At 72.9% G+C, this 55276-nt stretch carries 53 protein-coding genes and 5 pseudogenes; 30 read left to right on the top strand and 28 right to left on the bottom strand.

Annotation, left to right across the window (positions count from 1 at the left end; genetic code table 11):
* Positions 1–110: 110 nt before the first annotated feature.
* Positions 111–434: a hypothetical protein gene (locus K4G64_RS04075; RefSeq protein WP_221754622.1), complete on the top strand. Its 324-nt coding sequence runs from the start codon at positions 111–113 to the stop codon at positions 432–434.
* Positions 435–449: 15 nt separating this feature from the next.
* Here the strand turns inward: K4G64_RS04075 and K4G64_RS04070 are convergent, their stop codons facing one another.
* Positions 450–983, bottom strand: coding sequence for a hypothetical protein (locus tag K4G64_RS04070; RefSeq protein WP_221754621.1), 534 nt, complete (start codon positions 981–983; stop codon positions 450–452).
* Entirely contained in the window at positions 980–1612 is a 633-nt protein-coding gene (locus K4G64_RS04065) for a hypothetical protein (protein ID WP_221754620.1), read from the bottom strand. The genes K4G64_RS04070 and K4G64_RS04065 overlap by 4 nt, the downstream gene beginning before the upstream one ends.
* A 506-nt stretch (positions 1613–2118) precedes the next feature.
* Here K4G64_RS04065 and K4G64_RS04060 point away from each other — a divergent pair.
* From K4G64_RS04060 to K4G64_RS04050, 3 genes are all read left to right on the top strand, one after another.
* Positions 2119–2646, top strand: a complete 528-nt coding sequence (locus K4G64_RS04060) for a hypothetical protein (RefSeq protein ID WP_221754619.1) — start codon at positions 2119–2121, stop codon at positions 2644–2646.
* Positions 2647–2843: 197 nt separating this feature from the next.
* Positions 2844–3809, top strand: a complete 966-nt coding sequence (locus K4G64_RS04055; RefSeq protein WP_221754618.1) for an NAD-dependent epimerase/dehydratase family protein — start codon at positions 2844–2846, stop codon at positions 3807–3809.
* 180 nt (positions 3810–3989) lie between these two features.
* Positions 3990–5063 (top strand): glycosyltransferase family 2 protein, encoded by a 1074-nt coding sequence (locus tag K4G64_RS04050; RefSeq protein WP_221754617.1) that lies wholly within the window; start codon positions 3990–3992, stop codon positions 5061–5063.
* An 83-nt stretch (positions 5064–5146) separates the two neighbouring features.
* Here the strand turns inward: K4G64_RS04050 and K4G64_RS04045 are convergent, their stop codons facing one another.
* From K4G64_RS04045 to K4G64_RS04035, 3 genes and pseudogenes are all read right to left on the bottom strand, one after another.
* Positions 5147–5710 (bottom strand): hemerythrin domain-containing protein, encoded by a 564-nt coding sequence (locus K4G64_RS04045; protein WP_221754616.1) that lies wholly within the window; start codon positions 5708–5710, stop codon positions 5147–5149.
* A gap of 86 nt (positions 5711–5796) precedes the next feature.
* Positions 5797–6330: a DoxX family protein gene (locus tag K4G64_RS04040; RefSeq protein ID WP_221754615.1), complete on the bottom strand. Its 534-nt coding sequence runs from the start codon at positions 6328–6330 to the stop codon at positions 5797–5799.
* 63 nt (positions 6331–6393) lie between these two features.
* Positions 6394–6627: pseudogene (locus K4G64_RS04035) on the bottom strand (amidohydrolase); the annotation flags it as partial.
* Between K4G64_RS04035 and K4G64_RS04030 the strand changes: the two are divergent.
* Both K4G64_RS04030 and K4G64_RS39815 read left to right on the top strand, forming a co-directional pair.
* Positions 6584–6817 (top strand): hypothetical protein, encoded by a 234-nt coding sequence (locus K4G64_RS04030; protein WP_221754664.1) that lies wholly within the window; start codon positions 6584–6586, stop codon positions 6815–6817. The pseudogene K4G64_RS04035 and the gene K4G64_RS04030 overlap by 44 nt on opposite strands.
* Before the next feature lie 51 nt (positions 6818–6868).
* Positions 6869–7066 (top strand): hypothetical protein, encoded by a 198-nt coding sequence (locus K4G64_RS39815; protein ID WP_308122220.1) that lies wholly within the window; start codon positions 6869–6871, stop codon positions 7064–7066.
* A 58-nt stretch (positions 7067–7124) separates the two neighbouring features.
* Here K4G64_RS39815 and K4G64_RS04025 read toward each other — a convergent pair whose 3' ends face one another.
* Positions 7125–7493 (bottom strand): hypothetical protein, encoded by a 369-nt coding sequence (locus K4G64_RS04025; RefSeq protein ID WP_374206357.1) that lies wholly within the window; start codon positions 7491–7493, stop codon positions 7125–7127.
* 69 nt (positions 7494–7562) lie between these two features.
* On the opposite strand from K4G64_RS04025, the pseudogene K4G64_RS04020 reads away from it, so the two are divergent.
* A pseudogene (locus tag K4G64_RS04020) lies at positions 7563–7976 on the top strand (serine hydrolase); the annotation flags it as partial.
* Positions 7977–8037: 61 nt separating this feature from the next.
* Here the strand turns inward: K4G64_RS04020 and K4G64_RS04015 are convergent.
* The 5 genes and pseudogenes from K4G64_RS04015 to K4G64_RS03995 all read right to left on the bottom strand — a co-directional run bounded on the left by K4G64_RS04015 (position 8038) and on the right by K4G64_RS03995 (position 11787).
* Positions 8038–9403 (bottom strand): annotated as a pseudogene (locus tag K4G64_RS04015) (alpha-lytic protease prodomain-containing protein).
* A gap of 144 nt (positions 9404–9547) precedes the next feature.
* Positions 9548–9733 carry a hypothetical protein gene (locus K4G64_RS04010; protein ID WP_260459979.1) on the bottom strand — a complete coding sequence of 62 codons (186 nt, stop codon included), beginning with the start codon at positions 9731–9733 and terminating at the stop codon, positions 9548–9550.
* 317 nt (positions 9734–10050) lie between these two features.
* Positions 10051–10815, bottom strand: a complete 765-nt coding sequence (locus K4G64_RS04005) for a metallophosphoesterase (protein WP_221754614.1) — start codon at positions 10813–10815, stop codon at positions 10051–10053.
* On the bottom strand, positions 10812–11099 hold the full coding sequence (locus K4G64_RS04000) for a BON domain-containing protein (RefSeq protein ID WP_221754613.1): 288 nt from the start codon (positions 11097–11099) through the stop codon (positions 10812–10814). Before K4G64_RS04000 ends, K4G64_RS04005 begins: the two co-directional genes overlap by 4 nt.
* A 10-nt stretch (positions 11100–11109) precedes the next feature.
* Entirely contained in the window at positions 11110–11787 is a 678-nt protein-coding gene (locus tag K4G64_RS03995; RefSeq protein WP_221754612.1) for a nucleotidyltransferase family protein, read from the bottom strand.
* Positions 11788–12068: 281 nt separating this feature from the next.
* Here K4G64_RS03995 and K4G64_RS03990 point away from each other — a divergent pair, with 281 nt between their 5' ends.
* The 3 genes from K4G64_RS03990 (at position 12069) to K4G64_RS03980 (ending at position 17284) form a co-directional block, all read left to right on the top strand.
* The gene (locus K4G64_RS03990; protein WP_221754611.1) at positions 12069–12278 is read left to right on the top strand and encodes a hypothetical protein; all 210 of its coding nucleotides are present in this window, start codon (positions 12069–12071) and stop codon (positions 12276–12278) included.
* 106 nt (positions 12279–12384) lie between these two features.
* Positions 12385–12936, top strand: a complete 552-nt coding sequence (locus K4G64_RS03985; RefSeq protein ID WP_221754610.1) for a hypothetical protein — start codon at positions 12385–12387, stop codon at positions 12934–12936.
* Positions 12937–12955: 19 nt separating this feature from the next.
* Positions 12956–17284, top strand: a complete 4329-nt coding sequence (locus K4G64_RS03980; RefSeq protein WP_221754609.1) for a cation-translocating P-type ATPase — start codon at positions 12956–12958, stop codon at positions 17282–17284.
* Between the two features lie 59 nt (positions 17285–17343).
* Here K4G64_RS03980 and K4G64_RS03975 read toward each other — a convergent pair whose 3' ends face one another.
* Entirely contained in the window at positions 17344–17793 is a 450-nt protein-coding gene (locus K4G64_RS03975; protein WP_221754608.1) for an SRPBCC family protein, read from the bottom strand.
* 149 nt (positions 17794–17942) lie between these two features.
* Here K4G64_RS03975 and K4G64_RS03970 point away from each other — a divergent pair, with 149 nt between their 5' ends.
* The 3 genes from K4G64_RS03970 (at position 17943) to K4G64_RS03960 (ending at position 19397) form a co-directional block, all read left to right on the top strand.
* Complete coding sequence (locus K4G64_RS03970) at positions 17943–18386, top strand: phage holin family protein (protein WP_221754607.1); 444 nt, start codon at positions 17943–17945, stop codon at positions 18384–18386.
* Complete coding sequence (locus K4G64_RS03965; RefSeq protein ID WP_221754606.1) at positions 18383–18814, top strand: DUF3618 domain-containing protein; 432 nt, start codon at positions 18383–18385, stop codon at positions 18812–18814. The genes K4G64_RS03970 and K4G64_RS03965 overlap by 4 nt, the downstream gene beginning before the upstream one ends.
* 97 nt (positions 18815–18911) lie before the next feature.
* On the top strand, positions 18912–19397 hold the full coding sequence (locus K4G64_RS03960; RefSeq protein WP_221754605.1) for an NAD(P)H-dependent oxidoreductase: 486 nt from the start codon (positions 18912–18914) through the stop codon (positions 19395–19397).
* Between the two features lie 14 nt (positions 19398–19411).
* Here the strand turns inward: K4G64_RS03960 and K4G64_RS03955 are convergent, their stop codons facing one another.
* Entirely contained in the window at positions 19412–20536 is a 1125-nt protein-coding gene (locus tag K4G64_RS03955) for a YhjD/YihY/BrkB family envelope integrity protein (protein ID WP_374206356.1), read from the bottom strand.
* 115 nt (positions 20537–20651) lie between these two features.
* On the opposite strand from K4G64_RS03955, the gene K4G64_RS03950 reads away from it, so the two are divergent.
* From K4G64_RS03950 to K4G64_RS03935, 4 genes are all read left to right on the top strand, one after another.
* The gene (locus K4G64_RS03950) at positions 20652–21284 is read left to right on the top strand and encodes a GNAT family N-acetyltransferase (RefSeq protein WP_221754603.1); all 633 of its coding nucleotides are present in this window, start codon (positions 20652–20654) and stop codon (positions 21282–21284) included.
* A gap of 142 nt (positions 21285–21426) precedes the next feature.
* Positions 21427–22107, top strand: coding sequence for a lytic polysaccharide monooxygenase (locus K4G64_RS03945; protein WP_221754602.1), 681 nt, complete (start codon positions 21427–21429; stop codon positions 22105–22107).
* Positions 22108–22359: 252 nt separating this feature from the next.
* Positions 22360–24390 (top strand): DUF1996 domain-containing protein, encoded by a 2031-nt coding sequence (locus K4G64_RS03940; RefSeq protein WP_221754601.1) that lies wholly within the window; start codon positions 22360–22362, stop codon positions 24388–24390.
* Between the two features lie 183 nt (positions 24391–24573).
* Complete coding sequence (locus K4G64_RS03935; protein ID WP_221754600.1) at positions 24574–25341, top strand: sulfite exporter TauE/SafE family protein; 768 nt, start codon at positions 24574–24576, stop codon at positions 25339–25341.
* A gap of 12 nt (positions 25342–25353) precedes the next feature.
* On the opposite strand, the gene K4G64_RS03930 is transcribed toward K4G64_RS03935, so the two are convergent.
* The 3 genes from K4G64_RS03930 to K4G64_RS03920 all read right to left on the bottom strand — a co-directional run bounded on the left by K4G64_RS03930 (position 25354) and on the right by K4G64_RS03920 (position 29529).
* A complete protein-coding gene (locus K4G64_RS03930) occupies positions 25354–27603 on the bottom strand; it encodes an MMPL family transporter (protein WP_221754599.1) in 2250 nt (749 codons plus the stop codon).
* Positions 27604–27661: 58 nt separating this feature from the next.
* Positions 27662–28624 (bottom strand): EamA family transporter, encoded by a 963-nt coding sequence (locus K4G64_RS03925; RefSeq protein ID WP_221754598.1) that lies wholly within the window; start codon positions 28622–28624, stop codon positions 27662–27664.
* Positions 28625–28707: 83 nt separating this feature from the next.
* Positions 28708–29529: a chitosanase gene (locus K4G64_RS03920; RefSeq protein ID WP_221754597.1), complete on the bottom strand. Its 822-nt coding sequence runs from the start codon at positions 29527–29529 to the stop codon at positions 28708–28710.
* Positions 29530–29699: 170 nt separating this feature from the next.
* On the opposite strand from K4G64_RS03920, the pseudogene K4G64_RS03915 reads away from it, so the two are divergent.
* A pseudogene (locus K4G64_RS03915) lies at positions 29700–29969 on the top strand (aldo/keto reductase); the annotation flags it as partial.
* Between the two features lie 203 nt (positions 29970–30172).
* Positions 30173–30355 carry a hypothetical protein gene (locus K4G64_RS03910; protein WP_221754596.1) on the top strand — a complete coding sequence of 61 codons (183 nt, stop codon included), beginning with the start codon at positions 30173–30175 and terminating at the stop codon, positions 30353–30355.
* Here K4G64_RS03910 and K4G64_RS03905 read toward each other — a convergent pair.
* Positions 30343–31095, bottom strand: a complete 753-nt coding sequence (locus K4G64_RS03905; RefSeq protein WP_260459978.1) for an ankyrin repeat domain-containing protein — start codon at positions 31093–31095, stop codon at positions 30343–30345. The two genes, K4G64_RS03910 and K4G64_RS03905, sit on opposite strands and share 13 nt — an antisense overlap.
* 211 nt (positions 31096–31306) lie before the next feature.
* Between K4G64_RS03905 and K4G64_RS03900 the strand changes: the two genes are divergently transcribed.
* Positions 31307–33442 carry a SpoIIE family protein phosphatase gene (locus tag K4G64_RS03900; RefSeq protein WP_221754595.1) on the top strand — a complete coding sequence of 712 codons (2136 nt, stop codon included), beginning with the start codon at positions 31307–31309 and terminating at the stop codon, positions 33440–33442.
* Between the two features lie 15 nt (positions 33443–33457).
* Here the strand turns inward: K4G64_RS03900 and K4G64_RS03895 are convergent, their stop codons facing one another.
* Both K4G64_RS03895 and K4G64_RS03890 read right to left on the bottom strand, forming a co-directional pair.
* Positions 33458–34123, bottom strand: coding sequence for a GAF and ANTAR domain-containing protein (locus K4G64_RS03895; RefSeq protein ID WP_260459983.1), 666 nt, complete (start codon positions 34121–34123; stop codon positions 33458–33460).
* 138 nt (positions 34124–34261) lie between these two features.
* Complete coding sequence (locus tag K4G64_RS03890; RefSeq protein WP_221754593.1) at positions 34262–36829, bottom strand: SpoIIE family protein phosphatase; 2568 nt, start codon at positions 36827–36829, stop codon at positions 34262–34264.
* Positions 36830–36978: 149 nt separating this feature from the next.
* On the opposite strand from K4G64_RS03890, the gene K4G64_RS03885 reads away from it, so the two are divergent.
* Entirely contained in the window at positions 36979–37566 is a 588-nt protein-coding gene (locus K4G64_RS03885; protein ID WP_221754592.1) for a hypothetical protein, read from the top strand.
* Positions 37567–38000: 434 nt separating this feature from the next.
* Here the strand turns inward: K4G64_RS03885 and K4G64_RS03880 are convergent, their stop codons facing one another.
* From K4G64_RS03880 to K4G64_RS03865, 4 genes are all read right to left on the bottom strand, one after another.
* On the bottom strand, positions 38001–39104 hold the full coding sequence (locus K4G64_RS03880) for a GNAT family N-acetyltransferase (RefSeq protein ID WP_221754591.1): 1104 nt from the start codon (positions 39102–39104) through the stop codon (positions 38001–38003).
* Positions 39105–39799: 695 nt separating this feature from the next.
* Positions 39800–40480 (bottom strand): hypothetical protein, encoded by a 681-nt coding sequence (locus tag K4G64_RS03875; RefSeq protein WP_221754590.1) that lies wholly within the window; start codon positions 40478–40480, stop codon positions 39800–39802.
* Positions 40481–40553: 73 nt separating this feature from the next.
* Entirely contained in the window at positions 40554–41600 is a 1047-nt protein-coding gene (locus tag K4G64_RS03870; RefSeq protein WP_221754589.1) for an LLM class flavin-dependent oxidoreductase, read from the bottom strand.
* Positions 41600–42106, bottom strand: coding sequence for an SRPBCC family protein (locus tag K4G64_RS03865; RefSeq protein WP_221754588.1), 507 nt, complete (start codon positions 42104–42106; stop codon positions 41600–41602). Before K4G64_RS03865 ends, K4G64_RS03870 begins: the two co-directional genes overlap by 1 nt.
* A 310-nt stretch (positions 42107–42416) precedes the next feature.
* Here K4G64_RS03865 and K4G64_RS03860 point away from each other — a divergent pair, with 310 nt between their 5' ends.
* Complete coding sequence (locus tag K4G64_RS03860; protein ID WP_221754587.1) at positions 42417–43769, top strand: diacylglycerol kinase family protein; 1353 nt, start codon at positions 42417–42419, stop codon at positions 43767–43769.
* Between the two features lie 118 nt (positions 43770–43887).
* On the opposite strand, the gene K4G64_RS03855 is transcribed toward K4G64_RS03860, so the two are convergent.
* A complete protein-coding gene (locus K4G64_RS03855; protein WP_031113632.1) occupies positions 43888–44214 on the bottom strand; it encodes an antibiotic biosynthesis monooxygenase in 327 nt (108 codons plus the stop codon).
* 117 nt (positions 44215–44331) lie between these two features.
* Between K4G64_RS03855 and K4G64_RS03850 the strand changes: the two genes are divergently transcribed.
* Positions 44332–45282 (top strand): DUF1731 domain-containing protein, encoded by a 951-nt coding sequence (locus tag K4G64_RS03850; protein WP_221754586.1) that lies wholly within the window; start codon positions 44332–44334, stop codon positions 45280–45282.
* A gap of 7 nt (positions 45283–45289) precedes the next feature.
* On the opposite strand, the gene K4G64_RS03845 is transcribed toward K4G64_RS03850, so the two are convergent.
* Both K4G64_RS03845 and K4G64_RS03840 read right to left on the bottom strand, forming a co-directional pair.
* Entirely contained in the window at positions 45290–46165 is an 876-nt protein-coding gene (locus K4G64_RS03845) for a hypothetical protein (protein ID WP_221754585.1), read from the bottom strand.
* A gap of 106 nt (positions 46166–46271) precedes the next feature.
* Positions 46272–46418, bottom strand: a complete 147-nt coding sequence (locus K4G64_RS03840) for a hypothetical protein (RefSeq protein WP_179878731.1) — start codon at positions 46416–46418, stop codon at positions 46272–46274.
* A gap of 138 nt (positions 46419–46556) precedes the next feature.
* Between K4G64_RS03840 and K4G64_RS03835 the strand changes: the two genes are divergently transcribed.
* Both K4G64_RS03835 and pgm read left to right on the top strand, forming a co-directional pair.
* On the top strand, positions 46557–46985 hold the full coding sequence (locus K4G64_RS03835) for a hypothetical protein (RefSeq protein ID WP_221754584.1): 429 nt from the start codon (positions 46557–46559) through the stop codon (positions 46983–46985).
* Positions 46986–47215: 230 nt separating this feature from the next.
* Complete coding sequence (gene pgm, locus K4G64_RS03830) at positions 47216–48856, top strand: phosphoglucomutase (alpha-D-glucose-1,6-bisphosphate-dependent) (protein ID WP_221754583.1); 1641 nt, start codon at positions 47216–47218, stop codon at positions 48854–48856.
* A gap of 57 nt (positions 48857–48913) precedes the next feature.
* Here pgm and K4G64_RS03825 read toward each other — a convergent pair whose 3' ends face one another.
* Complete coding sequence (locus tag K4G64_RS03825; protein ID WP_308122211.1) at positions 48914–49234, bottom strand: DUF5949 family protein; 321 nt, start codon at positions 49232–49234, stop codon at positions 48914–48916.
* A 331-nt stretch (positions 49235–49565) separates the two neighbouring features.
* Between K4G64_RS03825 and K4G64_RS03820 the strand changes: the two genes are divergently transcribed.
* The 5 genes and pseudogenes from K4G64_RS03820 to K4G64_RS03800 all read left to right on the top strand — a co-directional run.
* Positions 49566–49853 carry a zinc-ribbon domain-containing protein gene (locus K4G64_RS03820; RefSeq protein WP_221754582.1) on the top strand — a complete coding sequence of 96 codons (288 nt, stop codon included), beginning with the start codon at positions 49566–49568 and terminating at the stop codon, positions 49851–49853.
* 145 nt (positions 49854–49998) lie between these two features.
* On the top strand, positions 49999–50619 hold the full coding sequence (locus K4G64_RS03815; RefSeq protein WP_221754581.1) for a flavin reductase family protein: 621 nt from the start codon (positions 49999–50001) through the stop codon (positions 50617–50619).
* Positions 50620–50730: 111 nt separating this feature from the next.
* Positions 50731–51219: an SRPBCC family protein gene (locus K4G64_RS03810; RefSeq protein WP_221754580.1), complete on the top strand. Its 489-nt coding sequence runs from the start codon at positions 50731–50733 to the stop codon at positions 51217–51219.
* Positions 51220–51450: 231 nt separating this feature from the next.
* Positions 51451–52455: a serine protease gene (locus K4G64_RS03805; RefSeq protein ID WP_221754579.1), complete on the top strand. Its 1005-nt coding sequence runs from the start codon at positions 51451–51453 to the stop codon at positions 52453–52455.
* Positions 52456–52662: 207 nt separating this feature from the next.
* Positions 52663–52905, top strand: a pseudogene (locus K4G64_RS03800) (glycosyltransferase); the annotation flags it as partial.
* Here K4G64_RS03800 and secD read toward each other — a convergent pair.
* Positions 52895–55165 carry a protein translocase subunit SecD gene (secD, locus tag K4G64_RS03795; RefSeq protein WP_221754577.1) on the bottom strand — a complete coding sequence of 757 codons (2271 nt, stop codon included), beginning with the start codon at positions 55163–55165 and terminating at the stop codon, positions 52895–52897. The pseudogene K4G64_RS03800 and the gene secD sit on opposite strands and share 11 nt — an antisense overlap.
* Positions 55166–55276 lie beyond the last annotated feature (111 nt).

Below are 55276 nucleotides of genomic sequence, written 5' to 3'. Positions count from 1 at the left end.
CCCGAGGGCTGTTTCGAGTTCCGGACATTCGCCACCCGCCGGTCACGCGGGGCGGTGAAATCCCGCCGCCGGCCGACAGAACCGGCCATCGCCGGGGAAGCAGTGGGCTCATGACGAGTTCACCGTTCCAGCGCACCATCGCCCTGCCCGCCCCCGTCTGCGAACAGGCCGCACAGCATCTGGAGCAGGCCGCGCACCGGGCCATCGACGGCGTCGCGATCCCCCTGAAGGCGTTCCGCACCGCCGCCGACAACGACTTCATCCTGCCCGTCTCGGTCGTCGAGCAGGCGGCGGCCTGTCTGCTGGTCCTCGCCACCGAGACCGCCCAGTCCGTCCCTCCGTCCGCCCTGCGCGCCACCATCAGCGTCGCGCTGCGGTTGCGCGACGCCGTGCAACTGGACCATCAGCCCGCGCTCAGCAGCAGGTTCTGGTGAGCCGGCGCCCGTCTCTCAGGCCCTGCGGAAGGCGACCTCGACCTGCTTGTGGCGCAGCCCCTCCAGCGTGGCGTGCTGCCGCCGGGCGCGTTCGATGAGGTCGTCGAGCTGCCTGGGGTCGAGACGTGTGTCCGTGGCGGCCAGATCGCGGAGCGTGTCCCAGCCCGCCAGCTTGCCCTCCACCCCCAGCGCCAGCGCCTCCAGCTCCCACAGCGTGCTCAGCGGGGACCGCCGTACCAGGTTGCCGTTGCTCTTCAGCCGCCCCACCTGCTCGGCGGCGCGGCCCGCGTAGACCTTGTAGCGGCGCACCGGGATGTCCAGGCGCCGCATGATGCGCAGCAGGCTCGTCCGGTCCTCGGCGATCTCGGTGGCGACCGGGGCCAGTGCATCGGAGAGCGAGGTGCCGCCGCACGACCGCACCAGATAGTGCACCCGCGCGGTCCCGGCGGTGGCGCCGGCGAGATGGTCGTTGAGGTAGATGCCCAGCAGGGACATGTCGGTGGCCGGGGCACGCCGCGCGTCCGGGGCATCCGCTCGCTGTTCCGTCATGACGCAGCTCCTGTCGTACTCCGGTCCTGCCCCACGGTCACCGTCGTGGTGATCCGTACGAGGCAGGGACGGCGGGGTGCCGAGCCGGAACCGAAGCGCACCGGGGGCTCGACCGGGGCGAGGGCGCCGAGGTCGCCGCCCTGGTAGGTGACGGTGGCCGAGGTGACCGGGTGCAGGTCCCGGGCGCCGTACCACTGGTGCCGTCCGGTCCGGGCACCGGCGTGGGTGTGCGCTCCCAGCAGCAGCCGGGCGGGCCGGTCCCACAGCGCGATCCAGCCCGGGCGGGTGGCGAGCGCGCCCGGGACCGCCCGCAGCGCGAGGCCCGGCAGGCCCCGGCGGCCGGTTCCGAACCGCAGGTGGAGCGGCGGGGCCGTGACGGTCCAGTGGCGGTGGCCGGCGACCCGTACCTCGACCGGTACGACCCGCACTTCGTCGAAGACATAGGTTCCGGCGACGAAGTCGGCTGTTTCGTTCGTGGGTGCCAGCAGCAGCCGGCGTCCGTCGGCCTCCTCGACCATCACGTCGCTGAACGGCCCGAACGGCGAACGCGGCCAGTGGCCGAGCACCACGCGGGCGCCGGACGCCGTTCCGATCCCGGCGATCCAGCCGTCGAAACGCAGCGCCCGCACCGGCGAGCCGCTGTCTGCACGCGGGGCCGGACCTGCGGATTCGGGTCGGTGAGAGAACACGCGGGCCGGGTGCCCGGCGCCCTTGCGGCGAAACGGAGACCGATGCCGCGCGCGGCGTCTCGGGGCGGGGTGCCGGTCCTCCTGGGCGGCGGACGCGGGTCGGTCCGGGTGCCCGTGCTCGCTCGACGTCCGCTCGGTGGGGGAGTGGCTGTCCCGTGGAGCTTCGTCGGGCGAGGACGAGTGGCGCCGCTTCTTCCTGCCGCTCCGTCCGGGTGCCTGTGCTCGTTCGACGGGGAGGGGCCTCCCTCGGTGAACGGCGTACGGGTCGAGCGGCCCCGCGTCCCCGGCTCGGCGCCGCCGAACGGGCCGAGGTGCTCCGGGCCCGCGCCGTCGGCGATGTGGTCGAGGCCACGTCCCGGACGAGGTCCCGATCACGTCCGGGCACGGGAAACGGCGGTTACCGTCTACGACCAGATCCCCGCCCCTTTCCCTCGGACGGCCCGGCAGTGCAAGCAGATCTCTCCCCTGTCATCGCGGCGACCGCCCAGTGGCTGACCCGCGCCTTCCCCGCCTCCGGCGGTGCGCTGGCCTCCGTCCTGTGCGAGGTCCAGGCCCGGCAGGCCGTGACGGTCGCGGCCTGGCTGCGGTACCCGACGGAGATGGACGCCGCCCTGCTCGGCGTGGCGGGCCCCGGCGGTTCCGGGAGGCTCGACTGGGTCACCGGCGCCGACACGGCCCTCGGAGACGACGAGGACGCACACGCCTGGCGCACCTGGGTGGACGAGGTCGTGGCCAGCTGGGCGGCCTGCCTGCTCACCGACCCGGACTTGGCGGCCCGGGCCGTGGCCGCCCTCGCCGACGGCAGTCACAGCACCGGCACACGGGCCGAGTTCCGCCGGCTCGTCGACCCCGACGACAGCGACCGGAACGCCGCCGCCCTGCTGCGCCACCCCGACCTGGTCGCCCCCGTCGCCGGTCTGCACCAGGGCCCGCTCCTCGACCGGCTGAACCCGGGCCGCACCCTGATCGCCTGACACCCACCGCGCGGCGCACCTCTCCCTGCCGCGCCTGTCACCTCACCCTCGGTGACTCACCGGTTTGCCGTACGCGACCGTGCCGTGCCCGCACGGCGGGCGGAGGCTGAGCGTGGCTCGACGGTCCTCCGGCCCGTGTTCGCCGGCCCGGGGCGCGACCGTCGTGCCGTGCCGCCGCCGACGGAGGAGAGACCGACATGACCACCGCCCTCTCGCGGAACTGGGAGCACGCCGTCGTCACCGGCGGGGCCGGGTTCGTCGGCTCCCATCTGTGCGCCGCCCTGCTGGGCGCGGGCGCGGCCGTCACCTGTGTGGACGACTTCAGCAGCGGCCGGCCCGAGAACATCTCGCCGCTCCTCGAACAGCCCGGCTTCACGCTCGTCCAGGCCGACGTCGCCGAGGGCCTGCGGATCAAGCGGCCGCCGGACCTCGTCCTGCACTTCGCCTCGCCCGAGTCCCCGGCGGACTACCTGCGCCTGCCGCTGCACACCCTGGATACCGGCAGCACCGGAACCCGCAATGCCCTGGACCTCGCGCACTCCTCCGGCGCCCGCTTCGTCCTCGCCTCGACCTCCGGGGTCTACGGCGACCCGCGGCAGAACCCCCAGGACGAGCGCTACCGCGGCAACGTCGACCCGGTCGGCCCGCGCAGCGTCCACGACGAGGCCAAGCGCTTCGGCGAGGCGCTGACCACCGCCCACGCCGACGCCCGGGGCACCGACACCTGCGTTGTGCGGCTGTTCACCACCTACGGCCCCCGGATGCGCGGCCACGACGGGCGCGTCGTGCCGACCTTCGTCCGGCAGGCCCTCGCCGGTGAGCCGCTCACCGTGACCGGCGACGGCCGCCAGACGCGGTCGCTGTGCTACGTCGACGACGCCGTGCGCGGCATCCTGGCCGCCGCCGCCCACGGCATGCGCGGCCCCGTCAACATCGGCAGTCCGACCGAGACCACCATGCTCGACCTGGCCCGCCTGGTCGTCGAACTCGCCGAGTCCTCCTCGGAGATCCGCCACATCGACCGGCCGGTGGACGACCCGGCCGTGTCCTGCCCGGACATCACCCTGGCCCGCGACAAGCTCGGCTGGGACCCGCAGGTCCGTGCCGAGGAGGGGCTGCGGCGGACGATCGCCTGGTTCCGCGAGGCCGGTACCGAGGACTGACCGACCGGACACCCCACCTCGCGGAGTCGTGGTGTCTCCCGACAGCCGAAAGGCACGCCTGCCCATGCGCGTCCCCCGAACCAGCGCCCTCTCCCACGACCCCGCCGCCGCCGTGGTGACCGACGGGCCCTCCGTCGCCGCCCGGCCCGGCTTCCGGTCCGACGACGCCGGAGTCCCGCGATGACCCGACCCCACGCCCCGGCCCGAGGCGTCGAATACGCCGTCGTGGTCCCGACCCTCGGCGGTCCCGCTCTGAGGGCCTGCCTGCACGCCCTCGCCGAGGCGACCGGACCCGGCCCGGTCCGGGTGGTGCTCGTCGACGACCGGCCCGAGGCGGCCCGTACGCCCCTCACCGCCGCCGTTCCGCCGTCCCTGCGTGAGCGCACCATCGTCGTGCCGGGCGGCGCGCGCGGACCCGCCGCCGCACGCAACCTCGGCTGGCGGGCCGCCGGCCACGTGCCCTGGATCGTCTTCCTCGAAGACGACGTCGTCCCCGGCCCCACCTGGGGCGACGACCTGACCCTCGACCTGGCCGCGGCGACCGGTCGTACCGCCGGGAGCACCGCCCGCATCGACGTGCCCCTGCCGGCCGACCGGCGCCCCACCGACTGGGAACGCGACACGGCAGGACTCGCCGGTGCCCGCTGGATCACCGCCGACACGGCGTACCGCCGCACCGCGCTGGTGGCCACCGGGGGGTTCGACGAACGCTTCGGGCAGGCCTTCCGGGAGGACGCCGACCTCGCCCTGCGCATGCTCGACGCCGGCTGGACGCTCACCGGCGGGCGGCGCACCACCACCCACCCCGTGCGGGAGGCCGGGCGCTGGGTCTCCGTCCGGCGCCAGGCCGGCAACGCCGACGACGTGCTGATGACCAGGCTGCACGGCCGGCACTGGTGGCGACGGGCGGAGACCCCGCGCGGGCGCCTGCCCCTGCACCTGGCGGTGACCGCAGCAGGGGTCACGGCCCTCGGCTGCGCCCTGCTCGGCCGGCATCGGGCCGCGACGGCCTGCGCCGCCCTGTGGCTGGCCGGCACCACCGAGTTCGCCCTCGCCCGCATCACGCCAGGACCGGGCACCCGCGACGAGGTGCTCACCATGACGGTGACCAGCGCCCTCGTTCCCCCCACCGCGACCTGGCACTGGCTGCGCGGATGGCTCGTGCACCGCAGGGCCCGGCCGCACACCCCGTTCCAGAGCGCCGAGCCGGCGCCCGCGCTCCGCCCGGCGGTCAGCGAACCGTTGCGGTCATGACACCGACGCCCGGCCTCACGCGCACGAAAGCGGGGCCCGTCACCCGGGAGGGGGGACGGGCCCCGCACAGCGCGGTGACCGGGCTACTCGAACTTGCCCCGGCCGCTCAGCGCGTCCCGCAGCCGGTCCACCATCCCGGTGCCCGGAGCGAGGAGCTTGTTCGCCGGAGGCTTGTCCGGGGCAGCCGGGTGCGGCCGGGTCGGGGCGGTCTTCTTCGCCTTGCGCACCTTGTCGCCCAGCTCGTTGAGCGCGTCCATCGGACAGGCCTGCCGCAGCCGCGGGAAGAGGTTGCCCTCCTCGTCGGCGATGTGCGAGCGGATCTCGCTCATCAGCATGCCCATGAGCCGGTCGAAGTCGGCGTCGCCCGCGTCACAGCTCTCCAGGTCCTTCATGATCCGTTCGGCCGTGGCGTGGTCCTTGAGCTCCTGGTCGGCGAGGGCGTCCCCACCCGCCACGTGCTGGCGTACGGCCGGGTAGAGGTAGGCCTCCTCGGCCACCGAGTGCCGTACGAGCTCCATCGTGACCTGGTCGGCGTACACCTTGCGGTCCTGGTGGCCGGACGGCAGGGCCTCGATCTTGCCGAACATCTCCTCGACCTCGCGGTGATCGGTCACCAGCTCGTCGATGACGTTTCCTCCGTGTCCCATGTCCTTCACCTCCAGCGCTCGGGTCCCCCCGGCCCAAGGGGGTTAACGTGCGGTCCCGCCGGTCCGGCCGGTGTCGTACCGGCGGTTCAGGCGGGGAGCTTGGCCCGGACACGCCCGGCCGCGGCGGCCGGCCGTGCCGTGGCGCGCACGGAGCGGCGGACCAGACCGGCGTCGCGCCGCACACCCCGGGCCGCGTGCGTGCCGCGCCACACCACCGAGGGGCGGGCACCCGTGTCGTCGGCCGTGATCAGCAGCCCGCCGAGCATGGACATGTTCTTGAAGAAGTGGATGCGCTGCTGTGCCCGCTCCTCGGGGTCCTCCGCCTCCCAGAAGCGGTGCCCCGCCAGCGTCGTGGGCACCAGCGTGGCCGCGATGGCCAGTGCGGCCGGGCGCGGCATGCGCCCCGTGGCCAGCATCAGCCCCGCGACGACCTGTACGGCGCCGCTGAGCCGCACGACCTGCTCGGTGCGGTCCGGCAGTGCCGGGATGCGCTCGGTGACGGGTTGGACGACTGGCTCGGCGGCGTCGGCGACCTGTTTCGGGTCGCGGACGGAGTTCATGCCGCCTGTGAGGAACATCGAGGCCAGCATGGGGCGGCCGAGCACACGCAACAGACTCATGGCCCTCTCCAGGGTTTCGGTGGGTACGGCGCTCGACGGGTTCCCCAGCCGGAGCCGAACCAGTCACCCCGCACGGTGGCGTGCCCACGCCGCGTCGCGCAGCTCCCCGGACAGCAGGACGTCGGCGGCGGTGCGGGCGAGCGCCCGGGCCGCGGCGAGGAGCACCTCGCGGGCCCGGGGCGAGGCGGCCGCCTCGGCGAACTCCGGGGTGTGGTCGGAACCGTCCTCGTCCATGATCGCGACGAACGGGTGGATGACCGGTACCCGCGTGCTGACGTTGCCGATGTCGGACGAGCCCGCGGCGAACCGCTCGGACAGCACCTACCCGCCCGGCGTCCCCGTGGTGGCACCCGGCGAGGTCATCACCGAGGAGGTGCTGGACTACCTGCGCAGCGGCGCCGACCACGGCGTCCTGACCCCGGACGCGGCCGACTCCTCCGTACGCACCCTGCGGGTTGTGGCACGGGAAGCGAACAAACGAAGGTGAGGGTACTCACTCTGCTCAGGGAGATGGTGCTGTGCCTCCAAGGAAGAGGTCATCGAGGAACTGACCGGCGCTCCGAGTGTCGACATCGAGGCGGCGCTCGACCCGACCGAACTCGACGGCTGCTACCACGACGGCCGGGAGTGCGCGGCACTGGCACTGTCCTCCGGGGCACCCAAGCTGCTGTCGCCGCCGATCCCGCGCCCGAAGAAGGGCTTGACGAGTAGTTTCGATGTGGCTCAGTGGTCGTAGGCGATCAGTGAGCGGGGGATAGGTGCCCCGATGGCGCAGTTGTGCCAGATCGCGCGGGTCATTGCCAGGATCCGCTGCGAGCACCGACGCCTTCGACAGTCCGGCCGCCGTGCTGTTCCAGGTCGAGCCGGCCCTTGAGGGTGTCGTTGACCGACTCGATCAGCTGGCGGACCGTCTTGAGCAGGGTTTCTCCCGGCCGCGGGGTGCCACGGTTGCGGTAGGAGGGCCGCAGCAGGCTGACGCCGCGGGCTGCCAGGAAGCGGTCGAGTTGGGCGGCGATGTAGCCCTTGTCGGCCAGGATGAGCAGACCGGGCCGCTCACCGGGCAGGTGCGGTTCATTGTCGATCAGTGCAGCCAGGACCTGCCGTTCGTCGATCTTGGGGTCGACCAGGGCCCGGGTGCCCGGCAGGCTGACCGGGGCGCACACCAGGTGCAGCTTCAGACCCCAGTAGAAGCGTGAGTGGGAGCGGCAGTAGCCGTAGCGGACGACTCGGGACTCGACGCGGTCGGGCACGGCAGGGACGGCGAGACACCCGTGCCCCCCTTCGACGCGGGCGGCTTCCAGGCGGCCGGCGCCGTACGCGCCACGCCACAGGACCTGCTCGCCTTCCTGGAGGCGCATCTCTACCCGAGCGAGGCGCCACCGGACCTCGCGCCCGTCCTGCGCGCGGTGCGCCGCCCGGTGCTCCGCAGAGGGCTGACGCACCGGCACGTGCACACCGTCGCCTGGTTCCGTCACCCCACCGACGGCGGACCGCTGTACTTCCACAGCGGCGCGACCCTGGGCCAGCAGGCGTTCCTCGGCTTCCGCCCCGACACCGGCACGGCACTGGCCGCCGTCTGCACCCGCCGCTTCCGCACCCACGACCCGTTCGTCGCCACCGCGTACGCGTTGCTGGCCGGGGAGTGACCGGGCCCGCCCGGCGCCGGCGGCACAGGCCGCTCCGGCGCCGGACAGCCCTGACCCGCCTTCACACCCGCTGCCACAGGGCAGGGGTGCCCTCGGGCGCCCAGGGGCCCTGGGCCTGGTGGGTCTGCAGGCACTGGTAGCGCACACCCGCGTGTGTCACCGTGACCCCGGCCTCGTAGACACGGCCCGCGGCCCAGGTCTGGGCCACGTTGCCCTGCGGCGCCGGGGTCTCGGCCTCGGCGGTCTTCAGGGTGAGGCCGAAATCGCTGAGGAGCGGATTGATCGGCTGGTAGAACGTGGTGCCGCCGGTCGTGCAGTCACCGGACCCGCCGGACGTCACGCCCTGCGCCTGCACACCCGAGACGTACGGCCCGCCCGAGTCGCCCGGCTCGGCGCACACCGTCGTCTGGGTCAGCCCGTCCACCCTGCCCTCGGCGTAGCTGACACTCGTGTCGTGCTGCTCGACCTTGCCGCAGTGCCACCCCGTGGTGGAGCCCGAACGGCAGACGGCCGCCCCGACGAGCGCCTGGACCGAGCCGGTGATCTCCACCGTTTGCCCGCCCTCGCCCTTCACGTTGGGCGTGGCCTGCCACGGGTCGTCGACGGCCACCCAGGACATGTCCTTGCCGGGGAAGGTGGAGGCCTGGAACGTGCCCTGCGCCGCCTGGTTGTAGCCGGTGGTCTTGGCGCCCGGCTTGCCGCAGTGGCCCGCCGAGGCGAAGCCCTCCTGCTCGCCCTTGGTGACCGAGAAGCCGATGGAGCAGCGGGCGGTGCCGTCGACGTAGTAGGCGGCGCCGCCGGTGAGATCCTCCATGAGCCGCGGCCGGTTCTTCGTGACCTTCACGCTGACGCTCTTGCCGTCGAGGCCGGCGGCCTTGACGAACGCGGCCGCGGCGGCCTTGCTCCCGGCCTCCACCACGACCCGGTTGGCCGGGATGTCGACGTACCACAGGGGCGTCTCCAGCGTGCCGACCCGGGCGGCCGCCGCGTCCAGCTTCTGCTTGGCGGCCCGCAGGTCGGCCAGCGGCTTCTTCACGACGGCCGCCTTCGCGCCCTGGGCCTGGATGGCGGGCACGTCCGCGGCGTCCGTGGTCGCCACCATGAGCTCCTGGGACGTCGTGCCGCGCAGCCAGGCTCCCGCGAAGCGGTCCCCCAGGGCGTTGCGCAGACGCCCCGCCCGGGTGCCCGCCTCCGCCTCGTTCCAGCCGCCGGGACGCCTGAGCCGGCGTCAGCCCGAGGTCGCGCTCAAGGGCGCGCAGCATCGGGGCCGAAGGCCGGTCGGCGCCGAGGGTCTGGGCGGCCGAGGGCAGAGGGCCCGCCGCGGGGGTCGGCTCGGCCGGCACGGCGGCGGGGACACCGGTGGCGACGAGCGCGCCGAGCGCGGTCAGCGCCACGCGGCGGCCGGTCACGGCATGTCTGTGGACCATGCGATGCGTCTCCTTCGATCACAGCGTTCGATACGGATCTCGATACGAATGGCCCAGCCGTATCGGCCCGGTGTGATGTCCCGGGCCGCCCCGGTTCGCGCTGTGGTGCGGGCAGGAGGCGCCATGTGCAGTACGGCGGACGCCTCACGCGGACTTCAGGCCGGGCGAACCCTCCTTCGTGATGAAGGACGCGGTCGTCGAGATGCCGCCGCCGGGCGTCGTGATGGCCGGGACGGTCCGGAAGTCGACTTGTGAGAGTTCGCGGTCCATGTCGTCGCGGACGTATCCGCGCCGGCCGTCGAAGTACTTCATGTGGGGGTTGGCCTTCATGTAGGTGTCCTACTCGGCGGGCTTCGCGGTGTGGAGCCTCGGTAGCCGTCCCAGGCGTCCATGGAGACTCGGGCCGGTTCGGTCAGCGCCATCTGATGTCCTCTCGTCCGGGGCACGTGCGCCCCGGACGGACGCATGGGGACATCGCCGATGTGCGGAGCGCGGAGTTCGCGTGCTAAGCAGACAAAATGCCTGAAACGGGCACGACGTGCGGGGGGTTCACGCCACAGGCGGTACACGGCCGGCTCGGTGCGCGCGGCGGCGCGCAACGCAAACCGCCGCCGGTGTTCACCGGCGGCGGAGGGGAAGAGGCGTGCTCAGTGGGCCTGTTGCGCGGCGGCCCCGGTCGCGGCGGGCTCCCGGACCGGCAGGTGGTACACGTGGAAGGCGCGTCCGATGACCGGCTGGGCCACATTGCGCACCCGCACGCCGCCGCTCGTCATGCCGTGCTCCGTGCCGGCGTGTGCGTGCCCGTGCACCGCGAGGTCGGCCCCGGCCGTGTCGATCGCCTCGGCCAGCAGATAGCTCCCCAGGAACGGGTAGATCTCCAGCGGTTCACCCGCCAGGGTGTCCGCGACGGGGGAGTAGTGGGTCAGGGCGATCCGCGCGTCACAGCCCTCCTCGCCCAGCTGCTCCAGGGCGGCCCGCAGGCCGTCGGCGCACCGGCGCGAGTGGCGGACGAACTCCTTCATCACCGGCTCGCCGAACTCCCCGGCGCAGCGGCCCACGAAGCCGCCGCCGAACCCCTTGGTCCCGGCGACGCCGATCCGCGCACCGCCGCTCTCGACGACCGTCGCCTGCCCCTCCAGGACGTGCGCTCCGGCGTCCCGGAGGATGGCCGAGACCTCGTCCGGCCGGTGGTCGTGGTGGTCGTGGTTGCCGAGGACGGCGACGACCGGGACGGCGAGACCCTCGATCTCCCGGGCCACCACCCGCATCTCCTCGGGCGTGCCGTGCCGGGTGAGGTCCCCGGCCAGCAGCAGGAGGTCGGCGCACTCGGGCAGGGTCTCGAAGGCGGGCCGCAGCACGCCCTGGCTGTCCGGCCCCATGTGGATGTCTCCGACGGCTGCGATGCGGATCATGAGAGCTCCTCCGCGTGGTCGGGGGAGGACGCCTCGCTGACCACGAGGTCGCTGTGCACGGGGAATCCGGCGAGCTCCTCGTGGACGGTGCGCAGGATCTCGTCGCGGCAGGGCGCCGAGGGCACGGTGCCGGTGAGCAGCACCGTCCGTCCGCGGGCCTCGACGCGTACGCCCAGTTCACCGAGCTCACCGGAGGCGAGGCGGTCCTGGATGTGGGCGATGCGGTACTCCAGGTTCTCGGTCGGCGGTCCGCCGCTCGCGTCCTGTGAACCGTGGGTGCTCATGGGTGCTCCTTCAGATGACGTTCAGGCGCTCCAGCAGGAAGAAGAAGGCCGCCGGCATGGGCTCGTCCCCGCAGTCGCGCCGTACCCGCTCCCAGTCGACCTTCTCCCGCAGGGCACGGGCGATGGGCAGGGCGGCCCCGAAGTCGCAGTGGTGCTCGGAGAACGCGGCGGTCAGACTCCACAGCAGATCGGTCGGGGCGAGCACGGGCATGCGCACCGAGTCGACCGGCAGTTCCTCCGCCCGCTCCAGCATGTCCGCGCCGACCGGCCGGTGCGCCAGCTCGAAGATGATGTCGACCGGCTGACCGAAGCACGTGGCCTTGATCAGCCAGTCCTCCGGCGGGGTGTAGACCGTCAGCCCGGCCTCGTGGAGCGTGGCCGCCACTGCTTCCGCGTCCTCGGGACGAATCGCGAAATCGACGTCGTGCTGCAGGTTCTTCTCGCCGCCGTGGGCGTAGGCGGCCACGCTGCCGGCCAGCGCGAACAGGTGCCCCTTGCGCTTGAGCAGCGCACCGACCTGCTTGGCCGCCTCCAGGAGCGCCTGGTTGCGGTCCTGGGGAAGTTCCTGCAGTGGCTGGTCCGCCTGCGGGTCCTGTGGTGGCGCGGGCTCGTCCCCGTCCGGTGCCGACCGGAGGTCGGGGATCCCCGGTCGCCGGACGAGCGTCGCGTCATCACCGTTCTGCGTCATGACCACTCCTTCGCCGGACCGGGCACTCCGCTCCCGTGCGGTGCCCGGACCCGAGACGGCCTGTTTGCCTGCACTGGTACCCGGCGCGCCCGCCCCGACACGGACGGCTTCCGAAGGGCGACGGGCCCCGTCGATCACCGGTCGGGGCTGCCCGTTCGGGCAGGCTCGCCCGCCGCCGGGCGCGGCGGCAGGTCCCTCCTCTCCGGGTGGCGTCACCCGCGCGGCCTCGCGAGGCTGATACGGGCCGGCTACTCCGGCCGACCACCCCGTGAGGAGCCCCGATGCGCAAGCTGCCGTACACCCTGCTCGCCGCCCTGGCCGCCTCCGCACTCGCCGTGCCGGTGACCGCCTCCGCTCTCCCCGCCGACGTCACCGCGGGCCAGTGCATCGCGGGCGGCGGCATGATCGTCACCTCCGCCGTGGGCGACGGCTCGCAGGGGTACACCAAGCGCTGCATGGGCGGAGTCCACGACGGCCAGACGGTCCTCTGACACCCGGCCGAACAAGACAAGCGCATAACCCGCCAAAGACGGAATATGGGGCAAAGGCGTGGGAAACCGGATGACGCCGCTGGACGACGCGCTTGTGGAGGTCGGCATGAATCAGGAGACATCACGCTCGTCCGGACTTCCGCAGCCGTTGCGGGCCGTGGCCTCGGGCCTGCGGCACCTGCCGGGTGCGGAGCAGGTGGGCAAGGTGGCCACGGACGCGCTGGACAGGATCGGCGCGGTCTCGCCGCGCGGCCGCCGGATGGCCGTCTACGCGGGCGCCGGAGTGCTCGGCGTGGCCGGAGTCGTGGAGTGGCCGGTGGCGGTGACCGGCGCCGCCGTGGCCTGGCTGACCCGGCCGCGGCCCGCACAGCGGCCTGACGACGCCTCACCGAGCGGCGGCACACAGACCGCCGGGACCGGGGGCCACCGCCCCGCCCGGCCGGGCAGGGACGACCAGGACACCTCCGAGCACGGCCCGGGCGGCAGACTCACCCCCTCCCACCACCGCCCAGAGCGGCCGGAACGGCACGTCCACGAACAGCCCGCCAAGGTCGGCGACACCGCCACCGCCTCCGCGCTGAAGCAGGTCGCCGAGGCCACCGCGCACCACGAGGAGCAGCCCCACGGGCCCGCGCGCGACAGCCGATCCACCGGCTGAGTCGGGAGGACGGCAGCAGATGCTCGCACTCATCGACGTCACCCCGCTCGCCGGCGCGGTGGCCGGGGCGGCCGCGGGTGCCGCCCGCAGCGCCGCCCGGTCGGTGACGTCCGCCTACGACACCACGCGCCGCGTCCGCAACGTCGCGCGCAACGCCCTGACCGGCGGACAGCACTGGAAGGCCGGGCAGCGCCTCCACCTCGCGCTGCGGCGCCCCGGCGGCGAGCCCGGGGCCCTCGCCCGCCAGGTCGCCGAGGAACTGCTCGAGCATCCGGACGTGCTCACGGCGTACTGGGACGGCGGACTGTCCCGCCTGGTGGTCACCGTGGCCGAGGACGCCGCCACCGACCGTGTCACCGAGCGGGCCACCGAGCTCGCCACCCGTTTCGGCCTGGCCGAGGGAGCCGACCCCAACGCCCGGGACACCAGCCACCCCGGGGACCCCACCGAGGTGCGCGTCACCGCGGCGGCGATCCTGATGGACGCCGCGGGAACGGCCGGTGCCCTGGCCGGCCGGTCCCTGCGGCTGCCGCCATCCTCGCGCATCGTCACCGCCACCGTCACACTGCTGCGCGAGAACCCCCGCTTCCGGGCCCTGCTCCGGCAGCGCTTCGGTACATCCGGCATGGAACTCGTCCTCGCCGCGGCCAACGCCGCCGCCCACGGCATCGGCCAGACCCCGCTCGCCCTCGTGCTCGACGCCATCCTGCGCGGCAACCAGCTCACCGAAGCCGTGGCCAGGGCCGCGGCCTTCGAGACACTGCACGACGACGTCTGCCACCACCGGCGCACCAGTCTGCCCAGCCCCGTCGACACCCGGCCGCCGCTCAAGGTGACCCCCGCAGCGGAGTACGCCTCCCACGCCAGCACCGGCAGCATCGCCGGCGCCGCCGCCACCCTCCTCGTCACCCATAACGCGAGGGACGCGGCCGAAGCGGTCCTCGCCGGATCCCCGAAGGCGGCCCGGTACGGCCCCGCCGCCTTCGGCGCGACCCTCGGCACCTACCTCGCCCACGCCGGGATCCTCCTGCGCAACGGGGAGCGCCTGCGGCAGCTGGAGTTCGCCGACGCCCTGGTCCTGCACGCCGACGCCCTGCGCAGCCTGCGGCCCGACGACACCACCGACGGCCTGCCCGACGACCCGGTCCACCCCTACGCCGAGGCCGTGCTGGACGCCGCCCGCAGGGCCGGACTGCACGTCGTCATCGCGGGCGGCTCCGACCTGAAGGACATCACCCGCCTCGCGGACGAGGTCGCCCCGAGCGCCAAGCCGTTCGGAGACGTCGTACGGGCCCTCCAGGACGAGGGGCGCGTCGTCGTGACCGTCGCCCGCCTGAACGAGTCCGGCGACGGGCACGTCGCGGCCGGACTGCCCGCCGGTGACGTGGCCATCGCCCTCGCCGACGGTCGGGGGGCCGTCTCCTGGGGCGTCGACGTACTGGCACCGGGCGGCCTCGCCGACGTGTGGCGGCTGCTCACGGCGATCCCCGCGGCCCGGCGCGTCGGACGCCGCTCGCAGACCCTGGCCCGCGCCGGCGCGGCCCTCTCCGGGCTCCTCGTCGCCCGCGGCGGACAGCCCCCGGGCCGTCGCCTCCTGTGGCCCCTCACCCGGCATGCCCCGGTCAACATCGCCGCCGCCAACGCCCTGCTCACCGGCTGGCTCGAAGCCGTCCGGGTCGCCCGGGCGACCCCGCCGCCACCCCGGCTGCACATCCCCTGGCACGCCCTGGAACCCCACGAGGCACGCGACCGGCTCGGACGGGCCGACCGCGACGGCGAGCCCCGCGGACTCGCCCTGCTCGCCGACCGCTCCAAGCAGCAGGCCGCCCGCCTGACCCGGCACCCGGCCGCCGCCCCCGCCCGCTGGACGTGGCAGGCGGCCGGGGCCGTAGGCCGCGAACTCGACGACCCGCTCACGCCCGTCCTCGCCACCGGCGCCGTCGCCTCGGCCCTGCTCGGCTCGGTCGTCGACGCGCTGCTCGTCGTCGGCGCCATGGACCTCAACGCGGTGACCGGCGGGCTCCAGCGGATGCGCGCCGAACAGGCCCTGGCCCGGCTCGCCGCCCGGCAGCAGCCCAAGGCCCGCAAGCAGAACGGCGGCACCGGCACCGTCACCGTCGACGCCGCCCGGCTGCGCCCCGGGGACGAGATCAGCCTCGGCGCCGGCGACGTCGTACCCGCAGACGCCCGGCTGCTGGACGTCGACGGCCTGGAGGTCGACGAGTCGGCGCTCACCGGCGAGTCCCTGCCGGTGACCAAGTCCGTCGAGGCCACCCCCGGCGTGCCGGTGGCCCAGCGCACCTGCATGGTCTTCGAGGGCACCACCGTCGTGGCCGGACGGGCCACCGCCCTCGTCGTCGACACCGGCGAGCAGACCGAGGCCGGCCGGGCCGTCACCCTCGCCGCCCGCACCCCGCCCCCCGCCGGCGTTCAGGCCCGGCTCCAGGAACTCACCCGCAAGGCCCTGCCCGTGACCTTCACCGGCGGCGCGGCCGTGACCGGGCTGTCCCTGCTGCGGGGCAGCCCCGTCCGGCGCGCCGTCAGCGGCGGTGTCGCGGTCGCCGTCGCCGCCGTCCCCGAGGGGCTGCCGCTCGTCGCGACCGTCGCGCAGATGGCGGCGGCCCGCCGGCTGTCCCGCCGCGGCGTCCTGGTCCGCACCCCGCGCACCCTGGAGGCGCTCGGCCGGGTCGACACCGTCTGCTTCGACAAGACCGGCACTCTCACCGAGAACAAGCTGCGCCTGGTCAGCGTCGCCACCGCAGACGGCACCGTCATCGCCACCGACGACGAAGGGGCCGCACCGGTCGTGCGCCTGGCCGCGCGTGCCTGCCCGCAGGAGGACACGGGGCAGGGCCGCCGCGTCGCGCACGCCACCGACGAGGCCGTCCTCGACGTCGCCCCGCCCGACCAGGGCTGGGCACCCACCGGCGAACTGCCCTTCGAGACCCGCCGCGGCTACGCCGCCGCCGTCGGCCGCGACGGCGACCCCGACATGGGTGAACTCCTCGTCGTCAAGGGCGCCCCCGAGACGATCCTGCCCGCCTGCCGCGACCTTCCCGGCCACGCCTGGGACACCGCCCACGAACTGGCCGGGCAGGGACTGCGCGTCCTCGCCGTCGCCCGCCGCGCCTGCCGGGCCGACGACGCCGAGGCCGAACTCGACCTGCCGCTGGCCGACCTGGAGTTCAGCGGTTTCGTCGCCCTCGCCGACGTCCCGCGCGACACCTCCCACGCCCTGCTCACGGAACTGCGCCGCTCCGGCATCCTGCCCGTCATGCTCACCGGCGACCACCCGGAGACCGCCCGCGCCATCGCCCTGCAACTGGGCTGGCCGGAGGAGACCGAGGCGGTGACCGGAGACGAACTCGTCGCCATGGAACGCCGCGAACGCGTCCGGGTCCTGCGCGGCGCGGGCGTCGTCGCCCGGGTCGCCCCCGAGCAGAAACTGCACGTCGTCGAGGCCCTGCAACAGGCCGGGCGGGTCGTGGCGATGGCCGGCGACGGTGCCAACGACGCCGCCGCCATCCGCGCCGCAGACGTCGGGGTCGGCGTCGAGTCCCGCGGCTCCGCCGCCGCCCGCAACGCCGCCGACCTCGTGCTCACCACCGGCGACCTGTCCGTCCTGGTGGACGCGGTCGCCGAGGGCCGGGCCCTGTGGCGCAGTGTCGCCGACGCGGTGAGCATCCTCATCGGCGGCAACGCCGGTGAGGTCGGCTTCAGCGTCCTCGGCACCCTGCTCGCCGGCTCCTCGCCCCTGTCGACCCGTCAGCTGCTGCTGGTCAATCTGCTCACCGACATGTTCCCGGCCATGGCCGTGGCCGTCACACCGAGCAGCGACCCCTCGACCGCCGAGCACGCCGCGACCGGCCCGATGGGTCTCGACGTACTGGGCGCGCCCCTGCTGCGTTCCATCCGCCGCCGCGGCATCACCACCTGCTTCGGCGCGGTCGCGGCGTACCTCATCGGCCGCCTCACCCCCGGCACCGAACGCCGTTCCACCACCATGGCCCTGTGCGGCGTCGTCGGCGCCCAGCTCGTCCAGACCCTCTCCGGGCGGCGCCACAGCACCCTGGTGTGGGTCACGGCCCTGGGCTCCGCCGCGGTCCTCGCCGCCCTCGTCCAGACCCCCGGCGTCAGCCACTTCTTCGGCTGCACCCCGCTCGGCCCCGTCGCCTGGGCCGGCGTCGCCCTGGCCATCGCCCTGTCGGCCCTGGCCCCCCGCCTGGAGCGCCTCGGTGCCGTGCACGCCCTGTACGGCGCCGCGGAACGACTCGCCCTGCGCCTGGGCGAGCTGAGCGGGCAGGCCCGGCAGCTCTTCCGCAGCGGTATCGCCGCCCCCGTGGCGTAGCGGGCGGGCACGGCGAAGGCCGCCACCCCATGCCGGGGTGGCGGCCTCCTCACACCTGGTCAGACCTTGCCGCGCCAGGCGCCCGTCGCCGCTCCGCGGGACTCCATGAACTCCTTGAACCGCGCCAGGTCACCGGAGACCTGCCGCTTCACGAACCCGAGCTTGTCGCCGACGGTCTCGGCCACACCACTGGGGTCGAACTCCATCTGCAGCATGACCTTGGTCGTGTCGTCCTGGATCCGATGGAACGTCACCACACCGGCCTGCCGCGCCTCGCCGCCCACGGTGGTCCAGGCGACGCGCTCGTCCGGGACCTGCTCCGTGATCTCCGCGTCGAACTCCCGCGCCTGGCCGCCGACCTTCGTCACCCAGTGCGTGAGCGTGTCGGTGCGCTGCTCGATGCGCTCGACACCGTCCATGAACTGGGGGAAGGACTCGAACTGCGTCCACTGGTTGTACGCGGTGTGCACCGGCACGCGGACCTCGATGGATTCCTCTACCTGCGACAAGGCGATACCTCCCTCTCTCGTACGTGAGCGACGGGCGAGTACCGGATCTCGCGCCGCTCACTCGTCGCCATCGCAACTTGTCTCACTAGGTGTCTTTTCCGCTGTTGCTGGTACCCGGCCCCGAAAACACGGAACGGGAGGTGATCGCCATGACGGACACGCACCGCACGGCCCCCGCCGCTCCCCGCTCGGGGAACGCGCCGGCGGCCGGGGACGAGCCGGTGGGCGAGCTGGTGCAACGGGCCACCGAGCAACTGACCGACCTGGTGCGCGGTGAGATGCGGCTCGCCCAGGCGGAGATGACCGAGAAGGGCAAGCGCTTCGGCAAGGGCGGCGGCCTGTTCGGCGGAGCCGGCGTACTCGGCTTCGTCACCTTGCAGGCCCTGGTCGCCACGGTGATCGCCGCCCTGGCCGTACCGCTGCCGGTGTGGGCGGCGGCGCTGATCGTCACGGGCGTACTGGCGCTGGCCACGGGCCTCACGGCGCTGGCCGGCCGCAAAGAGGTGCGCAGCGCCACCCCGCCCGCCCCGCAGCGGACCATCGACAGCGTGAAGGCCGACGTGGCCGAGATCAAGGAGAGTGCACAGCGATGACCCAGCCCCCGCACGACGAGCCGACCGCCCGCAGCCAGGAGGAGCTGCGCCAGCAGGTCGAGCACACCCGCCACGAACTCGGCGACACCGTCCAGGCACTGGCGGACCGGGCCGACGTCAAGACCCGCGCCCGTGAGAAGGCCGTCGCGGTCAGGGAGCAGGCCGGGGCCAAGGCCCAGGAATGGAGCGGGCAGGCCAGGGCCAAGGCCGCGCACGTCGCCCACACCGTGGAGGAGAAGCTGCCCGAGCCGGTGAAGCAGAAGGGCGCCGCCGCCGCTCAGGGCGCGAAGGAGAAGGCCGCACAGGCCGAGCAGGTCTGGCAGGACAAGGCCCCGCAGCAGCTGCGCGACCACCGGGCCGCCCTTCTGGCGGGCGCGGGCGCCGTTCTGGTCGCCTGCCTCCTGATCCGCCGTCGCGGCAACCGCTGAGCGGCCTGCCGGCCGACCTGCCGTAGCGGCGACCGCCGAGGGACAGCGGCACGACCAGGGCCCCGTCACCGCACCGGGTGACGGGGCCCTGGCTTGCGTGGCGGCTGCCCGGACGGCAAGGTCGGGTGCCGTGGCCACCTTGCTGATCGTCCATCACACGCCCTCGCCGAACTGCCAGGCGATGTTCGAAGCCGTCGTCTCCGGGGCGACGGACCCCGACATCGAGGACGTCCGGGTCGTTCGCGTGCCCGCGCTGTCCGCCACCGCCTCCGACGTCCTCGCGGCCGACGGCTTCCTCCTCGGCACTCCCGCGAACCTCGGCTACATGTCCGGCGCCCTCAAGCACTTCTTCGACCAGGTCTACTACCCGTGCCTGGACGCCACGCGCGGCCGCCCCTTCGGGTACTGGGTGCACGGCGGCAACGACGTCACCGGCGCGGTACGCGGCATCGAGTCGGTCACCACGGGCCTCGGCTGGCGCCGCGCCGCCGAGGCCGTCACCGTGACCGGCGAGCCGGACAAGGGCGACCTCGAGCGGTGCTGGGAACTGGGCGCGACGGTTGCCGCCGGCCTCATGGGCTGATCCGGCGGGCCGGGTCAGGTCTCTTCCAGTCGGCGCCGGTCCTGCTCGTCCCACGCCCGGGTGTCACGCGGCTGGGTGTACGGCTCGGCCTCCGGCGGATGCCCACCGGCGATGGCCCGCTGACGCACCGTCTCCGCGTCGAACTCCAGCCCCAGCAGGATCGCCAGATTGGTGATCCACAGCCAGATGAGGAAGACGATGACACCGGCCATGGTGCCGTAGGTCTTGTTGTACGAGGCGAAGTTGGCCACGTAGACCGCGAAGCCGGCGGAGGCGACCATCCAGATCAGCAGGGCCAGGAAGCTGCCCGGTGTGATCCAGCGGAACCCCTTCACCTTGGCGTTCGGCGCCGCCCAGTACAGGATCGCGATCATGCTCACGACCAGCAGGACCAGGACGGGCCACTTGGCGATCGACCACACCGTCAGCGCGGTGTCGCCGATGCCCAGGGCGTCTCCGGCCTGCTGCGCCAGCCCGCCCGAGAACACCACGATCAGCGCGCTGATGACGGCCATCACCAGCAGCAGGACCGTCACGCCCACCCGCATCGGCAGCAGCTTCCACACCGGCCGGCCCTCGGGCATGTCGTAGACGGCGTTGGCGGAGCGGATGAACGCCCCCACATAACCGGACGCCGACCACACGGCCAGCACCAGACCGACGACCGCCATCAGCGAGCCGATGCCGGCGTTGCCCTGCAGCTGGTCGACGGCCCGGGTGATGATGTCACCCGCCGAGCCGGGCACGAGCTCGCGGACGTTCTCGGTGACCTTGTCCGTGGTCGACCGGCCGGTCAGGCCCAGCATCGACACCAGCACGAGCAGCGCCGGGAACATCGCCAGCACGCCGTAGTACGTCAGCGCGGCCGCCCGGTCGGTCAGTTCGTCGTCCTTGAACTCCCGCAGGCTGCCCTTCAGTACCGCGCCCCACGACTTCCGGGGCATCTCGGCCAGCGAGTCCGGCGCCGCACGCTCCACCTCCGGGTCCGGCCCGGGTTCCTCGGAAGCGGGGGCGGGGGCGTCATGGCGTTCGGCCTCGGGAGACTCCCGGCGGTCCGCCTCCGGCCCGGAGCGCGGGCTCTGTGACGGCGGGGCCGCGGCCTCGTCCTGCTCTTTACGTCCCGGAATATGCAGCTTCACCATGTGAGCCGGGTAACCCCAGGCCGGGCGCTTAAGCCGTGCTCGTTCGAGCCGGATGCCTCCACTGCCCCGAAAGAGGTTGAGGGAGCGCTCCCACGCCCTGCACGATGCACCCATGACACCGTCGCCCGCCATCCGTCCCTACCGCCCCGAAGACCGTCCCGCCCTCGACGACATCTGCATCCGCACCGCGCACCACGGCGAGGACAGTCGCCCCCACTACGCGGACCCCGGCATCTTCCCGGTGACCTTCGCCGCGCCGTACGTGCATCTGGAGCCGGACCTGGCCTTCGTGCTGGACGACGGGCACGGGCGGGCGGTCGGCTACATCCTCGGAGCGGCCGACACCCCGCGCTTCGCCGAGGCCTTCCGCGCGACGTGGCTGCCCCTGGTCGCCGACCGCTACCCGGAACCTCCCCGGCCGCCGCGCACCCCGGACGAGGTGATGGCGGGCCTGCTGCACCGTCCCGAACGGATGGTGCTGCCCGAACTGGCCGCCCATCCCGCCCATCTGCACATCGACCTGCTTCCCGACTGGCAGGGCCGCGGTCATGGACGTCGCCTGATGCGGACGCTCCTGGGAGCCCTCCAGGACAGGGGAGTGCCGGCCGTCCACCTCTCCATGGCGACCGCCAACACCCGGGGCAGGGCCTTCTACGACCGCATGGGCTTCGAGGAGATCGACGTCCCCGACCCGGGCGAGGCCACCTGCCTCGGGCGCACCACGAAGGAACTCGACCGGCTCTGACCGATACGGAAGTGGCGCGATTCGCCCGTTGCCGACCTGTGGCATCGGATGCAACCTGAGGGTATGGGAGCGCTCCCACCGCGAAACAAGAGCGAAAGCGCGACCGAACGCACGACACCCCCACACCCGAAAGCGAGAGATCATGAATTGTCATGGTCATGAAGTGCGACTTCCGGTGCCCAAGTCCCGTCTGACACTCACCCTGAGCATCCTGGTCGCCGCCCTGCTCAGCCTCATCCCCTGGAGCGGCACCGCCGTGGCCCACGGCTCGGTCGTCGACCCGGCTTCCCGCAACTACGGCTGCTGGCTGCGCTGGGGGAGCGACTTCCAGAACCCCGAAATGGCCCGGCTCGACCCCATGTGCTGGCAGGCCTGGCAGGACAACCCCAACGCCATGTGGAACTGGAACGGCCTCTACCGCAACGGCTCCGGCGGGAACTTCCCCGCAGCCGTTCCCGACGGCCGGCTGTGCAGCGGCGGCCGGACCGAGGGCGGCCGGTACAACTCCCTGGACACGGTCGGTGCCTGGAAGACGACGGACATCACCGGCACCTTCACGGTGAAGCTCCACGACCAGGCCAGTCACGGCGCCGACTACTTCCTGGTCTACGTCACCCGGCAGGGCTTCGACCCCACCACCCGGCCGCTGACCTGGAACGACCTCCAGCTCGTCAAACGCACCGGCAGGTACGCGCCCAGCCAGAACTACGAGATCCCCGTGAGCACTTCGGGACTCAGCGGCCGGCACGTCGTCTACACGATCTGGCAGGCCTCGCACATGGACCAGACCTACTTCCTGTGCAGTGACGTGAACTTCCGCTGACCTGCGCCTCCCCGCCGGACGGTGCCGTCCGGCGGGGCTCGGGCGGCCCGGCCTTCATGAGAGTTCTCCGAAAATTTTCGGGTTGAGTGAACACAGCGGTGCTCCCGTACGTATGGGGCGAGGGGATTTTCATGCCCGGCACGCCACAAGCGCAGGAGAGCACCCTTGGGACGCAACACGCGAAGACGCCCTACCGGACCACGACGCGCGACCTTCGCCGCATTCGCACTGATCCTGGGCGGAGGCGGCCTGATGGCCGCGAACGTCTACGCCTCCGCCACGGACGGAGGTTCGGGCGGTGACTCCGCCGAGACGCGGTCCGGCACGGGGGTTCAGACCGCGGGCGCGACGATCGACTGCCCGGACGTCGGCAGCAAACTGACCTCGGTCCCCGAACAGGCGCGAGGGGAGGTCGACAAGGAACTCGCCCTCCTCGACGAGCAGATAGCCAAGGCCTATCAGCAGCTGAGCGAATCGGCCCAGCAGGTGCAGCAGGACCCCGGCTTCGCCGACAACGCGGTCGTGAACCCGCTGAAGGAGAAGCGGGCCGCGACCCTCGAGCGCATCGCGATCGCCATCGACCGCGTCGGGGACCGCCCCGAAGGGCTCGAGGCCCTGGCCGCCTGCACCGTCGAGGCCGGCAACGAGGCGCCCGCGCAGGGCGAAGCCCAGGACGGCGGCGACGGACAGCCCGCCGAGGAGCAGGGCCAGGCCGGTCAGGAGCAGGGCAACGGGCAGGGGCAGGGCGCCAACGGCGGGCAGGCGGGCAACGGCCCCGTCGCCGCCGACTTCGCGGACATCAAGAGTGTCCAGCCCAACGCGAACGACAAGGTCGGCGCGTCCGGCGGTTCCTTCGCCACCAGTTGCGGTGTGAACGAGAACGGCCTGTTCAACTCCGACAACATCATCGCCGCCCCGGGCGTCACCAACGGCGCCCACCACTTCCACGACTACATCGGAAACCAGGGCAACAACGCCTTCGCCAGCGACCAGGACCTCGCGAAGGCCGGAACCAGCTGCGACGACCAGGGCGACAAGTCGTCCTACTACTGGCCCGTCGTGCGCCTGCAGAACGGTGCCCAGGAGCAGGACGCCCAGAAGCCGGGCGGCGGCATCGAGGGCAACGCCGGCGAGATCGTCACGCCGAAGCAGGTCACGCTGACGTTCGTCGGCAACCCGCGCGAGAAGGTCACGGCCATGCCGCGGCTGCTGCGCATCATCACCGGCGACGCCAAGTCGTTCGTGAACGGCCCGGCCAACGCCAACGCCTCGTGGAGCTGCACCGGTTTCGAGGACCGGCAGCTGAAGGACAAGTACCCGCTGTGCCCGCAGGGCAGCGACGTGGTACGGACCTTCAAGTTCCAGAGCTGCTGGGACGGCCGCAACATCGACAGCGCCAACCACCGCACCCACGTGGCGTTCGCGGACGCCGCCGGGAACTGCCCGTCAGGCTTCCGCCCCATCCCGCAGCTGGTCCAGCGCATCGTCTACGACATCGACGCGCCGAGCCTGCAGGATGGCGGCCGTACGACACCGCTCTTCGCGGTCGACTCCTTCCCGGAGCAGCTGCACAAGCCGGTCACCGACCACGGAGACTTCATCAACATCTTCGACGAGGATCTGATGGAGGAGATGGTCGACTGCATCAACGACGGCCGTAAGTGCGGCGCCGGAGCGGACGGCGGGCAGAACCCGGCGCCGAGCGAGGAGCCCCAGGAGGAGCCGACGAAGACTCCGGAGGCCCCGCAGGAGGAGCCGACCAAAACCCCCGAGGCACCTCAGGAGGAGCCGACGAAGGCGCCGGAGGCCCCCCAGGATGAGCCGACCAAGACGCCCGACGCCCCGCAGAACGGCGACGGCGACGGCGGCGGCAAGCCCGGTGAGCAGGGCGACGACGGTGACGACGGCAAGGGTGGGGCCGCGAAGCCCCCGGCGGACGAGCCGGACGCCGAGCCGAAGCCCGGCGACGCGTCCGCGGCTCCCGGTGGCGCCCGGCCGGAGGTGAAGGCGACGGCCTCCGCCGACGGCAACGCCGCCGAGCAGGGCGGCGGTTCGAAGAACGGTGACGACGAGGACACCGATGGTCTCGGCGACTCCCAGGCCGTCGGCCAGGCGACCAGTGAAGCCCCGACCCCGTCGGCCCCGTCCCGGACCGAGCCGCAGGCGGTCGGCCAGGGCGGCCTGGCCGACACCGGAGCCCAGCTCTGGCCGGCCGCGGCGGGCGCCGTACTGGTCATCGCCGGCTTCGTCGTCCTCCGCCGGGTGAGGCGCAGCCACATGTGAGGCGGCTGAACATCACGCCCCGGCGTGAGGCGGAACGGCGGCGGGATCCCACCGGATCCCGCCGCCGTTCCGCGTCCCCGGCCGGGCCGCACACCGGCACCCTTCGACCGCCGCCGCAACACCCACCCTCTAGCGTGACCCCATGAACCTCACCTGGAACGGCACACGCTGCGGAGGGGCGGCGTGACGCCGTGGGAGATGGCCGCCGTGCTCGCCGCCGGCACGGGCGCCGGGGCCGTCAACGCCGTCGTCGGCTCGGGGACGCTGATCACCTTTCCGGTCCTGCTCGCCACCGGCATGCCCCCGGTCACGGCCACGGTGTCCAACGGCCTGGGGCTGGTGCCCGGTTCCATCACCGCGGCCGTCGGCTACCGCGAGGAACTGCGCGGCCAGCGGCGGCGCGTCCTGCTGCTCGGCATCGGCGCCGTGCTGGGCGGCCTCGCGGGTGCCGTCCTGCTGCTGACCCTGCCCGCGTCGGCCTTCGAACGGATCGTGCCGGTCCTGGTGGGCCTGGCCCTCGTCCTGGTCGCGTGCCAGCCCTGGATCGCGAAGAGGGTGCGCCGCCGTCGCGAGGCGGGGAACAGGCCTGCGCACCGAGACGGCGGTCCCCTGTTGTTCACCGGGCTGACGCTGGCCAGCGTCTATGGCGGCTACTTCTCCGCCGCGCAGGGCATCATCTACGTCTCGCTGATGGGCATGCTGCTCGACGAGACGCTCCAGCGGCTCAACGCGGTGAAGAACGTGCTGGCCGCCGTCGTCAACACCGTCGCCGCCGTGCTGTTCCTGTTCTTCGCCCACTTCGACTGGATGGCCGTCCTGCTCATCGCCGCCGGATCAGCGCTCGGCGGCCTCGTCGGAGCCAGAACGGGACGCCGCTTCAGCCCGGCCGTGTTGCGCACGCTGATCGTGTCCGTCGGCACCGTCGCCCTGGTCCACCTGGTGCTCCACTGACCCCCGGCCCCGTCAGGAAGCGGGGCGCGCCGCGGCCTTAGACCCCTCGGCGTCGATGTGCGGCAAGATCCGGTCCAGCCACCGAGGCATCCACCAGGCGTGCCGCCCGAGCAGCGTCATCACCGCCGGCACCATGAGCAGCCGTACGACGGTCGCGTCGATGAGCACGCTGACGGCCAGGCCGAGACCGAGCATCTTGACCACGATGTTGTCGCTGAGGAGGAACGCCGCGAACACACTCGCCATGATCAGCGCGGCACAGGTGATGACCCGGGCCGTGATCTCCAGGGCGTGTGCCACCGATGCCTTCGCGTCACCGGTGCGCAGCCAGGCCTCGTGGACACGCGACAGCAGGAAGATCTCGTAGTCCATGCTGAGGCCGAAGACGATGGCGAACATCATCATCGGCACGTAGCTCTCGATGGGCACCTTGCCGTGGACCCCGAGAGCGGGACCGCCCCAGCCCCATTGGAAGACCGCGACGACCACCCCGTACGACGCGGCGATCGACAGCACGTTGAGGACGGCCGCCTTGACGGCGACGAGCAGCCCGCGGAACACGGCCAGGATGATCAGGAACGCCAGACCCACCACGACGGCGATGATCACGGGCAGCTGGGAGGCGACGATGTCACGGAAGTCGACCTGGGTCGCCGTCGTACCGGTGACGTACCCCTTGGCGTCCGTGCCCTGGACGACGTCCGGCAGCGTGTCGTCGACGAGACGGTTGGTCAGGTCCGTGGTCTTGGCGTTCTGCGGGGACACGGTCGAGTAGACCGTGCCGATCAGGAGGTCGCCGTCCTGCGTGGGCGTCAGAGGAGTGACGACGGCGGCCCCCTGGACCTTGTCGAGCGACTGCTGTGCCTTCGACGCCAGGTCGGAGCGCTGCGACTGGGGCACGTTCGTCTGGTCGATGACGACCGTGAGCGGCCCGTTCGAGCCGGGCCCGAAGGCGTCGGACATCAGGTCGTAGGCCCGCCGGTCGGTGAAGGAGGTCGGGTCGGCGCCGTCACCGATGTGCCCGAGCTGGATGGAGAACAACGGGATCGCGAGGACCACGACCACGGCGACACCCGCCGACAGGAACGTCAGCGGTCTGCGCTCCACCCGCTGCGCGTACCGGTGCCAGGTGCCCTGCGGTGCGTCCCCAGCCCCGGCTTCGGTCTCGGCGATGGGCGGGCGCACATGGAAGCGGTCGATGTGCCGGCCGATGAAGCCGAGCAGCGCCGGCACGAGGGTGAGCGCGCCGACGACGGCCGAGACGACGGTGACGGCGGCGGCGACACCGAGCAGGGAGATGAAGGAGACCCCGGACGCGGACAGGCCCGCCAGCGCGATGATCACCGTGCAGCCCGAGACGAGGACGGCATGGCCGCTGGTGCTCGCGGCCTGACCCGCGGCCCGCACCGGGTCCATGCCGTCGATGAGGTTCTGCCGGTGCCGGGTGAGCATGAACAGGGCGTAGTCGATGCCGACACCGAGGCCGATCATCGTGGCCAGGGTCGGTGAGACCGTCGCGAAGGTGAAGGCCGCCGCCAGCAGCCCGAGGATGGCGAGACCGGCCACAACGCTGATCAGCGCGCTCAGCAGCGGGACGACGGCGGCGATCACGCTGCCGAACCCGACCAGCAGCACGATGACCGCCACGCCGAATCCGATCAGCTCGCTCACCCGGTCGTCGGCGGACGGCCGGGCGAGCTCGCCGAGCGGCCCGCCGTACTCGACGTCCGCCCCGGCCGAACGCAACGGCTGCACGGCGGTGTCGACGCCGTTGAGGTAGTCGTCGCCGAGTGTCGAGGGCTGCACGTTGAAACGGACGGTGATGTAGGCCGTCTTCTTGTCGTCCGAGAGTGGTCCCACGTTCTGCTGACCGCTCGGCGTGGGCGGGGCGGACAGCGGGTTCTGGGCGGACAGCACGTGCGGGAGCTTCTCCAGGTCGGCGATCGTGGTCGACATCTGGGAGCTCAGCGCGGTCAGGGGCTGCTGGTCGTCGTGCATCACGATCTGGCTGCTGTAGCCGCCGGCCTGGGGATCGTGCGCCTTCAGCACGTCCAGGCCCTTCTGGGCCTGCGCCTGGGGAAGGCTGAAGTTGTCGGAGTACTGTCCCCCGAATTCGCGGCTGACGACCTGCAGTGCCACCAGTGCCACCAGCCAGGCGATGATGACGATGACGAAGTGGCGTGCGCACCACTCGCCCAGCCGCCGCAGTACACCCCCGCGCGCGGCCTTCTGGTCCCCTTCACCGGTGCGGCTGTGCGGCATGGACGTCGTCTCCTGTGTCGGCCGGGAGGTCAATGCCGTCCATTAGATGCGTGCGGGATCACTCGGGCCTTTCAGGCACGCGGACGCCGCGGTACTCCCGGTGGCCGTTCCCCCGAAAGGCCCGCTCCCGTGGACGACGCTCGCCGCCCGCGCGCCCGAGCACCCCTGACCCGAGCGCCACCCCGAGCCCCACCAGTGCGCTGCCCGCCGCCTGCGGGAGCCCGTAGGAGCCGGTGCCGACGAGTGGTGCGGTGCAGGCCGCCGCGACCGGGATGAGGCCGGAGAACAGCGTGGCGCGTTCCGCGCCGATCCGCTGCATGCCCATGTACCAGCACACGAAGCCGACGACGGTGACCACCACCGCCTGCCACAGCAGCGCGGCCGTCTCGACGCCGTCGGGCCGCCGCAGCCACCCGCCCCCGTCGAGCAGCAGTCCGATCGCCGCCGACTCCAGCGCGGCGACGGCGCACACCGCGGCGGACAGCAGCCGCGGCCCGAGCGGCCGCAGCACGGGGACCGCGAGGACCGCGAACCCGACCTCCCCGGCCAGGGCGCAGACCGAGAAGGCGATGCCCGCCTCGTCCGTGCGTCCCCAGCCCTGGACCGTGAAGGCGCCGACGGCCACGAGCAACGCCCCGTACAGCACCGTCCGTTGTGGCCCGCGCCCGTCCAGGAGGGGGACGAGCACGGCGACGACGACCGGCGCACAGCCCACGAACACGCCGGGTACGGCTGGTTCCGCCGTGCGCTCGGCGGCAAGGACGGCCAGGTTGAAACCGACCATGCCGACCGCCGCGAGCAGGGCGAGACGGCCCCACTGGCGGGGTGTCAGGGCCCGCAGCCGGTCGGCGGCGCCTTTCCCGGCCGCCGGGAGCAGTAACAGACAGGCCAGTCCGTAGCGCAGGAACTGGCCGCCGGCGTACGGGTAGTCGCCCAGGACGCTGTTGGCGGTGAAGGACCCTCCGACGAGGACGCAGGCGAGCGCGGCGAGCAGGGCTCCGCGCGTAGTGGTGGCGTTCATGGGGGCAACGCTAGGGAGCCGGGCGGCCCGGGAAGGAGTCCACTTCCGTGCCCGCTTGGTGGACCACTTCCCGGGCCGGGGCGTCAGCCGATGTGGTAGCTGTCTCCGTACACCTTCCAGTCCAGCGGCGTGTTCAGATCGAGGTTGCGCCGGTTCAGGAAGACCCGCTGGGCCGTGTCGACGCGGCTCGTGTCGCTGTGCGCCTCCTCCTGCTTCATGACCCACACCCGCGCGTCCAGGAACGCGTGGAGGTAGGTCACCTCGTCACCGCCCTGCGCCGGCGGCTTCGCCGTCCGCAGGGCCCGCTTGCGGATGTTGCGGAAACTCGTGGGGTCGCCGCCGTCGCCGTGCATGACGATGGCGTCGTAGTAGGCGAACTGGCCCAGCACCCGAAGCCCGTCCGTCTTGCCCTGCCGGACCGCCGGACCGAAGTACACCCGGTCGCGCTCGTCGTCCTGGGCCCGACGGAACTCGGCGTCCCGCGCCGCCCGGCGCCAGTCGCCGGGGAAGCCCGGGTCGAGGCCGTCGTGCGAGTCGGAGCCGTCGACCTCGCGCAGGGCCGGCAGGTACTTCTGGAGGACGTTGCCGGGCTTGCGGGCGGCGTAGAGCTCGACGAGGTCCAGCATGTCGCCGGTGCCGGAGCAGAACCCGATGATGCCCGCGGTGTAGCCGCGGCCGTCGCCGATGTCCTCGATGTACTGGTACTGCGCCTTCCAGTCGAGCGAGGAGTTCTCCGCGCTCGACACGAGCTGCATGGCGATCTCCTTCTTCGCCGGGTCGTCGAGCCCGATCGCACGTGCGGACGCCGTGGCGTGCGACGGCTGGAGCAGCGGGGTGGCCACGAGGGCCGTGCCGAACAGCGCCAGCACGGTGCGGCGCGTGGCCGGGGCCGAGGGGTGTCTCACGGTGCCTCCAAGCGGAGTGGGGGGTTGGAAAAGCGGGCCGTGCAGAACTGATAGGAAGGTTTCCTATCACTGTGAAGGCGCAAGGGAAACAACCGAGTTGAAAGTTCGTAGGGTCGAACAAGCCCGTTCACCCACCGAAACCTCCGAGAGGTACGGCGGGTGGCGAACGCATCGTCGGCCGGGTGGTGCGGGAACGGGCCCGTGACGAGATCCTCGTGGCCACCAAGGTGCCGCCGCTGAACCGGCAGTGGCCCGCCCCGGACGGGGTGGACCCCGCGCAGGCGTTCCCCGGCGAGCACATCCGCGCCGGCCTGGAGACCAGCCTGCGCGCGAGCGGCCTCGACCACTTCGACGTGGTGCAGTTCCACGCGTGGACCGACGAAGGGGTCGGCCGCGGCGAGCGGCTGGAGACGGTCCAGGACCTGAAACGCGAGGGGAAGATCGGCAACGTCGAGCGCAACACCGCCCTGAGCGACGGCCGGCCGCTCATGGACGAGCGGCTCGCCACCCTCACCGGGCACCGGTGCAGCGCAACTTCTACGGCTGAGCGACGCGGCGGGAACCAAGCGACCTTGTCACACGTCAACCCTTTGCCCACCAAGGGCCGAACGGTCGGACCGACCAGCCGGAGAGGGGAATCGCCATGGACGAGGCGACGTCGCAGCAGGGGAGCGAGGCGGAGGGCGCCGCCCGCCGGGCCCGCTTCGGGACACTGCCGGAGCCGGTGCGCGTGGAGGACATGGTCGAGGAGCGGGCGGCAAGCCTGCCCGACCCGGCGCGCACCGCCTACAACCAGGACGAATGGCTCGTGCGCTACTGCCTGTGAGGAGCCCCGCCGGAGGTCTCCGTCTCCGCGCCCAGGTCGCGCAGCCACCGCACGACGTCGTCGGCGTCCTGGGCGCGGGCGATGTCGAGCGGTGTCATGCCGTCGTAGCCACACCAGTGCGGGTCGGCGCCCCGGCGGTGGAGGTACTGCGCGGTGGGCAGGTGCCCGCCGTGGCAGGCGCCCCAGAAGGCGCTGGTGATCTCGTCCGGTGACGGCGGCTCGTCCGCCTCGACGAAGGCCCGGACCCGGTCGAGCAGGCCGAGCGTGGCGGCGTCCTGGAAGGTGACGCGGGCGCCGTACTCGATGAGCCGGTGCGCCGCGCGCCACTGGCCGAATCCCCGGGCGTCGGCGAGTGGGCTGCCGCCGCCGATCACCGCCCCGGGCGCCTCGATGTCGGCCCCGGCCGCGATGAGCGCGTCCAGCACGGGCACGTCGTTGTTGCTGGCGGCCCAGTGCAGCGGCGTCTCCGCGTGCGCACCCTCGAATCGGGCCCGGGGATCGGCCCCGGCGTCGACCAGGGCCGCGACGACCTCCGCACCCCTGGGGAAGTGACCGGGCCAGTCGGCCGCGATGTGCAGCAGGGTGCGCGTGCCCTTGCCGTCCTCGCCCTGCTCGGTGACGCGCGCGGTGGCCAGCGCGGGGTGGTCGGCGAGCAGCCGCCTCAGCCGGGGCAGATCCCCGGTCCGGATCGCCTCCGTGACGGTGACGGCCAGCGGGTCCTGCGATGTCAGCGTCAGCAAGGCGGCCTCCCTATGCCGTCCAGGGCCCCCGATTCTGCCAGCCGGTGCCCTCGTGCACGGCCGTCCGCGGGAATCGGCCGCACCGCCGCCCCGGGCGGTCCCGTGATCACACCCCGGGCCTGCACATTAAGTCACAATCCGGGCACCCGTACGGAGGACATGCCCGCACGCTCAGCCAGGCGTAGCGTCCGGGTAGGAGCGGGAGGACACCATGCCCGGGACCAAGGAGCCCCCCGGCGGCGCCGGATCGCTGGACGACGCCCTGGGGGTGGCACTGGCCGACACCGTGCGCGGAACCGGCGCCTCCATCGGCGGCCTCTACCTCATCGAGGACGCGGAGCCGGTGTTGCGCCTGGTGGCCCTGTGCGGTCTGCCGCCGGCCTTCACCGCGCCCTGGCAGCGGCTGCCCCTCACCGCGCCGGTCCCGGTCGCCGACGCGATCCACGACGACACCCTGATCAGCGTCGCCGGCCAGGAGGAGATGGCGCGCCGCTACCCCCGCGCCGCCGCCGTCCTGCCCTACCCGTTCGCCCTGGCCGCCGTCCCGCTGACCGGCGTACGGCGCTCCTGGGGCGGCCTCGTGCTGATGTGGCCCGCCGGCCGGCCGCGCCGGATATCGCCCCGCGAACGCGGCCACATCACCTCCAGCGCCCGCCGCATGGCCCGGCTCCTGGACGACGCCACCCGGCCACCGGCCCTGCCCGACCAGCCACGTGTCGTGCCCGTGGACGCGACCCGCAACCCGGCGCAGACCGGTCTGGCCGCCACCGACTACCTCGAACGCCTCCCCGAGGGCGCCGCGTCCCTCGACCTGGAGGGGCGCATCACCTTCGTCACCGACACCGCCGCCCGCCTGCTCGGCCGCGCCGCCGACCGGCTCCTCGGCACCCGGCCCTGGCAGTCCCTGCCCTGGCTCGACGACCCCGTCTACGAGGACCACTACCGCACGGCCCTCGTCAGCCGCGCCCCCGTGTCCTTCACCGCGCTCCGCCCGCCGGACCAGCCGCTGACCTTCCAGCTCTACCCCGACTCCAGCGGCATCAGCGTCCGCGTCCTGCCGAGCGCGGAGCGGACCGAGGGCCCGCCGCAGCCCGCCGTCGCACGGCCGCCCGTCGTCGCACCCACGGGGCGCCTCTACCAACTCGTGCACCTGGCCGCCGCGCTCACCGAGTCCGTGACCGTGCGTGACCTCGTCGCACTGATCGCCCACCAGATCCTGCCCGCCTTCGGCGCCCAGGGCCTCGTGCTGTCCGGAGTCGACGCCGGACGGCTGAAGATCACCGGCTACCACGGTTACCCGGCCGACGTCATGGAGCGGCTCGACGCCCTGTCCCTGGACACCGACCTCACCCCCGCCGGCCAGGTCCTCGCCGGCGGCACCCCCGCCTTCTTCGCCGATCCCGCCGAACTGGCCGCCCGCTACCCCGACGCACCCCAGATCAGCGGCAAGCAGGCCTGGGCGTTCCTCCCCCTGATCATCTCCGGCCGCCCGGTCGGCTGCTGCATCCTGTCCTACGCCCGGCCGCACGCCTTCACCGCCGACGAACGCGCCGTCCTCACCTCGCTGTCCGGCCTGATCGCCCAGGCCCTCGACCGCGCCCGGCTCTACGACACCAAACACCGCCTCGTGCACGCACTGCAGCGCGCCCTGCTGCCCCGGGCCCTGCCCCGGCTGCCCGGTCTCGACGTCGCCGCCCGCTATCTGCCCGCCGGTCACGGCACCGAGGTCGGCGGCGACTTCTTCGACGTCCTGCGCCTCGACGACACGACCGCGGCCGCCGTCATCGGCGACGTGGAAGGCCACAACGTCGCCGCAGCCGCCCTCATGGGGCAGGTCCGCACCGCCATCCACGCCCACGCCACCGCCGGCGCCGCACCCGGCCAGGTCCTCGCCCGCACCAACCGGCTCCTGGCCGACCTCGACTCCGAACTGCTCGTCTCCTGCCTCTACGCCCACCTCGACCTGAGCCGGGGGCAGGCGTCCTTCGCCAGCGCCGGACACGTGCCGCCGCTGCTGCGCCACGCCCGGCACCCCGCCGCCGTCCTCGACGTCGAGCCGGGCCCGCTGCTGGGCATCGACACCGGCGACGACTACCCGGTGACCACCGTGCCCCTGCTCCCCGGCACCACCCTCGCCCTCTACACCGACGGCCTCGTCGAGCTCCCCGGCAGCGACGTCACCCGCACCACGGCCGATCTCGCCGGACACCTGGACACCGCCGACGGACACGACCTGGAACGGCTCATCGACCGGCTCGTCCGCCACACCACACCCACCGGACGGCACACCGACGACATCGCGGTGCTCCTCCTGCGGGCCTCCCGCCTGCGCGACGAGCCCGCGTGAGGACGAAGCGGGCCCTCAGACCTGGTCGGGCTGGTCCGCGCGGACCCGCTGAGCCACGTCGCGCAGCTTGAGGTTGTGGTCCTGGGAGATGTGCCGCAGCACGCCGAACGCCTCGTCCTCGCTCATCCGGTGGCGTTCCATCAGGATTCCCATGGCCTCACCGATGGCGTGCCGGGTGTCCAGGGCGCCTTCGAGCTGGTCGATGGTACGGGCGGTCGCCAGGGCCACGGCGGCGTGCGAGGCGAGCAGCCACCCCGCGGCCTCGATGTCCTCGCCGAACGCCCCGGGGGTTCGCGAGTAGAGGTTCAGCGCGCCGAAGTCCTCCTCGTGGGTGTAGAGCAGAACGCCGGTCATGCTGCCGATCCCGAGCTCCCGGGCCGCCCGGCTGTAGTGAGGCCAGGACGGCTGCGGCCGGGTCATGTCGGCGATCCGGAACAGCCGCTCCCCGTCCACGCGACGGGCGGCGTCGAAACACGGCCCCTCACGGAACCGGCCCTGCAACCGGTCCGACTCGGCGACGAAGTCGCCGCACACGGCCAGCGTCTCGGCCCTGCCCTTCGAGACCGTCAGGATCCCCGCCGCGTCGCAGCCCTCGATCACCTTCACCGCCGATGACGAGATCGCGTCCAGCGTCGCCTGCACCGAACCCCGCCCGGCCAGATCCCGGGCCAGCACCGCCATCTGCTCGGCGTACCGCTGCCACTCCACCGCAACCACCGCCCTGCTCGGTCCCGCCCACCGTACTCCGCGCCGTTTCGTACGTCCGTTCGTCCACTCGGCCGGGTGCCCGGGCAGCATGCCCGGTGCCTGGCGCCGCAATCACCGGTACGCCGTCAGCAGCAGCGCCACGTCGTCCGGCCGCTCCCGGGCCCGGCGGGCCGTCCCCACCAACCGGTCGGCGAGATGCTCCACCGAGTCCGCCGGGGTTTCGGACAGGCGGCGCCGTACCGCGTCGATGCCCGTCTCGATGTCGTCGCCCGGCCGTTCCACCAACCCGTCGGTGTACAGGGCGAGAACGCTGCCCGGGGCCAGGGTGAGTGCCGTGACGGGGTACACAGAGTCGGGCTGCACGCCCAGCATGACGCCGCCCACGAGATCCAGTGTCTCGGCCCGCCCGTCGGGGTGGCGCAGCAGCGGCGGGGGATGGCCGGCCCGCACCGCGAGGGCGCGTCCGGTGGCCGGGTCGAGTTCGATGTAGCAGCAGGTGGCGAAGACGTCCGACTCCAGCTCGGTCAGCAGCCGGTTGGTGTGCGTGATGACCTCCTGCGGCGGCCGCTCGCTCGCGGCGAAGGCGTGCACCGCACTGCGCAACTGCCCCATCACGGCGGCGGCGCCGACACTGTGGCCCTCGACGTCCCCGATGACCAGGGCCACGCCACGGCCGGTAGTGATCACGTCGTACCAGTCGCCGCCGATCGCCATGCCCTGCGTACCTGGCAGATAGCGGCCGGTGGTGCGCAGGCCCTCGACGGCGGGCAGCCGGTGCGGCAGCAGCCCCTCCTGGAGGCCGCGGGCGACGGCGGACTCCGCGTCGTAGAGACGCGCCCGCTCCAGCGCCTGGGCGGCCAGGCCGCTCAGCGCAGTGAGGGCGGAGCGCTCGTCGGGGGTGAACCGGTGCGGAGTGTCCCAGCCGAGGATGCAGGAGCCGACGGGGTGGCCGGAGGCGATCAGCGGCAGGAACGCCCAGGCCTGCATACGGTCCAGGGTGATGCCCGGATAGGCGACGGACAGGTCCTCGGGCGAGTCGAAGAACAGGGGGAGCCGCGTGGTCAGCGCGTGGACGCCGGGCAGTTGCGTGTCGAGGGTGACGCCTTCGAAGGGGGTGAGGAAGCCCTCCGGGTAGCCCGACTCCCAGAGCAGATACATCCGGCCGTCGCGGACGGTGTACAGGGCGAGTTCCCGGGCGCCGAAGGCGGGCAGCAGCTGCTCGGACACGGCCCGGCAGACGTCCTGCACGGTGACCGCCTCGGTGAGCACGCTCGCCATCTGCACCACGTGGTACAGGGCGCCGGCCCGCGCGGCGGCCACCGGCCCGGGCGGCGGCGCGGCGGCCGTGAGGCCGGGCCCGGAGGCGGTGCCGGCCTCCGGCCCCTGCTCGGACCCGGTGGGCGGCGGCCCGGTCGGGTAGACCCGGCCGGTCAGCCCGTGCACGTCCGGGTACAGCACGAAGCTCAGCCAGTTCCCGTCGGGACGCCGCACGAGGAAGGACACCTGCTCCTGCGACAGCATCGCCGCCCGGTAGCGGTCCTCGTAGGCGGGATCCCGGAGCCAGGTGATCACCTCCCACGGATAGCGGCCGAAGAGGTCTTCGCGGCCGGAGCCCAGCAACTCCTCGCAGCGGCGGTTGGCGTACGTCAGGCGGCCGTCCTGGTCCAGCGAGAAGAGCCCGTCGGGCAGCCGCTCGGCCGCTTCGGCCGCGGTGAGCCCGCCGCCCGCGTCGACGAGGGCGCCCACCAGGATCCGCGCGGAGCCGGTGCCGCCGTGCACGAGGTGGCCCCACAGCTCGACCGGTCGGTATCCGGCCTGTCCCTCGCCCCGGGACTCGTCCCGCACCCGGAAGTGCCGCGACCTGACCCGGCCGTCGGCCAGGGCGTCGTACCGGCTCTCCCGCAGTTCGTGCAGGTCGTCGGGGTGGACCCGGGCCTCCACGTCCTCGATGGCACCGCCGTGGTCCGCCCGGTCGATCCCCAGCAGTTCGAGGGCCTCGTCGTCCGCCGCGCACCGGTCGCTGTCCAGATCCCAGTCGATGAGCCCGACCTGGACCGGGCGGGCGGCGGAGGTGGGCAGCCGGACGCTGATCGGCTCGTCGTCGTACTCGACGCGGCAGGGGGCGGCGTCCGGGCCCGGCCGGGCGGCGAGGTGGTCGAGGCGCTCCTCCATGACCCGTTCCGCGGGGCGCAGCGCGAGATCCACCGCCTCCGCCTCCATCGGTGGCCGGGCCGCCGAGCGCAGGACGACCAGGACGCCCACGGCCTCGCCGCCGGCCCGGACGGGCTGGTAGGCGGAGCCGAAGGAGTAGGGCAGTCCGGCGGTGAAGTGCGGGAAGCGCACCATGGTGGCCCGCTCGTCCGGCAGCCACAGCGTTTCGTCGCGCCGGTAGGCCTCCGCCATCGGCAGGGCACCGCCCACCGGCACCCGCCACCAGCTCTTGAGCAGCGAGCGGGGCACGCCGGTGACCATGGCGAGCACGAGCGAGCGCCGGTCGCGGGAGCGCAGATAGACCAGGCCGCCGTAGCCGTCGAGATCCCGTACGGCTTCCACCAGCGGGGCCGTGAGGGCATCCTCGATCCGGCTCGTGTCCCCGCCCGGAACCCGGCCGCCGGCCCCGTCCCGGCTCCGGCCGGCGGCTGACCGCGGCCCGTCCGGTATGGCGGCTGCCTCATCCATGTCGCGTCCTCCCGGTACGGACGCACCGGACATCAATCGCTCCCCACCAGGATGTGCCATGGTCGTCGGTCCGGCGCGGTAAGTGCAACCTTTCGGTCCGCCCGGCCGTCTCACCCGATACCAGCAGAATGCAAGCCTCGGGGGCGGCAATGGTACGAATCAGAACAGCATGCGCGACTCTCGCACTCGTGGGCGCCACGGTGGGTGTGGCGGCCGTCCCGGCCGGTGCCGCACCGGCCGGCGCGCAGTCCACCACCCGCGCCACGGCGTGTCCGACCGGCTGGGGAAGCCTCGCCAAGACCGACGCCGGCGCCACGGTCGCTCCGCTGACGAACGTCAGGACCGGCCGGCACACCTGCTTCGACCGGATGGTCGTCGACGTGCCCGGCGCGGGCAGCGGCGTCGGCTACCGGGTGCAGTACGTCGACCGGCTCTACCAGGACGGCTCGGGCCGCCAGATACCGGTGGCCGGCGGCGCCGTCATCGAGGTCCGGGTGTCCGCGCCCGCGTACGACCCGGAGACCGGCGCGGCCACGTACCCGGGCCGGGTGGCACGCCCGCTGCCGGGCGTGGACCTCACGGGTTACCGCACCTTCCGGGACACCCGGTTCGCAGGCAGCTTCGAGGGCGAGACCCAGATCGGCCTCGGCGTCCGCGCCCGACTGCCCTTCCGCGTGCAGCAGCTCGACGACCGCGTCATCGTGGACGTCGCCCACAGCTGGACAGCCACGGGCTGACACGCGGCGCCCGGCTCCATGGGCCGGGCGCCGGGGCCCCGGGCGGGAGCCGGGGTCACGGTCTACGGGGCGGACCCCCGGGGGCGCGGTCCATGAGCCGAGCGCTGGCGCCTCGGCCCATGGGCCGGGTGCCGGTGTCGCCCTCCGTGGCCCGAGCGCCCGGGGGCCACGGCCTCCGGGCCGGGTGCCGGGGCCACCGGCCTCCGGGCCGAGCGTCGGGGCCACGGCCCGCGGACCGGGGGCCGGAGTCGCCCTCCATGGCCTGAGCGCCGGGGCCACGACCTCCGGGCCGAGCGCCGGGGCCACGGCCCGCGGACCGGGTGCCGGGGCGACGGCCTCCAGGCCGAGCGCTGGGGCCACGGCCCACCGACCGGGCGCCTGCGGCGCGGCGGGAGGCGCGGACCACGGGCCGGTCGCACGGCGGTGGTCCCGCCTCAGCCGCCGCGCAACCGGCCCAGTTCCTCCAGTGTCCGCACCGCCGCGCCGGCCAGGCGGGGCCGGTTGCGTACGAAGCGGCGGGCGGCCCGGGCGGGCTCCCGGCCCAGCCAGTGGGCCGCTCCGCCCGGCACCGGCCGTACCACCGCGCCTTCGTACACCCGCAGGTCGCGGGTCTTGAGCGACTCCTTGTAGCGGGCCGGGCCGCTCCCCAGGTCGACGGTCTGGACGCCGTCGGCCGCCGCGGCCTCCAGCATCCTCAACTGCAGCACGAGACCGGGGGAGTACTTGGCGTACGCGCGGTCGTAGGCCGGGAACCACCAGGACAGCACGGTGCGCGAGCGCAGCCCGAAGTGCGCGGCGACGGGCCGGTCCGCGGCATACAGCACGGACAGCACGCCGCGGCACTCCGGTTCCTCGCTCTTCCCGAGCAGCCCCACCAGCCGGGCGATCCACTCCTGCGCGAACCGGTCCCGCCGACCGGTCCGCCGGTACTGCGCCGATTTCCACTGCATCAGCGCCCGCAGCGCGGCCGGGTCCCGGGCGTCGTACACGAACCGCACCGGGCCGACCTGCCGGACCAGCTTGCGCTCCTTGGCCAGGGTCTGTCTGAGGAATCCCGCCGACTGCGCCCGCAGCCGCCGCGTGTACGCCTCGAAGCCCTCGCCGATGTCGACGACCGGGGAGGCGAGCTCCTCGACCGCGTGCGACACGAACACCTCCTGACCGGCTTCCAGATTGTCGAACTCCCAGGACGACAGCCCGCAGACCCGTAACAGCCGGCGGGCGTCCAGCCGGATCCCCGGACGCAGCACGGCCCCCTGACTGTCGGACACCCCCAGGCCGATGGCCCGGCCCCGCCCCAACACCCCCACCTCGTACGGGAAGAACCCCACGGAGGAGCCGTCGTCCAGCAGCACCGCCACTCTGGCTCCCGGCCTGACCTGCCCCACCGCCACGGTGAACGCCGGATCGAGAAAGGGATTCGCCGGGGCGCCGGACTCCGTCCGGATCTCCCGCCACATCTTCTGCTCGTTCGGGCCGAGTTCGTCCGGCCGCAGAACGAGAACGCGCTTTCCAGGCAACTCTGCCTCCTGTGTCATCGGCACGGGGACACACGAAGGCCTGCAGATCACCGCGATTCGGCACCAGGGCAGTACTCGGGCCGCACGGCGCAGGCCGTTGTCGGTACTGCCGTCACTCAGCAGCGAAACGTCTGCAACCGCGCAGCGCTCGGGGCGGATCCGACCGCCCCCGGACACGGTCCCGTTCCCGCCGCACGGAGGTCCGGCCCGTCCCGGCCCGGCACGGCCGCCCCGGTCACCACAGGGTTCACCCCGGCCGCCCCCGCCGCCCGCGGCGTCCGCGCCGCGAACTGCCGCCCGGACGGCTCCTCCTCGCACGGGCACGGCTCCTCGGCCTCTTTGGCCCCTTCGGCCCCGGCACTCCACACCGCGTCCGGCGCCACCGCGGCCACGACTGCCGCGCGCCCCTCGCCCGTGAGCCCCGGGACGACGAGCTGCAGCAACAACAGGCAGGCCACCAGACCCACCACCGTTGCCCAGCGACGCCGCACCATCAGACCCCTGACCTGCGTTCCGGCGGGGGAGCACGAAGTGGACTCGACCCCAGGGCCGACGCCGGACAGGCCCCCCGACACGGCCGGCTGCGCCTTCCAGTAGGCCGAGCCCGACTCCACCCCGTCAAGCCCTGGTGTGACGATTCGTCCCCCTCGGCCGGTTGCCACCGGAAATCCAACGGAAAGCGCTGCCGCCGAGGGGGTGTTCAGTCGCGGTGCTCAGTCGCCCGCGCTCAGCACCTCACCCGGCTTCGGCGCCCGTACGTCGAGCGGCTCGTCGAAACCGCTGAACGCCGTCGTGGTCTGCTGTGCGGCGCTCTTGTAGACCGTCTTCAGCAGATACGGCTCGCCCTCCCGGGCCACGTAGAAGGTGTACGTCCCTTCCTTGTCCGCCTTGTCGGTGACGATCAGTTCGATGGCCTCGATGTCTCCGACACGCGCGGATCCGCCCTTCTTCGCCGTTCCGAACGAGTCGAAGGGCCGTTCGCAGGAGGTGAGTCCGTTGCCGCCCGCGGCGCCCTGCTTCACGGGGGTCTTCACCCAGAGCCTCTGCTCGCCGGTGACACCCGGCTTGTTCTTCCACTTCCGCAGGTAGGCCCGGTCCGGACGGACGTAGTCGGTCTCGTCCAGGCGGATCTGCTCCAACGTGCCGCCCTTGGACCAGGTCGTCCTCGACCGGCACCGGCTGTCCAGGTCGGTCACGAGGCGGCTGGTGACCGTGCCGCTGCTCGTGGTGCGGTTGGTGATGTCGACGGTGACGGAATCCAGCTTCCGCATCCTGGCGTTGGCCTCGTCGAGGATGTCACCGGCGGATCTGTCCTCGTCGGTGCCGCCGGCCCCGCACCCGGCCAGCGCCGCGCTCGCCAGCAGGCAGAGCGCGGTCGTCGTCACGGAAGCCATGGCCCGCACGGAGCCCCCCTGTTGATCGTGTCGGCCGATGATCAGCAGGGGAGCTTACCCGTCGGCCTGGGTGCTACGTCTCGTGGACCAGCTCGATCGCCCTGCCGAGGGTGTCGAGCCGGTCGTCGAGGGTGTCTCCGGCCGGGTAGAGGCGAACCGTGTCCACCCCGGCGTCGCGCCAGACGCGCAGGCGCCGCCGGATCATCTCCTCCGTGCCGATGAGGGTGGTGGCCAGCACCATCTCGTCGGTCACCAGAGAAGCCGCACCGTCCCGGTCGCCCCCCTGCCAGCGCCGGCGTACCTCCGCCGCGATGTCGGCCCAGCCCTGCCGGCTGTAGGCCCGGTTGTAGAAGTTGGTCGACGCGGAACCCATGCCGCCCAGGCTGAAGGCGAGTTCCTTCTTCCGTCCGGCGACCATGGCCGCCAGCGCCTCCTCGTCCCGGGCGAACGCGACCTCGGCGCCCTGGCAGACGTCGAACCCGGCACGCTCACGGCCGGCGGCGGCCAGACCCTCGTCCAGGGGAGCGAAGTAGGCCTCCGCAGCGCCCTCGGGGACGAAGCTCGTGCCGAGCCAGCCGTCCGCGACCTGGCCGGTCAGGCGGAGCATGGCGGGGGACAGCGCGGCCAGATAGACGGGCACGGGATGCTCGGCGCGCATGGACAGGCGCATCGGCACCGCCTCCCCGCCGGGCAGTGGAATGCCGAACTCCGAGCCGCTGTAGGAGACTTTGCCGCCTGCGACGACCTGCCGCACGATCTCCACCGTCTCCCGCATCCGCGCCAGAGGGCGGGCGAACGGCACCCCGTGCAGGCCCTCCATCACCTGCGGCCCGGACGGGCCGAGCCCCAGCAGGAACCGGCCGCCGGACAGGTTGGACAGCGTGATCGCCGTCTGCGCGAGGGCGACCGGCGTGCGTGTGCCGATCTGCATGACTCCCGAGCCGAGCAGCATCCGCTCCGTACGGGCGGCGTAGAAGCCCAGGGCGGACGGAGCGTCCGAACCCCAGGCCTCGGCCACCCAGCAGACGTCGAGCCCCAGCTTCTCGGCCTCCATCACGAAGTCGGCCTGCCGGGACCAGGAACCGAGAGCCGCCGCCTCGACGGTGGTCGCCGCGCGCATCACGCCTCCGCCCGCTGCCTGATGTGCTCCAGCGTCGCGGTCATGCCCCGCTCGAACTCCCGCAGCCTCACGAACACGATCTTCTGCTCCTTCTCCGGCATGGCATCGATCGCGAACGACAGCCCCGAACGGCCGGGCCCCATCCGCATCCACTGCGACAACGCGGTTCCGCCGTCCTTCGGCTCGAGCCCGAACCGCCAGACGGCACTGGGTTCCGCCGGGTCCCCGACCGCCCAGGCGAACTCCCGCTCCGGATCGCACGCGACGACCGTCGACGTCGTCTCCCACTCCCCGAACCGCTCGTGCCTGCTCCGGCCGACGAACCGGGCCCCCACGGCCGGCCCGGACGCACCCTCCGCCCACCGCGCCGACAGCAGTTCCTCGCTCATCTCCGGCATCCGCGTCACATCCGACACCAGCGTCCACACCCTCCCCGGCGGGGCGGCGACCCACGTCGTCACCTCGACCGTCGGTTGGTCCGCGTACCGCGCGCCCGTCCACTCCATCGTGTGCGGCCTCCTCGTCGACAGGGACTGTGGTCCACAGAGTTGCGTAATGAGACTCACCAGGTCAAGAGTGCTTGGGATCTAGTGAGGTGAGGTGGCGTGCGGATGTGCCCCGGTGCGCGGAACCGCGTCGGCAAAGCCGCGTACGCTACCGATGGCGCCGCCCCGAGAGATCTTCACGTCTGACGGGTGCGGCGGGGGAGCCATCCAGGATGGTGGTGGCAGAGCCGACGTGTCGGCAGGCACCATGGTCACGGCGGGGCACGGTCCGCGGGAGCCCGCCCGCGCCGGCCCTCGAGCGGAGGACGACATGGGATCGGCGATGGACGAGCGGTTTCACCGCCGGCAGAGGTGGGCCGCCCGGGGCGCCCTGGCCGCGGCCGCGCTGGCGGCGTTGCTGCCGCTCGTCTCCGGCGGCCTGCGAGGACTGCTCCTGCTCGTGGCGGGCCTCGCGGGACTCGCCCTGACCGCGGCCGCGCTCTGGTGGGTGCTGTCCCGGCGGGGAGTGGTCCGCATCGCGTCGGCCGCGCTGGCCGTCGTCGCGCCCGTCGGCCTCATCACCCTCTTCGCCACCGCGAATCTGCTCTGGGTGGTCTTCGTCTCCCTGCTCCTGTGGTGCGGGGCGGTCTGGAGCGGGCGCTACGCCCTGCGCAGCACGGGCCTGCGGACCGTTCGGGTCAAGGAGTACCGCACACCGCCGCCGCTGCGTCCCTTCCTGCTGCTCAACCCCCGCTCCGGCGGCGGCAAGGTCGAGAAGTTCAACCTGCAGGAGAAGGCCGAGTCGCTGGGGGCCCGGGTCGTCCTGCTCGACCCGGACCAGCAGCAGGACGTCACCGCCCTGGCCAAGGCCGCCGTCGCCGACGGGGCCGACCTCCTGGGCGTCGCGGGCGGCGACGGCACCCAGGCCCTGGTCGCCGCCGTCGCCGCGGAGCACGGCCTGCCGTTCCTCGTCATCGCCGCGGGTACGCGCAACCACTTCGCCATGGACCTGGGCCTGGACCGGGACGACCCCGCCACCTGTCTCGACGCCCTCACCGACGGTGTGGAACTCCGTGTCGACCTCGGGTTCGCCGACGACCGCCCGTTCGTCAACAACGCCTCGTTCGGCGTGTACGGGGCCGTCGTCCAGAGCCCCGGCTACCGCGAGGACAAAGTGGGCGCGGCCCTGGAGCGGCTGCCCGACCTGCTCACCCGGCAGAGCGGGCCGCGCCTGACCGCCACCGCCGACGGCATCACCGTCGCCGACCCGCAGGCGATCCTGGTCAGCAACAACGCCTACCGCATGGACGACCCCTTCGGCTTCGGCCGGCGCGAGCGGCTCAACTCCGGGCGGCTGGGCGTGCTCGCCGTCCGCGTGGACAGCGCCGTGGAAGCCGCCGAACTCCTGCTGTCCCCGCGCCCGGAGGGGCTCACCGTGCTCACCGCCCAGCACGTCGTCGTCGATGCCGATGAACCGCAGCTGGAAGTCGGTCTCGACGGAGAGGCGCTCACCATGCCCGCCCCCGTCCACTGCCGCATCGCGCGCCGAGCCCTGCGCGTCCGGGTGCCCCGCGACCGCCCCGGAGTCCCCGAGGCGCCCCCGCGTCTCGACTGGCGCCGGCTGCGCAAACTGGCCGCCGCGGTCGGCCGCACCGCCGTGCCCACGCGCTCCGGGCGCACCTGAGCCCTGGCGCGGTCGTCACGCGCGGGGGCGCCGGGCGCACCTGAGCGCCGGCAGGGCCGTCACGCACGAGGTCCCCCGCGCCGTGCGGCGCGGGGGACCTCGTGCGTCGCGCCGTAGGTCAGGCCTCCTTCGGCCCCGCCTGCTGCACCACCTCGAAGGACCACAGCGTGGAACCGCTCGCCGCGGGCTTGGGCCGTTCGCCGCCCTCGCCGCCGCCCTGGTGCGCGCTCTTCATCGGCCCCTCCATCCAGGCCTGGAACGACTCCTCGTCACGCCACCGCGTGTAGACGAGGTAGGTGTCGGTGCCCTCCACCGGGCGGAGCAGCTCGAACCACTCGAACCCGTCGGAGTTCTCCACGGCGTGCGCACGGGAGGCGAACCGCTTCTCCAGCGTCTCCCGCTGCTCGGCGGGCACGGTCAGCACGTTGATCTTGACTACGCTCATGCGCCCCATCTTGCCCGATGGCGCGTCCGCGCAGGATGAGCCCTCCACCTCGGCCATGTTTTGAACGTGTTCAAAAGTCGGCTAGGGTCGCTTCCATACGTCGAGGGGGAGACCTTCATGAAGTTCGTGATGCCCGGCGGTACCGGGCAGGTCGGCACGGTCCTGAAGCGCGCGCTGAGCGCGGCGGGACATGACGTCGTGGTGCTCAGCGGGAACCCCGCAGGACCTGGCGAAGTGCACTGGGACGGCGAGACCCCGGGGCCCTGGGCGGCCGAGATCGACGGCTGCGACGTCGTGGTCAACCTGGCCGGGCGGAGCGTGAACTGCCGCTACACGCCCGCCAACCTCCGGCAGATGATGGACTCGCGGGTCCACTCCGCCCGGGCCGTGGGCGAGGCGATCGCCGCGGCCGGCCGGCCGCCCCGGGTCTGGCTGCAGATGAGCACCGCGACCATCTACGCACACCGCTTCGACGCACCCCACGACGAGAGCACCGGCGTGATCGGCGGCACCGAACCCGGCGTCCCCGGTTACTGGGGATACAGCGTCGACATCGCCAAGGCCTGGGAGCGCGAACAGGAGAGCGCCGGCACCCCGCGCACCCGGAAGGTGGCCCTGCGCGCCGCCATGGTGATGAGCCCGGACCGCGGCGGCGTCTTCGACGTCCTGCTGCGCCTGGCCCGGCTCGGCCTCGGCGGCCCGGTGGGCGGCGGCGCCCAGTACATGTCCTGGATTCACGACCGGGACTTCGCCCGGGCCGTCGAGTTCCTGGTGGCCCGGGACGACATCGAGGGCCCGGTCAATCTCGCCGCACCCGAGCCCCTCCCGCAACGCGCCTTCATGCGCGCCCTGCGGGCCGCGGGAGGCGTCCCGGTGGGCCTGCCCGCGACCCGCTGGATGGCGGAGATCGGCGCGTTCGTCCTGCGCTCGGACACCGAACTGCTGCTGAAGAGCCGCCGCGTCGTCCCCGGTCGCCTGCTCGAAGCGGGCTTCGCCTTCGAGCGTCCCGAATGGCCGCAGGCCGCGGACGACCTCGTACGACGTCTCCGCGGCCGTGCGGCCGGATGACCTCGGCTCAGCTCTGCGCCTTGCCCTGCTCCAGCGCCTTGCCGGTCATGTCGGTGACCTGCCCGGCCGGCGGCGCTTCCGCCTCCACCTCGGTACCGAAGTCGGTGAAGTCCATGACCGTGCGCACGGTGACCTCCTCGGGCGCGGACGAGGCGCCGGAGGAAGATCGCTGCTTCGCCTCCGGGGCCTTCACGGTCATGTCGATCTGCTGACGGCGCATCCGGCCCTCGTCGTCCAGCCAGACGTCCATCGGCAGGGTCGGGCCGACCTGCTTGCGCAGGGTGTCGCCCTGGGGGAGCTCGGCGACGTCGACGGAGACGCGGTAGTGCGTGGTCTCCACCCCGTTGACCGTCGCCGAGCCCTTCTTCGTCACGTCCTTGTCGGTGATCGCCTTGGCGTACGCCGCGGACTGCGCCGGATCGCTCATGGACCGGCCGCCGGTGCCCTGCTGCGCGGCGACCTTCCCCAGATCGATCTTGATCCAGGGCTTGCCGCCCGGCGCCTGGCCCTTGGGCATCTTCTGGTAGAGGACCTGGTCGACGACGCGTTGCTCGATCCGCTGCCCCTCCATCGTGAGGGTCATGACGCTGTCGCCGTCGTCCAGGTCCACCGCGCCCTGCCCGCTCGCGGTCTGCGAGGCGCCCTGAGCCGAGGTCTGCACCCGCAGCTTCACCTTGGCGGTGTCCTCCTCGGCCGTCCTGTCGTAGGCCGAGCGCACCGCCTGTGTGCCCTGCTCCCGGGCGCCGGCGCTCGACTTCGCCGAGGTGTCCCGCGTGCCGTCGCCCGAGTCGCCGTCGTCGCCGCAGCCGACCAGCACCGTCCCCGCCAGAACCCCGGCGACGCCTAAGACGCAGACCCGCCTGCCGTTCCCCGCCCTGCGCATCGAACCAGCTCCTCTCAGGTGTGTGATGCGACCCAAGTGCCCAAGCCGGGCATGAACACACCTGCGGGGCGGGGGAGTTGGATACCGGGAGAAACGGGCGTCACGGTCAGTGGCGACCCCTGAGCTTGCCGAGCAGACGCTGGGCCTGGGCCCGCTTGCGGGGGTCGGCCGCGGCCCGCCGAGCCTGGTCCACGGCCCGCCGCCCCTGCGGGCTCCGGGCGAACTGCTTGATGCGATCCAGCATTCCGGCCATGACGCACCTTCCTTCCTGTCGCGCTGTCGCTTGCCTGTACTGCGCCTACCCTGCCGACGACGTGCTCAGGCACACCGCTGCCCGCTCGGCGCGCGACCGAATGTGTTTGCGGCCGGAGACAGAGGCAAGTCGGTGTCCATGACTGAAGAGAACAAGCGCACGAATCAGAAGGCGACCACCGTACGGACCGCGGAGTCCAAGGCCCGCAGCACGGCGGACAAGGCCACCGCACCCGCGTCCCAGGCGGCGAAGGGCGCCGCGGGCAAGGCCGGTGAGGCGGCGTCAGCCGCCAAGTCCGGCGCGGAACGCTCCGCCGAGACCGCGAAGACGGCCGCACAGACCGCGGCCAAGGGCGTCGAGGCCGGCCGCCAGGCGGTCGTCACGGCCTCGGGTCACGTCGCGACCACGGCGAAGACGGCCTGGACGGTCATCGCTCACCGCAAGCTCGTGGCCGCGGGCGTCGGCGCCGGCCTGACCGCATTGACCGCCGCGTCCTACGCCGTCGGACGCCGCGCGGAACGCGGCGCGCACGGCCCCCTCACCCGTCTGACCGGCGGGCGGATCTGAGCACGGCCGGCGCGAGGGCCGTGCCGGCACGAGGGGAGCAGGCGGCGCGACGCGCCACCGGGCGTTCCGGTGGTCCGTAGCGCCGCCTTCCCCGTGTTCCCAGCCCCTCCCCGAATCATGGCCTGGCGCACATCCGTCCCTCACCGGGGTGCCCCCCTCGCGCGTCACCGCCCTGACGGGGAAGGATGAGACCGCAAGCGAAGGATCAACCCATGCGGAGGAGCGGGCCCATGCAGCACGAGCGAGCGGGAAGTCCGGCCGGACCCGAGGATCTCGTCGATGTCGCTCGGCTGGTCACCGCGTACTACGCGCGCCGGCCCGACCTGGACGACCCGGGCCAGCGCGTCACGTTCGGGACCTCCGGACACCGCGGATCGTCCCTGGCGGCCGCGTTCAACGACGACCACATCGCCGCGACCAGCCAGGCCATCTGCGAGTACCGCGCCGGCCAGGGCATCGACGGTCCCCTCTTCCTGGGCGCCGACACCCACGCCCTCTCGGAGCCCGCGCGGGTGACCGCCCTCGAGGTGTTCGCCGCCAACGAGGTGACCGTGCTGATCGACGACGCGGACGGCTACACGCCCACCCCGGCCGTCTCGCACGCCATCCTCACCCACAACCGCGGCCGCACCACCGGCCTCGCGGACGGCGTCGTCGTCACGCCCTCCCACAACCCGCCCGCCGACGGTGGGTTCAAGTACAACCCGCCGAGCGGTGGCCCCGCCGCCTCCGACGCGACCTCCTGGATCCAGGACCGGGCGAACGAGATCATCCGGGGCGGCCTGAAGGACGTACGGCGCGTCTCCTACGCCCGTGCCCTCGCCGCACCCACCACCGGCCGGTACGACTTCCTCGGCACCTACGTCGCCGACCTGCCCGACGTGCTCGACCTGGACGCGATCCGCTCGGCCGGTATCCGGATCGGCGCCGACCCCCTCGGCGGGGCGTCGGTCGCCTACTGGGGCCGCATCGCCGAACAGCACGGCCTCGACCTGACCGTGGTCAACCCGCACACCGACCCCACCTGGCGGTTCATGACGCTGGACTGGGACGGCAAGATCCGTATGGACTGCTCGTCGCCGTACGCGATGGCCTCGCTCATCGAGCAGCGCGACCGCTTCCAGATCTCCACCGGCAACGACGCCGACGCCGACCGGCACGGCATCGTCACCCCGGACGCGGGCCTGATGAACCCCAACCACTACCTGGCCGTCGCCATCTCCTACCTGTACGCCCACCGCGACCGCTGGCCGGCCACCACCGGCATCGGCAAGACGCTGGTCTCCTCCGCCATGATCGACCGGGTCGCCGCCGACCTGGGCCGCGAGCTGGTCGAGGTACCCGTCGGCTTCAAGTGGTTCGTGGACGGACTGGCCGGCGGCACCATCGGCTTCGGCGGGGAGGAGTCCGCCGGGGCGTCCTTCCTGCGCCGGGACGGCTCCGTGTGGACCACCGACAAGGACGGCATCCTCCTCGCGCTGCTCGCCTCCGAGATCACGGCGGTCACCGGGAAGACCCCCTCCGAGCACTACGCGGCGCTGACCGCCCGCTTCGGCGAACCGGCGTACGCCCGCATCGACGCCCCCGCGACCCGCGAGGAGAAGGCCCTGCTGGCCAAGCTCTCCCCGGCCCAGGTCAGCGCGGACACCCTGGCCGGGGACGCGGTCACCGCGGTGCTCACCGAGGCCCCCGGGAACGGCGCGGCCATCGGCGGCATCAAGGTGACCACGGACAACGCCTGGTTCGCGGCCCGCCCCTCGGGCACCGAGGACGTCTACAAGATCTACGCCGAGTCGTTCCTGGGCCCCGACCACCTCGGCCGGGTCCAGGAGGAGGCCAAGTCCGTCGTGCTGGCGGCCCTGTCCGGCTGACCGCGGACACACCACAGCCCGGGCCACCACACGGGGCCCGGGCTGTACTTTCGCATGTCAGCTGCGCAGGCTGCGGGCGGGCAGGACGACATGCGCCGCCGAGGCCATCGCGTCCTCGTCCGAGGTGAAGGCGGCGAGCACCTCGGCGTCACCGGGCTCGGCGCCCTCCGGCCACGGCCGCGTGGCGGAGATGAGGTAGGCGAAGCCGAGCTCGCCGACCGTCTCCAGCCAGGTCTCCGGCGGAACGAACTGGGACTTGAGGTGCTGCACGGTGAGGACGGCCGGCCCGGGCACGACGAGCAGGCTCACCGGCAGACTGGGCCGCTGCGCCGCGTGGACGAGCCCCTCGCCCAGGGGCGGCCCGGCGCCGACCAGCAACTGCTCGATGGCCTTCGCAGTGCCCTCCGGACACCGTTCGCCCTGTCTCCGAGGGAGCAGGCCAGCAGATGGGGGACCTCGTTCCGTCGGGGGTCGTGCCCCGCCAGGAGTGGACGACGAGGGAACCCAGGTCGTCGGTGGACACGGACTGCGTTTCGGGTGAGATCGAGGTCACCGCGGAACCGTGCCGGCGCACCTGACGGCCCCCGGTCCGCCGTCACCCGAGTGGACCAGCCGCCGCCCGGCTCTCCACACGAACGAGGGGTCCGCGTGCCCGACATGCCCGCGATACAGGACACTGGGTGAAGATCCGACCGGGAAGGACCGACACGTGATCATCTTCGGCACCAAGGGATACCTGTACCAGCTGGCGATACTGACGCTGGTGTGCGGCCAGTGCGGAAACCCCGCCGCCCATACGCTCAGGAAGCGCGTCACGAAGTTCACCCTGTTCTTCGTCCCGCTGTTCCCGATCTCGACGAAGTACCTGACCCAGTGCACCTTCTGCGGCGCGGAACAGAAGGTGACCAAGGAGCAGGCGGATCACCTGCAGACCCAGAGCACGAGCGGCCCGAGCGGCCAGGCGTACGGGCAGCCGCAGCAGCACGACCGGTTCTGACACCCGCGGGCTCGGGCGCGACCGGACCGCTCTCGCGGCGGGCCCCGACACCGGCCACCGGTGGTCGGCCATCGGCCATCGGCCCAGCCTCGCCGGTCGACGCTTCGGCGGGCGTCGAAGCCTCCCGCCCGTAGCGTCCCGAGGCATGACGCCCCGCACCCACCTCGTGATCCGGCCCAGCATTCTCTACTTCGGCACGCCCGTGGTCCTGCTGACCACCGAGAACGCCGACGGCACCTGCAACCTCGCCCCGATCTCCTCCGCGTGGGCCCTGGGGCGCCACCTCGTCCTGGGGCTCGGCAGCGAGAGCCACACCGCGCGCAATCTCGCGGAACGCCCGGAACTCGTGATCAACGTCGCCTCGCCCGATCTGTGGGAACACGTGGAACGCCTCGCACCGCTGACCGGGGCGGACCCCGTGCCGGAGGCCAAGCGGCCGGTCTACCGGCACGAGCGGGACAAGTTCGCCGCGGCCGGGCTCACCCCGGCCCCCGCCGACCTGGTGAAGCCCGCGCGGGTCGCCGAGTGCGCCCTGCAACTGGAGGCCCGGGCCCGCGCGCTGACTCCGGGCGGAGCGGGCCTCTTCGTCACCGTCGAGTGCGAGGTCCTGCGCGTCCACGCCGCCGAACGCGTCGTCGTCCCCGGCACTCAGTACATCGATCCCGCCGCCTGGAGCCCGCTCATCTACAACTTCCGCCACTACCACGCCCTGGCCCCCGAGATCGGCCGCGGCTTCCGCTCCGAAACGGCCGGAACCAGCTCCTGATCACATCCGATGTGGCAACCGGGGCTTCCCGGGTACCCGCCCTTCGCGGGCCCGGACCTGCGTGGGCCGATGGGCCTCCTGCAGTCGATCAGTGAATTCGGAGGCATTGAGATGAGCACCATCAAGGAAACCGTGGAAGTCGATGTCCCCGTCCACACCGCCTACAACCAGTGGACGCAGTTCGAGGAGTTCCCGAACTTCATGGAGGGCGTCGAGGAGGTCAGGCAACTGGACGACCGCCACAGCCACTGGACCACCAAGGTCGGCGGGGTACGGCGCGAGTTCGACACGGAGATCGTCGACCAGCTGGCCGACGAGCGGGTCACATGGCGCACGACCAGCGGGGACACCCACCAGCGGGGTTCCGTCCGCTTCGAGCGCCTGGACGACACCCACACCAGGGTGGAGCTCGTGATGGAGGTCGAGCCCAGCGGAGCCGTGGAGAAGGTCGGCGACATGATGGGCACCATCGACCGCCGGGTGAAGGGCGACATGAAGCGCTTCAAGCAGTACATCGAGGAGCGCGGAGTGGAATCCGGCGCATGGCGCGGACGCGTCCAGCCCGGCGACAGCACCGGCGGCCCCGGCCCCATCCTCTGACACCAGCCCCGCATCCGGAACCCGGCCTCCCTCGTGAGGCCGGGTTCTTCTGTGCCCGCATGACCCTCGCTCGGGGAGAAGGCGTGGACTTTCGGCCAACGTTATGACATGCACCTGTCCATATCGGTCTGCCGGTGGCACGCTGCCCCTGACTGTCCGCAGTGAGACCCCTGCCTGACCGGGTGGACGGCCTGCCGCCACCCGGCCCCCACAGCAGAAGGAGACCGCGTGATGGGCAAACCCCGCAGCGCCCGCTCGACCGGTGGCGACACCCGCGTCCGCCGGTCCGTCCTCGGCGCACTCGCCGGCGTCGCCGCGCTCCTGGCCACCGGCATCACCACCGCGCCGGCGAGCGCCGCACCGGACCACGGCATGACGACCCCCTCGGCGCAGCAACGCGCCCTGGCCTTCTGGACCCCGCAGCGGATGCGCGAGGCCACCCCGCTCGACCTCCTGACCGTCGACCGCTCCGACGTACGGACACCGGCACCCCGCAAGGGCAAGGCGGCGGTCGTGCCCCCCAGCGCGCCGGCCTCCGCCACCGGCCCCCTGGCCTTCCCGCACGGCGGCGGACCCTGGTCCGGCGGGGGAGCGGTCACCAAGACCGCGGGACGGGTCTTCTTCAGCTACCAGGGCCGCACCGCGTCCTGCTCCGGCAACGCCGTCACCAGCGCCAACAAGAGCACGGTGATCACCGCGGGCCACTGCGTGAAGCTGGAGGGCTCCTGGCACACCAACTGGGTCTTCGTGCCCGGCTACCACGACGGGCAGCGCCCGTACGGCACCTGGACCGCGGCCAAGACCCTCTCCACGCCGCAGTGGACGGCGAGTGAGGACATCAACTACGACATCGGCGCGGCCGTGGTCGCCCCGCTGGACGGGCAGAAGCTGACCGACGTCGTCGGTGGCCAGGGCCTGGCCTTCAACACCGGCTACAACAAGGCGATGTACTCCTTCGGCTTCCCGGCCGCCGCGCCCTACGACGGCGAGAAGTTCATCTACTGCAGCGGCACCACCACCCGCGACTTCCTGCTGTCCAAGGACCACGGTCTGACCTGCAACATGACCGGCGGCTCCAGCGGAGGCCCCTGGTTCACCCAGTTCAGCGAGGCCACGGGGACCGGCCTGCAGTCCTCGGTGAACAGCTTCAAGTACAACTTCCTGCCGAACGCCATGTACGGCCCGTACTTCGGCACGGACGCGCAGAACCTCTACCAGAGCGCCCAGTCGTCCTGATCCACCGCCGCACCACTGATCACCTTGCCGCAGTTGCGGTGTCGCGGCAGCCCACGAACAGGTGGGCAACCTTCGCCCCCCTCGACGGTTCATGTCGTCGGGGGGTGGCCATGGCAGCGCACCATCAGATCGCCTTCTTCCTGCGGGAGCCGGCGCGGCCGGAGCCTGAGAGGCGTGCCGCGGCGCTGAAGGGGTCGGGGAGGACAGGCCGGGGCGAGCACGGCCGCCCTCGGTCTCCGCTTCTTCTGGGCGGCGCGCATGGTCGCCCTGGGGACGGCCCCGGAGGCGGTCCCCCTGCGGCGCCTGACCGCCGGCACCCTCGCCCCCGTCCTGCGCCGCGCCACGGGCGACCCTCACCACCGCGGCCGTGCCCGGCAGTTGGCGCGCGAGCTGGCCGGGGAGGACGGCGTGGCCCCGGTCCTGGCCGCGCTGGACCGTCTCACTTCGTGACCGCTCCGCCCTCCCGGGACGGCTTTCCGGGGCGGAAGCGCCGGTGCAGCCGGATCGCGACCGGGGCCGCGGTGAACACCGAGGAGTACGTCCCGACGGCGAGGCCGATGAGCAGGGCCAGGGCGAAGTCCGTGAGCGAGGAACCGCCCAGCACGGCGAGGGCGGTGAGCATGAAGGCCGCACCCATGCCGGTGTTCACCGTGCGGGGCAGGGTCTGCAGGATCGCCTGATTCACGGTGCCGGCGAACGGCGACCCCGGGGCCCGCCGGGTCAGCTCCCGGACCCGGTCGAAGAGGACGACGGAGTCGTTGACGGAGTAGCCGATGACGGTGAGCAGGGCGGCGAGGAACACCCCGTCGACCGGCTTGCCGAGCCAGGCGAAGACCCCGAGCAGGACGACCACGTCGTGGAGCAGAGCGACGACCGCGGCGGAGCCCAGCATCCAGCGGAAGCGCGCCGCGAGGTAGACGAACTGCGCGCCGAGGGCCACCGCCAGCGCGATCAGGGCACCTCGGCGCAGTTCCTCGCCGAGGCTGGGACCGATCAATTCGTCGCGGACCTTGTCCGCCCGGCCGTCCAGGTCGCGCAGGGCGCCGGTGACCTCGGCCTCCTCGGCGTCGGTCAGCGGATCCGTACGCACCGTCAGACCCGTCTCGCCGGAGGACTGCACGACCGCCCGGGGGAAGCCGGCGTCGGCGAGCGCGGTACGGGCCCGGCCGGGGTCCACGGGGGCGCTGGTGGTGTATTCGATGAGGCGGCCCCCGGTGAACTCCACACCGAGGTCGACACCGCGCACCACGATGCCGGAGCCGGCCAGCGCGAGCACTGCCGCGGAGGTGACGAGCCATCGGCGAGGGCGGCGCATCAGGAGCGGGTTGCGACGGGTGAGGCGCTCGCGGACCGCGCCGATGGTGGCGATGCCGGTGAGACGGGGGCGACGGCACACGCCCGGGCGGCTCGCGGCGAACTCGGCGAGCACCCGGCTGATGACCAGGGCGCTGAACATGGAGGCGAGCACTCCGATGCCGAGGGTGACGCCGAAGCCGCGCACGGGCCCGGACGCGAGGAAGAACAGCAGGGCGGCCGCGATCAGCGTGGTGATGTTGGAGTCGGCGATCGCGCTCAAGGCGTTGCGGAAGCCGGCCGCGAGCGACGAGCGGATGCTGGGCCGGCTGCGGGCGGCGTACTCCTCGCGCGCCCGCTCGAAGACCAGCACGTTGGCGTCGACGGCCATGCCGATGGCCAGCACCAAACCGGCCAGGCCCGGCAGCGTCAGGGTCGCGCCGAGGGCGGCCAGGGCGGCGTAGGAGAGCAGGCCGTAGCAGGCCAGGGCCACGGCGGCCAGGCCGCCCATCAGCCGGTAGACGACGATGATGAACAGCGAGGTCAGCGCGGTGCCGATGGCCGCCGCCCAGGCACTGGCGGTGATGGCCTGCGCGCCGAGGGTGGGGCCGACGGTGCGCTGCTCGACGGTCTCGACGGGCACGGGCAGGGCGCCGCCGTTGATGAGCAGCGAGAGTTCGCGGGCTTCGTCGGGGCTGAAGGAGCCCGTGATCCGGGTGGCGCCGTCGCGGATGCCGGTCCCGCAGGTGAGGGACGGGTCGACCTGCGGGGAGGAGATGACCTTGTCGTCGAGAACGATGGCGACCCGCCGTGCCGGATCGCCCGGGGCCTTGCAGGCGGCCTCACCCGTCAGGTCGGCCCAGCCGTCGCGGCCGGCGCCCTCGAATCCGACGGTGACGTGCCATCCGGCGCCGCCCTGCTGGTCGAACCGTACGGCGGCCTCTTTGACGTCCTCGCCGGTCAGTGAGGAGGGCCCGAGGCGCAGCGGCGTGCCGGACTCGTCGGGCAGGACGCGTTCCCGGGGCCGTTTCGGCAGGGGCCGGGAGGTGTCGTCGGCTTCGTCCGCTGCGCCGAGCACGGGGTGGAAGGTGAGCTGCGCGGTACGGCCCAGGACGGCGGCGGCCTTCTTCGGGTCCTGCACACCGGGCAGTTCGACGATGATCCGGTGGTCGCCGGAGCGCACCAGGGTGGGTTCGGCGACGCCGAGCGCGTCGATGCGGCCACGCAGGACCTCCAGGGTGCGGTCGGTGGCCGCGCTGTCGGCGTCGGTGGTGGGGGTGGAGCGGGTTTCGAGCACGATCTGCGTCCCGCCGCGCAGGTCCAGTCCGAGCCGGATCGGCACGGTGGCGGCGACGTACACGGACAGGGCGAGCACGGCGAGGGCGAGCAGCGCCCTCACGCGCAGGGAACGGTTCAACGGAGCCTCCGGCAGGCACGCCACGGCGGCGGCCTGCGTGGGCCGCTGCCGTGGCGTGCCTGCCGGAGGCTCCGTTGAACCGTTCCCTGCGCGTGAGGGCGCTGCTCGCCC

Source organism: Streptomyces sp. WAC04114, assembly GCF_019733245.1.
Taxonomy (GTDB): domain Bacteria; phylum Actinomycetota; class Actinomycetes; order Streptomycetales; family Streptomycetaceae; genus Streptomyces; species Streptomyces massasporeus_A.
Note: the sequence above shows the minus strand (reverse complement) of the source record. Positions and strands in the feature narration are given on the sequence as shown.

Coding starts and splice junctions, on each gene's coding strand:
- K4G64_RS04075 (WP_221754622.1), top strand. CDS start 111: ATGACGAGTTCACCGTTCCAGCGCACCATCGCCCTGCCCGCCCCCGTC.
- K4G64_RS04070 (WP_221754621.1), bottom strand. CDS start 983: ATGACGGAACAGCGAGCGGATGCCCCGGACGCGCGGCGTGCCCCGGCC.
- K4G64_RS04055 (WP_221754618.1), top strand. CDS start 2,844: ATGACCACCGCCCTCTCGCGGAACTGGGAGCACGCCGTCGTCACCGGC.
- K4G64_RS04050 (WP_221754617.1), top strand. CDS start 3,990: ATGACCCGACCCCACGCCCCGGCCCGAGGCGTCGAATACGCCGTCGTG.
- K4G64_RS04045 (WP_221754616.1), bottom strand. CDS start 5,710: ATGGGACACGGAGGAAACGTCATCGACGAGCTGGTGACCGATCACCGC.
- K4G64_RS04040 (WP_221754615.1), bottom strand. CDS start 6,330: ATGAGTCTGTTGCGTGTGCTCGGCCGCCCCATGCTGGCCTCGATGTTC.
- K4G64_RS04030 (WP_221754664.1), top strand. CDS start 6,584: ATGACCGGTACCCGCGTGCTGACGTTGCCGATGTCGGACGAGCCCGCG.
- K4G64_RS04010 (WP_260459979.1), bottom strand. CDS start 9,733: ATGAAGGCCAACCCCCACATGAAGTACTTCGACGGCCGGCGCGGATAC.
- K4G64_RS04005 (WP_221754614.1), bottom strand. CDS start 10,815: ATGATCCGCATCGCAGCCGTCGGAGACATCCACATGGGGCCGGACAGC.
- K4G64_RS04000 (WP_221754613.1), bottom strand. CDS start 11,099: ATGAGCACCCACGGTTCACAGGACGCGAGCGGCGGACCGCCGACCGAG.
- K4G64_RS03995 (WP_221754612.1), bottom strand. CDS start 11,787: ATGACGCAGAACGGTGATGACGCGACGCTCGTCCGGCGACCGGGGATC.
- K4G64_RS03990 (WP_221754611.1), top strand. CDS start 12,069: ATGCGCAAGCTGCCGTACACCCTGCTCGCCGCCCTGGCCGCCTCCGCA.
- K4G64_RS03985 (WP_221754610.1), top strand. CDS start 12,385: ATGAATCAGGAGACATCACGCTCGTCCGGACTTCCGCAGCCGTTGCGG.
- K4G64_RS03980 (WP_221754609.1), top strand. CDS start 12,956: ATGCTCGCACTCATCGACGTCACCCCGCTCGCCGGCGCGGTGGCCGGG.
- K4G64_RS03970 (WP_221754607.1), top strand. CDS start 17,943: ATGACGGACACGCACCGCACGGCCCCCGCCGCTCCCCGCTCGGGGAAC.
- K4G64_RS03965 (WP_221754606.1), top strand. CDS start 18,383: ATGACCCAGCCCCCGCACGACGAGCCGACCGCCCGCAGCCAGGAGGAG.
- K4G64_RS03950 (WP_221754603.1), top strand. CDS start 20,652: ATGACACCGTCGCCCGCCATCCGTCCCTACCGCCCCGAAGACCGTCCC.
- K4G64_RS03945 (WP_221754602.1), top strand. CDS start 21,427: ATGAATTGTCATGGTCATGAAGTGCGACTTCCGGTGCCCAAGTCCCGT.
- K4G64_RS03940 (WP_221754601.1), top strand. CDS start 22,360: ATGGCCGCGAACGTCTACGCCTCCGCCACGGACGGAGGTTCGGGCGGT.
- K4G64_RS03930 (WP_221754599.1), bottom strand. CDS start 27,603: ATGCCGCACAGCCGCACCGGTGAAGGGGACCAGAAGGCCGCGCGCGGG.
- K4G64_RS03925 (WP_221754598.1), bottom strand. CDS start 28,624: ATGAACGCCACCACTACGCGCGGAGCCCTGCTCGCCGCGCTCGCCTGC.
- K4G64_RS03910 (WP_221754596.1), top strand. CDS start 30,173: ATGGACGAGGCGACGTCGCAGCAGGGGAGCGAGGCGGAGGGCGCCGCC.
- K4G64_RS03900 (WP_221754595.1), top strand. CDS start 31,307: ATGCCCGGGACCAAGGAGCCCCCCGGCGGCGCCGGATCGCTGGACGAC.
- K4G64_RS03895 (WP_260459983.1), bottom strand. CDS start 34,123: ATGGCGGTGCTGGCCCGGGATCTGGCCGGGCGGGGTTCGGTGCAGGCG.
- K4G64_RS03890 (WP_221754593.1), bottom strand. CDS start 36,829: ATGGATGAGGCAGCCGCCATACCGGACGGGCCGCGGTCAGCCGCCGGC.
- K4G64_RS03885 (WP_221754592.1), top strand. CDS start 36,979: ATGGTACGAATCAGAACAGCATGCGCGACTCTCGCACTCGTGGGCGCC.
- K4G64_RS03880 (WP_221754591.1), bottom strand. CDS start 39,104: ATGACACAGGAGGCAGAGTTGCCTGGAAAGCGCGTTCTCGTTCTGCGG.
- K4G64_RS03875 (WP_221754590.1), bottom strand. CDS start 40,480: ATGGCTTCCGTGACGACGACCGCGCTCTGCCTGCTGGCGAGCGCGGCG.
- K4G64_RS03870 (WP_221754589.1), bottom strand. CDS start 41,600: ATGCGCGCGGCGACCACCGTCGAGGCGGCGGCTCTCGGTTCCTGGTCC.
- K4G64_RS03865 (WP_221754588.1), bottom strand. CDS start 42,106: ATGGAGTGGACGGGCGCGCGGTACGCGGACCAACCGACGGTCGAGGTG.
- K4G64_RS03860 (WP_221754587.1), top strand. CDS start 42,417: ATGGGATCGGCGATGGACGAGCGGTTTCACCGCCGGCAGAGGTGGGCC.
- K4G64_RS03855 (WP_031113632.1), bottom strand. CDS start 44,214: ATGAGCGTAGTCAAGATCAACGTGCTGACCGTGCCCGCCGAGCAGCGG.
- K4G64_RS03850 (WP_221754586.1), top strand. CDS start 44,332: ATGAAGTTCGTGATGCCCGGCGGTACCGGGCAGGTCGGCACGGTCCTG.
- K4G64_RS03845 (WP_221754585.1), bottom strand. CDS start 46,165: ATGCGCAGGGCGGGGAACGGCAGGCGGGTCTGCGTCTTAGGCGTCGCC.
- K4G64_RS03840 (WP_179878731.1), bottom strand. CDS start 46,418: ATGGCCGGAATGCTGGATCGCATCAAGCAGTTCGCCCGGAGCCCGCAG.
- K4G64_RS03835 (WP_221754584.1), top strand. CDS start 46,557: ATGACTGAAGAGAACAAGCGCACGAATCAGAAGGCGACCACCGTACGG.
- pgm (WP_221754583.1), top strand. CDS start 47,216: ATGCAGCACGAGCGAGCGGGAAGTCCGGCCGGACCCGAGGATCTCGTC.
- K4G64_RS03815 (WP_221754581.1), top strand. CDS start 49,999: ATGACGCCCCGCACCCACCTCGTGATCCGGCCCAGCATTCTCTACTTC.
- K4G64_RS03810 (WP_221754580.1), top strand. CDS start 50,731: ATGAGCACCATCAAGGAAACCGTGGAAGTCGATGTCCCCGTCCACACC.
- K4G64_RS03805 (WP_221754579.1), top strand. CDS start 51,451: ATGGGCAAACCCCGCAGCGCCCGCTCGACCGGTGGCGACACCCGCGTC.